A 57,671-nucleotide genomic window follows, 5' to 3' on the forward strand; every position below is an offset into this window, starting at 1 on the left:
GGCATCGGCTCCTCCTGCCCATGCCAATGTGTTCACCATGTCTCCGAACGCTGTTCACCTTGTACCCGGTCCATACAAACAAGTGCGGGGCGACGAAGAAGAGAACGAAGCGCCATAAGTCAGCGTCTATGAGCCTGCGCTGGCAAGACGGAGTTGGGGTTTGCCCCTGCCTCCTACATCTCGATCAGCGCCACCCCTTCGGCGGGAACATCGAGCATCAGCTTGCACGCTTGATCGAGCCGCATCGTCTTCGGCGGGGCGATGTCGGCGCGGCGGCGCAGTTCGCCGATCTGTTCGGGCTTCGGATATTGCGGCGATCCCATCGCGCGCCAGGCCGGCATCGGCGAGCCGCGCTCCCAGTCGACGAAGCTCACCCGCACCGGCTGGCCGGGCTTGGCACCCACGAATTCGACATCGAGCCGCTTCGGCGCGCCGCTGACCTCGCGCACGCGCGCCTGGCCGGGGATGCCGCCGGGCTGCTTGACGTCGGCGAGGTTCCAGACGAGCGCGGCGACCGATTTGTCCGCGCGGCGCGAAGCGAGTGCCGGCCCTTCGGCCTCGAGCCGGGTGGTGCCGAGCGCGTGGAGCAGCTTGTAGGTGTTGAAGGCGGGCTTGGCGATGTTCTGGACCATCGCGCCGAACCCCATATCGCCTTCCTTGAGCACCGCATCGGCGACACCCAGTTCCTCATAGGTCGAACTCAAGGTCCAGTGCGACATCGCATGCGCGTGCGGCAGGCAGCCCTTGAGGATATGCGCGATCATCGCCGGGCTGTCGCACGACCATTCGCTCATCCACAGCGGCTTGCCCCTGAACGGGGTCGCATCGATCCGCGCCCGCGCGCGCTTGACCGCCTCGGGAATGACGTCGGCCTGGGCGAAGCGCTCGGGGCCGCCGAACAGCCGCCCCTGATTGTCGCCGGCATAGACATGGGTCGACACGAAATCGACCGGGGCGTTGTTCTGCGCGCAATAGCTCAGGAATTCGGGCAGCCAGGCGGTCGACGAGGTCGCCGGGCCGCCGACCAGGAGCCCCCGGTCGACCTCCTTGAGCGCCACCGCGGTCGCCTTGTAGAAATCGAAATATTGCTGCTGGTTGCCCGACCAGAAGGCGGCGAGGTTGGGCTCGTTCCAGACTTCGAGCGGCCATTGCCGGACGGTGGCCAGACCGTAGCGATCGATCAGATGCGACGCGAACGCCTTGATGAAACCGGCCCAGGCCTCGTTGCTGGTCGGCGGGCTGACATTGCCGGCGTAGAAGCCGAACGTCCGGTCGCCCGAGGCGAGCCTTTTGGGCATGAAGCCCAGTTCGACGAACGGGCTGACGCCATGTTCGATCAGCCCGTCATAGACCGCGTCGATATTCTGGAAATTGGGTGGCTGGTCGCCGCGCGACAGGATCGACGGCGCATTGATCCCGAGTTCGTCGTTGAAGATGCCGTGGAAACGCACCCGCTTGAGCCCCGCCTCCTTGTGCCAGCGGTCGAGATCGCGGCGCCAGCTCTCGCGCATCGTGATCGCTGCGCGGTCCGATCCGGCGCATTCGGCCCAGATATGCGCCAGCGGCCCGGTGACGGCGCGCGTGTCGATCTTCACCGCGACGGTCTCGGTCGCCGCCAGCGCGGGCCAGGCCACGGCGGTGGCCGCGAGCGCACCGGCCTGAAGGCCGGTCTGAAGGAAGGTGCGGCGGTCGAGGGTCATTCGGCTCTCCCCGATCTTCGCGCAGCCCTTATATGCTGCGCCCGATCGAATCTATCTTACCAATTTCTGCCATCCTGCCATATCAGTCGCGGCTCGACAGCGTTCTGGCGATATGGCATTCGCCAATCATTCACAATATGAATTATGTCTCCGGCGATATCGATCGGAGACAGTCGGGGAGGAGCATCGATGGCCAGAACAGGATCGGCGATCATATGGGCGGCCTGCATCGGCGTGCTGACAACCGCCCCGCTTGCCCTGCAGGCGCAGACGCCGTCGCGTTACCAGGCCGAGATCGCCGCGCCCGCCGAACCCGATGCGATCCCGCTGCTCGCCCGTCCGATCATAGGCGAAGCCGAGCAATGGAGCAGCCGCGGTCCCGAGGACCGCGCGGTGCGCAATGTCGTCAACCCGACGCTGACCCCGGTCCTGCCCGATCCCGCCAAGGCGACCGGGGTCGCGGTGATCGTGGCGCCCGGCGGCGCCTTCCGGTCGCTCGCGATCGACAGCGAAGGCTATGTCGTCGCGCACTGGCTCGCCGATCATGGCATCGCCGCCTTCGTCCTCAAATATCGGCTGGTGCCGACCCCGCGCGACCAGAAGGGCTATCAGGCGGCGATGGCGGCTTTCATGACGCCGATCGCCAGGCCGGGCCCGTTCACGACCCCGCTCGATACCCCGCCCGAGGCGCTGGCCGACGCCCAGGCGGCGGTGCGGCTGGTCCGGCAGCGCGCGGCCGAATGGCAGATCGATCCGCAGCGGGTCGGTTTCGTCGGCTTTTCGGCCGGGGCGATGACCACGCTCGCGGTCGGGCTCGCCGACGACAAGGCGGCGCGCCCCGACTTCATCGCACCGATCTATCCGCCGATGTCGGCACGCACCGTTCCCGCCGACTCGCCACCGATGTTCGTCGCGATCGCGCTCGACGATCCGCTGTTCGCCAAGACCCGGCCGATCGGCCTGATCGACGCCTGGCGCGACGCCAGGATCCCGGTCGAAGCGCATCTCTACGAACGGGGCGGCCATGGCTTCGGCATGGCGCATCGATCGCAGGCATCGGCGCTATGGATCGACCAATTCTACGCCTGGATGAAGGACCGCCGGCTGATCCGGCCGTGAGTCACATGGCCGCCTGCACGATATCGCATTGAGGATCCGCTGATGATTTCGACCCGTTCGCGCCGGACCGGCAGCGCTCTCGTCAAGGCCCTGTTGGCGACCGCATTGTCGATGCCGCTCGCGGCCGGTGCCGCAGTCCCTCTCCCCGCCTCTGCTCCGACGGATCCGCTCGCCGCACAGTTCCGCGACCCGCCCAACAGCGCCCGCCCCCGGGTGTGGTGGCACTGGATGAACGGCAACATCAGCAAGGACGGGATCGACAAGGATCTCGCCTGGATGAAGCGGGTCGGGATCGGCGGGGCGCAGACCTTCGACGCCAGCCTGATGACGCCGCAGATCGTCGACAAGCGACTGGTCTACATGACCCCCGAGTGGAAGGACGCCTTCCGCCACGCCGCCGCGCGCGCCGACGCGCTCGGCCTCGAACTGGCGATCGCCTCGTCGCCGGGCTGGAGCGAGACCGGCGGGCCATGGGTCCCGCCACAGGACGGCCTGAAGAAACTGGTGTGGAGCGAGACCGACATTGCCGGCGGGCGGCCGTTCGCGGGCAGGCTCGCCCCGCCGCCTTCGGTTACCGGCCCCTTTCAGGCGGTGGCGGGCACCCCCGACATCGCCGACGCGCTCGGCAGCGACAAGACCCCGCCCACATATTATGCCGACGTCGCGGTGCTGGCCTATCCGGTCTCCGCACCCAAGCCGATCGCGCTGCCGCGCGTGCTGTCCGCCGATGGCGAGGCGATCGACGGCGCGGCGATGTTCGACGCCGACCCCGCCACCTTCCTGACCGCGCGCGGCGAGATCCGGCTCGTCTATGACGCGCCGCGGACGATCGCCTCGGCGACGCTCTATCTGCCGGGCGGCAAGCCGCCGATCGGCGATGTCAGCATCGATCCCCGGCTCGAGGCGAGCGACGACGGCACCGAGTGGCGCCCGGTCGCGGGCTTCGAGGTGACCGCGGTGCCGACCACGGTCGGCTTCGCGCCGGTGACCGCGCGGATGTTCCGGTTGCGGATCGCCGGCGTCGGCGCCGCGGCGGCACGCGGTGGCACACGTTCCGCGCGGATCGGCACGCTGGCGCTGTCCGCCACCCCGCTTGTCGACCGGTTCGAGGCCAAGGCCGGCTTTGCGATCGCGCGCGACTATGATGCGCTGACGGGTTCGGCCGACGCCCGCGAGGCCGGCATCGCCCCCGACAGGGTGATCGATCTCACCGCGCGGCTGCGCCCCGACGGGACGCTCGACTGGACGCCGCCCAAGGGACATTGGCGGGTGGTGCGGCTGGGCTATTCGCTGGTCGGCACCCGCAATCATCCCGCGACCGCCGAGGCGACCGGGCTCGAGGTCGACAAGTTCGATGGCGCCGCGGTGCGCCGCTATCTCGACACCTATCTGGGGATGTACCGCGACACCACCGGTCCCGATCTGATCGGCCGACATGGCGTGCGCGCGCTGCTGACCGACAGCATCGAGGTCGGCGCGTCGAACTGGACCCCGCACATGATCGAGCAGTTCCGGCGGCTGCGCGGCTATGATCCGACCCGCTGGCTGCCGGCGCTGACCGGCACGATCATCGGCTCGCGCGCCGAGAGCGACGCCTTCCTGCGCGACTATCGCCTCACCCTCGCCGATCTGATGGCCAGCGAACATTATGGGACGATCGCCAAGGTCGCGCACGAGCATGGGCTGATCGTCTATGGCGAGGCGCTCGAGGATCGCCGTCCGTCGCTCGGCGACGACATGGCGATGCGCAGCCATGCCGACGTGCCGATGGCGGCGATGTGGACCTATGACCGCAAGGTCGGGCCGCGCCCGACCTATATCGCCGACATCAAGGGGGCGGCGTCGGTCGCCCATATCTACGGCCAGAATATCGTCGCCGCGGAGTCGCTGACCGCGTCGCAGAAGCCCTGGGCGTTCGCGCCCGCCGACCTGCGGCCGGTGATCGACCTCGAATTCGCGACCGGGGTCAACCGGCCGGTGATCCACACCTCGGTCCACCAGCCGGTCGACGACAAGCTGCCGGGCCTGTCGCTTTACCATTTCGGCCAATATTTCAATCGCAACGAGAGCTGGGCCGAGATGGCGCGGCCATGGGTCGACTATATGGCGCGCAGCAGCCTGTTGCTCCAGCAGGGCCGCAATGTCGCCGACGTCGCCTATTTCTATGGCGAGGAAGGGCCGCTCACCGGGCTGTACGGCGATGCGGCGATCGCCAATGCCCCGACCCGTCACGGCTATGACTTCGTCAATGCCGAGATCCTGGCCGACCGGCTGACGGTCGAGAATGCCATGCTCATCGCCAAAGGCGGGGCGCGCTACCGCCTGCTCTATCTGGGCGGGGCGAGCCGGCGCATGACCCTGCCGACGCTGCGCCGACTGGCGACGCTGGTCGCCGCCGGCGCGGTGGTGCTGGGCGATCCGCCCGCCGGATCGCCGGCCCTCGGCGAAGACGGGCCTGCATATCATGCGCTGGTGAAAAAGCTGTGGAGCGGCGGAACCGTCGGTCTGGGCCAAGTGATCGCGGGCCATGATGTCGAGGGCGCGCTGAAGGCGATCGGGGTCGCGCCCGATTTCGATTATGCCGGGCCGCAACCCGACAGCGAGCTGCTGTTCGCGCATCGCGCGCTCGACGATGGCGATCTCTATTTCGTCGACAATCGCCGCGACCGTGCCGAGGCGATCGAGGCACGCTTTCGGGTGACCGGCAAGGCCCCCGAGATCTGGCATGCCGACAGCGGCCTGATCGAGCCCGCCTCGTACCGGATCGAGGGCGACGAAACGGTGGTGCCGCTCCGGTTCGAGGCCGACCAGTCCTATTTCGTCGTCTTCCGTAAATCCGCGACGGCCCCGGCCGCGACGATCGTCCGCCCGGCCTTCGCGCCCGCGCTGACGCTCGACGGTCCCTGGGATGTCGCCTTCCAGCCCGAACGCGGCGCGCCGGCAACCGCGAAACTGGCGACGCTCGGTTCGCTCAGCGAGCAGGCGGAGCCGGGAATCCGATATTTTTCGGGGATCGCGACCTACACGAAGAGCTTCGGCCTGCCGCGCGGGGCGCGGCCGGGCGCGCCGCTGATGCTCGATCTGGGCAAGGTCGGCGATGTCGCCGAGGTGGTAGTCAACGGCCGCATGGTCGGCACCGCCTGGCACGCGCCCTATCGGATCGACATCGGCGGAGCGGTCAGGCGCGGGACCAACCGGATCGAGGTGCGGGTCGCCGACCTGTGGGTCAACCGGCTGATCGGCGACGCCCAGCCGGGGGCCGCCAAGATCACCTACACCAGCCTGCCGACCTACCGCGCGAACGCGCCGCTCAGGCCCTCGGGGCTGATCGGGCCGGTGACGCTGTCGACGGCCGTGAAATGACGGAAATCCGCCGACGCCCGACCGGGGCGTCGGCGGCGAAACCCATGATCAGGACGGAACGCGGCCGCCGTTGACGCCGATCGTCTGGCCGGTGACATAGCCGGTGTCTTCCGAGCACAGCCAGGCGCAGGCATTGGCGATGTCGTCGGGCACGCCGGTGCGGCGGACCGGCAGCATCTTGGCGAGATGCTCGACCGGGAACTGGAAGCGGTCCTTGTTCGCCTCCGACATGATCGTCTGCATCACCGATCCCGGCGGGATGTTGTTGACGGTGACGCCCATCGGCCCGAGCGCCTGCGCGAGCGAACGGGTCATCGAGATGACCGCGCCCTTCGACGCCGAATAATGGACCTGGTCGACGCTGCCGCTCTGCGCGCTCGACGAGGAGATGTTGACGACCCGGCCCCAGCCGGCGGCCTTCATGTCGGGCAGGACGACCTGGGTGCAGATGAAGGTGCCGACGACGTTGATGTCCATCATCTTGTGCCAGTCGGCCTCGGTCAGCTCCTCGAACGAGATGAAGTTCGAGATGCCGGCGTTGTTGACGAGGATCGTCACCGGGCCGAAGGCGCCGCGCAGCTTTTCGACCGCGGCGGTGACCTGGGCGCGATCGGCGATGCTCGCCTGCAGCGCGATCGCCTTGCCGCCCGCCGCCTCGATCTCGGCGACGACCGCTTCGCAACCCTCGAGATTGAGGTCGAGCACGCCGATGGCGTTGCCTTCGCGTGCCAGCCGCAGGCTGATCGCGCGTCCGATACCGGCCGCGGCGCCAGTCACCAATGCAGTCTTCGCCATCGTCATTCCTTTCGCATCTTCCCGACAGCGCCGCTTTGCCCGGCGCTTGTGCTGACCACCGCGTTAGCGTCGCCCCTTATAGCGGTCAACCGAGCGCCGCGCCGCGATGAAACACCGCGTCGGCGATGCCCGCGCCGCCTCGCTCAGGCGATGGCGGGGGGCTCGTCGAAGCGCCGCATGATATCCTCCATCAGCGCGAGCGCCTCGGCATGGCAGGCCGACAGGCCGAGCGCCTCCTCCGAGACGATCTGCCGCGAAAAGCTCATCATCAACATGACGATCGCGCCGGCCGAATAGGGTTCGTCGGGGATGCCGCGCTCGGCCATGAGCCGGGTGATCGCCGCGACCTGCAACGCGCGAAACTCCTCGGCCATGCGGACGATCTCGGCGCGGATCGCGTCGCGGTGCCCGGCCATCGACAGCAATTCGGCGGCGATCGCCGCATTGGCCGGCGAACGGTTGAGCGCCCACAGAGCCCGCAGCGGCTGCGGCGATTCGAGCACCGCGGCGAAGCGGTCGATCCGGCTTTCGGCGGCCTTGCGGATCACCGCGAGCACGAGATCGTCCATCGTCCGGAAATAATAATAGACGAGCTGGTGCTTGAGCCCGGCGCGGTTGGCGACCTGGCGCGCGGTCACCGACGCATAGCCTTCGTCGCGCAGGATCGCCTCGGTCGCCTCGACCAGCAATGCCCGGTTTTCCGCGCCCTCGACCCCCATTCGCCGGACCGTCGTCATCTCGTCTCCCTGTCGATCGCGCACCGAGGATTAGCCGATCCCATCCCGAAGTCATGGGAGAAAGCCGCTTTCGCCGCGGGCAGCACTGCCAGCCTTGTTCAAATCGTGAATTGTCGACTAGTTCAAGACCTGTCCATTTGCCGCGGGCACCTCCGCTTTGGAAAGAGCGGGATAATCCGCCATCGAGGTTGATATGATCGATCGCCGTCCGCCGATATCGAAAGCGCCTTCGCTCGCCGCCGCCGAGACCGCCCGGTGACCGAGAGCAGGACGCCCCGGCGGCGGCTCGGCTCGCTGACGATCGACGATGTCGCGCGGCACGCCGGGGTGTCGGCGATGACGGTCTCGCGGGTGCTCAACTATAAGGGCAATGTCGGCGATGCGACCCGCGAGAAGGTCGAGCGGTCGATCGCCGCGCTCAATTTCGCGCCGAGCGCGATCGCGCGCAGTCTGGCGGGCAATGAGGAATTGCGGATCGCGCTGCTCTACGCCTTCCCGCCCTCCTCCTATCTGTCGGAATTCCTGATCGGCAGCCTGTTCCAGGCCAGTCGCAGCCATGTCCATCTCGCGGTCGAGGTCGTCCAGCCCGATACTTCGATCGACGATCTGATCCGCAACCTGCTGCAGAGCCGGATCCGCGGGGTCATCCTGTTCCCGCCCTTGTGCGATTCGGCGGCGACGGTCGCCGCGCTGACCGCGGCGGGGCTCCACATCGTCGCGGTCGCGACCGGCCGCACCCCGCGTGCCTTCTCCTCGGTCAGCGTCGACGACCATCGCGCCGCGCATGACATGACCCGCCACCTGATCGCCCAGGGTCATCGCCGGATCGGGTTCATCGCCGGCAATCCCAGCCATGGCGCGACCCATCGGCGGCTCGACGGCTACAGGCTGGCGCTGACCGAGGCCGGGATCGGTGACGATGCGACGATCGTCGCACAGGGGCTTTTCACCTATCGCTCGGGGCTCGACGCCGCCGCGCAGATCCTCGACCGGCCGGACCGCCCGTCGGCGATCTTCGCGAGCAATGACGACATGGCGGCGGCGACGGTCGCGGTCGCCCATCAGCGCGGGCTCGATGTCCCGCGCGACCTGTCGGTGTGCGGTTTCGACGACGCGCCGCTGGCGACGACGATCTGGCCCGAACTGACGACGATCCGTCAGCCGATCGACGAGATGTCGCGCTCGACGGTCGAACTGCTGTCGCGCGAGATCAAGGGCAGCCGCAAAGGCCCGCCGGTCCAGCTGATTCTCGATCATGCGCTGGTGCGCCGCCAGTCGGACGCGCCGCTGGTCTAATCGACGCTCGGCGCGACCTCGTCATCGCCGATCAGCGCCAGCACGTCGCCGATCAGCCGCCGCATCGCGATCCGGGCGGTGTCGGCATCGCGCGACGCGATCGCATCGGCGACGGCGGTGTGATCGGGGATGCTCGCGGTCCGCCCCTTGAGCCTGTTGGTGAAGCGGATCGAGGTGCTGAGCGCGGTCGCGACCAGCGTTTCGAACTGCGCGTAGAAAGGGTTTTGCGACGCGTGCAATATCGCGACATGGAAGGCGATGTCGGCGTCGAGCGCGTCCTCGCGGCCGACCTCGGCGGCGGCCATCCGCGCCAGCCCGCGGCGGATCCGCACCATGTCGACCGGGCCATGATATTGGGCGGCGAGCGCCGCCGCCTCGGGCTCGATCGCGATGCGCAGCTGGTTGAACTGGCGCAGCAGGTCAACCGAGAATTGCCGTTCGAGCATCCAGCGCAGCACGTCGGGATCGAACAGGTTCCACAAGCCGGCAGGCTGGACGACGGTGCCGTGGCGCGGCCGCGCGCTGACCAGCCCTTTGGCGGTGAGCATCTTGACCGCCTCGCGGGTGACCGATCGGCTGACGCCGTGGACCCGGGCCAGGTCGGCCTCGGTCGGAAAAGGCCGCGCCTCATAATCGCCGGTGACGATCGCGCGGCCGAGCGCATCGAGCATCGCCTGGGTGAGGTTGCGGCCCCCTTCTCCCTTGGCCTCTCCCTTGGCTTCCGCCTTCGCTTCCCCGGGCGCATCCAAAAGGGGTTCTCGCTCGTTATCGGCTGGTTCGCGGCGCATCGCTGCGTTCTGGCGCACCCGTCCGGCGCTGTCACCCCTTGTCGCGGGATGGACATTTCCCATTTATCATATAAATGATGCCGCCCACTGTCTGGATAGTCCCGTGACCCATATCGACCGCTTCGACGCCGCCTTCGCCCGCTGTCCGCTGATCGCCATCCTGCGCGGGGTCCACCCCGACGAGGTCGAAGCGATCGGCGAGACCCTGGTCGCCGCCGGCTTCGCCATCATCGAAGTCCCGCTCAATTCGCCCGAGCCGTTCGAGAGCATCGCCCGGCTCGCGCGCCGGCTCGAAGGCCGCGCGGTGATCGGCGCGGGCACGGTGCTGCATGCCGAGGAGGTCGCGGCGGTCGCCGCCGCCGGCGGCACACTGATCATCGCCCCCAATGCCGATGTGCGGGTGATCGGGGCCGCGGTCGAACAGGATCTGGTCGCGCTGCCCGGCGTCGCCACCCCGACCGAGGCGCTCGCCGCGCTCGAAGCCGGCGCCGCCGCGCTCAAGCTGTTCCCGGCCGAGGCGATCGGCCCCGCCGGGCTCAACGCGATGCGGGCGATCCTGCCGGCGTCGGCGCGGCTGCTGCCGGTCGGCGGCGTCACCCCCGAGAGCCTGGCGGACTGGCGCGCCGCCGGGGCGGCCGGATTCGGTCTCGGTTCGGCGCTCTACAAGCCGGGCATGAGCGCCGCCGATGTCGGCCGGCGCGCGGCGGCGTTCATCGCGGCGCTGGGCGGCGGCACGGCCCCCGGCGCGCTGCGGCGCGTCTCCTGATCGTCGGGCCGGAGGAGTATCGCATGAACTGGCATGTGCTGGGCGACTGGGGCACGAGCAATTTGCGGCTGTTCCGTATCGAGGACGGACAGGTGGTCGACCGCGCCGACGGGCCGGGCATCGGCACGCTGACCGACAGCCCGGCGGCGGCATTGCGCGCGGCGCTCACGCGCTGGTCCGACGGACCGCCCGCCTTCATCCATCTGTGCGGAATGGCCGGGGCGAAGACCGGGCTGCGCGAGGCGCCCTATGTCGATTGCCCGACCGGGGTCGACGATTGGGCGCGGGCCGCGACCTGCTTCGATTTCGACGGGATCCCGGTCAAGATCGCCCCCGGGGTAGCGCGGATCGACATCGAGGGACGCCCCGACGTGATGCGGGGCGAGGAAACCCAGATCTTCGGCGCGCTCGCGCTCGAACCCGAACTGGCGACACGCAGCACGCTGTTCCTGCTGCCCGGCACCCACAGCAAATGGTCGCGGGTCGAGGACGAGACGATCGACGGTTTCCGCACCTTCGTTTCGGGCGAGCTGTTCGCGATGCTGATGAAGCATTCGACGCTGGTCCAGGCCGGGGCCGGCCGCGGTCCGGCGGAAGAAGAGGATGAAGGCTTCGCCGCCGGGCTGGTGCGGATGGAGCGGCGCGCCAATCTGGCAAGCGCCTTGTTCGAGGCGCGCGCCGCGCAGCTGCGCGTGGGCCGCTCGGCGACCTGGGCGACCGGCTTCCTCTCGGGGCTGCTGATCGGCGCCGAGATCGTCGACATGCAGTCGGTGCGCGACATCCCCGACGAGGTGGTGATCATCGGCGCGCCCGCGCTGGCGGCGCGTTATGAGGAGGCGCTGATCCATTTCGGCGCGCGCGGCCGGCGGGTCGACGGCGATGCCTGCGTGCTGAAGGGGCTGGGGCTGCTCGACCGGCACGGCTGATCGCGCTCAACGATCAGGCGGCGGCCGAGAGGCTGCCCTGAAGCATTTTCAAGTCAGGTGGAGTCACCTGACGGCTCGGAAAATGCGAAAAACAAAGACGATTTAGAGCATGTCCTGATCAATTTGATCAGGACATGCTCTAAATCGCGTTGCGCCGCGCGATGGCGCCCATCACCGCCGCGCTGGGTTTGGGCGTCCGTTTGAAGGTCTCGCGATCGACTGCGACCAGGCCATATTTCGGCGCATATCCCCGGTTCCACTCATAATTGTCGAGCAGCGACCAGTGGTAATAGCCGAGCACCGGAATGCCTTTGGCCATCGCGGCATGCAGGCTTTTCACCGCCTCGCCAATGAACCAGACGCGATATTCGTCATTCTCGGTCTCGAGGCCGTTCTCGCTCATGATCACCGGCTTGCCGGTGGCCTGGTGGATATATTCGAGCGTGTTGGCGACCGCCTCGGGCCGCGCGAGATTGCCCTGCATGTCGCCCGGCTTGACGAACGGGATCGGCGGCAGCGGCGGCAGCGGCTTGCCCTTGCCGGGCAGGCGCACCTGCCGATAGCTCTGGACGCCGGTGAAGTCGCCCGCACGCCGGATCGCCTCGATCCATTCGCCATAAGCGCGCTGGCGGACGTCGAGATAGGGGCTGTCCTCGTTGCCGGGCTGGAAATCGGTGACCGACAGCGTCACCCCGACCTGCAGGTCACCGCGCGCCGCCTTGATCGCCGCGACGCCCTGTTCGTGCGCCGCGATCATGTTCGGCCGCGCGCGCGCGAAATCGGGATGGCCGCTGGTCTGGAAATCGGGCGCGTTGAGTTCCTTCGCCGCCGCGGCGATCATCGCCAGCGAGGCCGCATCCTGTTTGGTGAAATAGGCCGACGCGCCGGGAATCGCCCGAAAGACCTCGTTGACCTGGGGCTCGTTGATCGTGAAGGCGACGTCGATCTCCGCCCCCAGCGCGCGGGTCGCCCTGTCGCAGAACCGCGCGAACAGCGCCGGCGAATCCGGGCTGAACCAGCCCCCCGCCTCGGCGAACCACAGCGGCGCCGATCCGTGGAAATAGGTGACCGCCGGCGCCACGCCATGCTTCCGGCAGGTTGCGATCACCCGCTTGTAATAGTCGAGCATCGCGTTGGAGAAATGGCCGCGCGACGGTTCGATCCGCGCCCATTCGATCGAGAAGCGATAGGCGTTGAGGCCGATCTTCGCGAGCAGGGCGATGTCCTCCTCATAGCGATGATAGCTGTCGCACGCGTCCCCCGACCGGTCGGTGAAGGTGGTCGGCTTGATATTCTCCAAGAACCACAGGTCGGAATTGACGTTGTTGCCCTCGATCTGGTGCGCGGCGGTCGACGCCCCCCAGCGAAAGCCCTTGGGAAAGCGCCTTGTGGCGGGGGCCGCCGCGGGCGCGCCTTCCGTCGCCAGCGCCAGCGAGGCGGCAGCCGCGCCCATGATCAGGGTCCGACGATTGACTATGGGGTTCTGGCTCACTGCATCCTCCCCACGATATAATTCAATTAATGAATCATATCGTGCGGAGGATTATGGGGCAACAGGATTTTGACGATTGGTCAGGCCACTATGCAGATAATCGCCACGCAGGCCTTCATCCGAAATCAGCGTGCGCCGAACGCGTAACGGATGTTGAGGCCGAACTCGCGCGGCTGGGTGTAGCTGATCAGCCGATAGCTGCTGGCGCCGGTCTGGCCACCGAGCAGCGAGGCATAGCTTGCGGTCAGCGGGGTCGACGAGCGCGAGAGCGCCCGCTTGGTGTCGAGCAGGTTCTTCGCATAGACCGATACTTCCCAGGCGCTCTTCACGTCGCGAAGGCCGAGATAGACGTTGAGCAGCGTATAGGCCTTGGTGTCGTCGACCGCGTTCGAGGGATCGACCTGCGACTTGCCATAATAGGACAGCAGCCCGCGGACATAGCCGTCGAAGGTCGAGGCCAGCGGGACCAGATATTCGGACTGGACCACCGCACTGAACTTCGGCGCCAGCGACGCGCTGTAGTTCACCCGGCAGGCCGACAGATTGTCGCCGCCGGTGGCGCCGCGAATGCCGGCGACGGTCGGCACGCTGCTGGTCGCGTCGGGGACGCCGTCGCGCGGCGCATAGTCGTTGCACGGCACCAGCCCGTTCTTGACCTTGCTGCGCGCATAGCTGGCGGTGAGGCCCATGCTCCACTGGCGCGACGCCTGGAAATTGGCCTCGAGCTCAGCGCCGTCGACCTTCACCGGCACCGCGCCGACGAAGTTGAACAGCTTGACCGTTTCGATGTTGCTGTTGGTGCGGGCGTTGAAGTCGGTGCTGACATAATAGAGCCCCGCCCCGCTCGGCCGCAGCGGATAGTTGGTGAAATCCTGGTGGAAGGCCGAGACGTTGAAGCGCAGCCGCTTGTCGAACCAGCTCGACTTGAGCCCGAGTTCGTAGGAGGTCGACTTTTCGGGCGGCAGGTTGATGAAGCTGTTTTCGAGCGCCGAGATGTTGAGGCTGAAATCGCCGACCGCGCTGATCCCTGGCCGCCACGAGCTGCCGACGCTGGCATAGGCCATCAGGTCGTCGGTGAAGCGGTGGCTGATCACCCCCGAATAGATGAACGTCGTGTAGTGATCGTCCTGGTTGGCGCGCGGATTGATCACGCCGTTGGTCGCCAGGCTGCCGGTCTGCTTATAGTCGATATAGCGCAGGCCGCCCGAAATCTCGGTTGCGTCGCCGAGATGCCAGGTGAGGTTGCCGAACAGGGATTTCTCGGTGGTCTCGCCGCGCCGCGCGACCGGGGTGCTGAGCACCGACGACGGGGTGGTCGGGGTCACCACCGTGCCCGAGAAGAAGGGCGTCTGCTGGACCAGGTCGGTCGGATTCTTGTTCTTGTTGTAGAAACCGCCGAGGATGTAATCGAACGCGCCGAGCACCCGTTCCTGCGACGACAGCCGCAGTTCGTGCGATTGCTGCTTGGTGACCGTGTTGAGGCTGTTGCCTGCGGTCTGGATCGCGATCGGATAAGCGGCGCCGAAGAAATTGCCCGGATCGACCGGCGTGAAGGCGCGGATATCCTGCTTGGTGAAGGACCCGACATAGTTGAGCTGCTGGCCCGCGACCTTCCATGAGGCCTGGAGATTATACGCGTCATAGGCCTGGCGGAACTCGCGCCCCTTGTCCTCGACCGCCAGCCGGTCGCTGCCGACGATCGGCACCGGGCTCGCCGCCGCGCCGGGCGAGAAGAGGCTGAGCGATTCGACCTGGTCGAACGAATGCTGGTTGCGCACCAGCCGCTGATAGGTGCCGACCAGCGTCAGCGTATCGGTCGGATCGAACCGCACCGTGCCGCGCCCGCCGCGCGTGCGCGACGACGAGTCCGAGCGGTTGTTGATGCTGGTGACGCGCGCGCCTTCATTCTCGTCGATCACGCCGGCGATCCGCACCGCGAGCACGCCGGCGACGATCGGCACGCCGATCGCGCCATTGGCGTTGATCCCGCCGATCGAGGTGCCGGTCATGTTCACATAGCCGCCGACCCGGTCGAGATCGGGGCGCTTCGAGGTCACCGTCACCGAACCCGACGGCGAGGCGCGGCCGCGCAGAGTGCCCTGCGGCCCGCGCAACACCTCGACCTGGCCGAGATCGAACATCGCCTGGAACAGCAGCCCCGAGGTGACCGGCGCATCGTTGAGGTAGAATTCGACCGAGGGATTGTTGCCGCTGGCATTGGCATCGAAGGCGATGCCGCGCACCGAGGCGACGCCACCGGTGCCGTTGGCGCTGGTCGACAGGCTGAGGCCCGGCACCACCGTCGAAATATCCTCGAACCCACGGATGTTGAGCTTGCCGAGTTCTTCCGAGGTCACCGCGTTGATCGTCAGCGGCGCGTCCTGCAGCGATTCATCCTTGCGGCGGGCGGTGACGATGATCTCCTCGGGTTCGTCCGCGCCGTCGGTCTGGGCGACCGGCATCGGCTGGGCCTGTGCGGCGCAACAGGACGCAAGGAGGCTGGCCCCGGCGAGGGCGCGAACCAATACGGTGGATGTCATTTACTTCCCCTGTTTGCTTATATCGATCGCGGACAGGATCGCTGGCCCGCCGCGTGGTATGAAATCGAGCTTGAGATGTCCTCCGACCGTTTTGGCCGTGAAGGATTTGGCGACCGCCACCAGCGCCCCGCCGCCGGCCTTCGCCGGGCTGAACGCAGGCAGCACGGTCTTGCCGTTGGCGACGACGTCGAAGCTGCGCGTCGCCGCGAGCGCCGGATCGGGTTCGAGCGTATGGATCGTCACCGTCCAGCTGCCGTCGGGCAGCGGCAGGTCATAGCTGAACGCACCGGCGCGGAAGGCCTTGTGCAGGTCGAGATCGCCTTCGCCGGTGACCTTCTTGACCGGCGCGCTGGCGCCCGGACGCAGCATCAGCGCATTGAGCTGGGTCGGGGTGCCGCCGGTGAAGAAGGCATCCGATCCATAAAGAAGCTCGCCGCTCTTGCGGCCGTTGAGTTCGCCGGCCTTGATGTGCAGGCCCTGTGCCGCGTCGGGCGCGGTCCAGCTCAGCCGGTCGACCACCTCCTTGCCGCCGATCGTCGCCCGCGCCTCGACGCTGTTCGCGCCGGGCTTCAGCCGCACATCCTTCCAGACGCAGATACGGTCGGGACAGGCGACAGTGCCGATGGCCGCACCATTGACCGTCAGCGACACCTTGTCGGCGTTCGAATAAGCGCGGACATCGGTCGCGGGATAGGCACGGTCGACATAGCGGCGGCCGTTGAGATGGAGCACCGGATCGGGCGACCATTGGGCGGCGTAGAAATAGAAGGCGTCCTTTTTCACCTTTCGATCGAAGGTGACGAGGCCCTTGTCGTTCATGTCGACCGAATCGCCCTCGCCACGCATCTCCGAAGCGAAGTCGAACAGCGACCAGACCCAGCTCGCGAAGATATATTTGCGCGAGGCGAGCTGCTGCCAGTTCGCCTCATGATACCAGCTCTGATATTCCTCGGGATGCGGCCGGCCGATGATCGCGACCGCGCCGCCGAGCGGATCGTCGCTGTGCTGCGAGATGCCGCCGCCCGCGCCATATTCGCTGACCGAGATCGGCAGTTTCGGATGCTTGGCATGGAGCGCGTCGAGCGCGGTGCCCATGTCCTGCGGGGCACCATAATACCAGCCATAATAGCGGTTATAGCCGATCAGGTCGGTGGTGCCGGCGAGTTCGGGACCATGGACCTCGAACGCCGCGGCATCCTCGCAGCAATCGGCGAAGGTCGTCGGCCGGCTCGGATCCTCGCGCCTGGCGAGCGCGGCGAGATCCTTGAGCAGCCCCGCCGACTGCTGGGGCAGCTTGCCGGGCAGGAACAGTTCGCCGGCATTGACCTCGTTGCCCACCGACCACATCGCGACCGACGGATGGTTGTAGTTCTGGCGGATCAGCTCGACCAACTGCTGTTCGGCATTGGCGACCAGCGCCGCGGTCGGCGCCTTGCCCTCGAGGTTCGACGCGGTGACGAACGGCACCTCGGCCCAGGTCACCATGCCGGCCTTGTCGGCCTCGCTCACCCAGGACTGGTCGTGCTGATAATGGGCAAGACGGATCGTGTTGGCGCCGATCTCCTTGACGATCGCCATGTCGGCGGCCTGGTCGGCGGGGGTCATCGCCCAGCCCTTGCCCATCAGATCCTGATGGCGCGACACGCCGTGGAGCGCGAGATGCTTGCCGTTGAGGAAGAAGCCCTCGTTCGGATCGATCCGGAAGGTGCGGATGCCGAGCGGCTGCTCGACCCGGTCGATGGTGCGGGTACCGTCGCGCAGTTCGGCGACGACCCGATATTGATAGGGATCGGCGGTGCCGTTCCAGAGATGCGGGTTGGCGACGCTGAGCGCCTGCTCGACCTCGCCCGTCCCTTGCGCGGCGAGGACCGCGGGGGCGGTCGCGGTGGCGACGCTGTTGCCCGCGGCATCGACGATCGTGGTGACGAGGCTGAGCTTGCGCGGCTTTGCGCCGACGTTGCGCAGGCGGCTGCGGACCGCGATCTCGGCGCCGGCATCGGTCGCGCCGACGGTGCGCGCATAGACGCCCGGCCCGCCATGATCGAGCAGATCGATCTGCGCGGCGTCGGCCTCGACCAGGCTCACCCCGCGATAGATGCCGCCATAGATGAAGAAGTCGCCCGACAACGGCAGCACCGCCTCGGTCGGACTGCCCGGCTTCGGCTTGGAATTGTCGGCGCTGACGACGATCAGATTGGCGGTGCCTGGCTTGACCTTGTCGGTGATGTCGAAGCGGAAGCGCGAGAAGGCGCCGGCATGGCCGCCGATCTCGACCCCGTTGATCCAGACCTTGGCGACCGCGCCGACCCCGTCGAACTGGAGGTAGAGCCGGCGGCCGGCGGCCAGCCGCGGCGCCTGAAAGCTCGACCGGTACCAGCCGGTGCCCATGTCGGCGTTGCGGCCGACGCTGCCCTGCCGGGTCAGCCGATAGTCGCCGAGCCGGTTCCAGCTGTGCGGGAGCGCCACCTGCTGCCAGCCGCTGTCGTCATAACCGGCGGCGGTGACGCCGGCGGCGTCGCCACCGAAGCGGAAGCGCCAGCCCGCCGACAGATCGGTGACCGTGCGCGGATCGGACGCCACGGCCGGGGCCGCCGCAAGAGAAGGCGGCACGGCCATAGCCGAAACGGCGATCAGCGACAGCGCCGCAGTGCTGCGCCACAAAGCGGGAAGAATATCGCGCATCACCAGCTCCACATTGTGCCGTCTTCGAGACGGGCTACCGGCAGATAGGCCGGTGAATAGGGATATTTGGCGGCTTCGGCCTCGTCGATGTCGACGCCATGGCCGGGGGTATCGCCGACATGGAGGAGCCCGTCGGCGAAATGATAGTCATGCGGGAAGACCGCATCGGTCTCGGGCGTGTGCCGCATATATTCCTGGATACCGAAATTGGGCACCCAGGTGTCGAAATGCAGCGCCGCGCCCATCGTCACCGGCGACAGGTCGGTCGCGCCATGGCAGCCGGTGCGGATCTGGTAGAGCGAGGCGAAGTCGGCGATGCGGCGCAGGTGGGTGATACCGCCGGCATGGACCACGGTCGCGCGGATATAGTCGATCAGCTGGTTCTGGATCAGCTCCTTGGCGTCCCAGATCGAACTGAATATCTCGCCGACCGCCAGCGGGGTGGTGGTGTGCTGGCGGATCAGCCGGAACGCCTCCTGATTCTCGGCCGGGGTCGCATCCTCGAGCCAGAACAGCTTGCATGGCTCGAGCGCCTTGCCGAGCTGCGCCGCCTCGATCGGGGTCAGCCGGTGGTGCGCGTCGTGGAGCAGGTGATGGTCGAAGCCATAGGTCTCGCGGACCTTCTCGAACAGCGACGGCACATAGTTGAGATATTTGCGGGTGTCCCAGACGGTCTCGCTGGGGAGCGCGGCGTCGGCGGGCTCATAATACATCTTGCCGCGACCGACGCCGTAAGCGTCGCGCAGCCCGGGCACCCCCGACTGGCAGCGGATCGCCTTGTAGCCGAGATCGATATAGCGACCGACCTCCTCGACCGTTTCTGACAGATCGCCGCCATTGGCATGACCATAGACGAGCACGCCGTCGCGGCTGCGACCGCCGAGCAGATCGTAGAGCGGCATGCCGGCCATCTTGGCCTTGATGTCCCACAAGGCGGTGTCGACCGCGGCGACCGCCGACATCGTCACCGGGCCGCGGCGCCAATAGGCGCCCTTGTAGAGATATTGCCAGATGTCCTCGATCTGCCGCGGATCGCGCCCGATCAGGCAGGGGATGACATGGTCCTCGAGATAGGAAACGACCGCGAGTTCGCGGCCGTTGAGGGTCGCATCGCCGATGCCGTAGACGCCCTGGTCGGTCTCGATCTTGAGGGTCACGAAATTGCGCCCCGGGCAGGTGACGATGACCTTGGCCGATCTGATGCTGATGCCCGACATGTTTTCTTCCTCTCCCCGTCTCGGCAAACCGCGGGCCAGCTTGCGCGGACTCACGTCCGCCGCTAGCGCTTGTCTTGAGGCGTGGTTTGGCTGGCGAATATTGGTCTGTCAAGTTTTGAACAAATTGGCCATACCAATATCGCCGAGGGGATGGATCAGATGGTGAAGAAGGCCAAGCCGGGAGAACCGGTGCCGGGCGAGCAGCAGGATCGGCTCTATCGCCAGCTCGCGCGCAAATTGTTCGAAGAGCTGGCGAGCGGCCAATATGCGGTCGGCGACCGGCTGCCGGCCGAACGCGATCTGGCGATCGAGCATGCGGTCAGCCGCCCGACGGTGCGCGAGGCGATCATCGCGCTCGAGGTCCAGGGGCTGATCGAGGTGCGGGTCGGCGCCGGCGCCTATGTCCGCCAGATCCCCGGCCAGAGCGACGCCCCCGGCTTCAACGTCACCGCGTTCGAGCTGACCGAGGCGCGGCTGGTGATCGAGGGCGAAGCCGCCGCGCTCGCCGCCGCGCATATCAGCGATGCCGAACTCGACGATCTCGACGCGCTGGTCGAGGAGATCGCCAGCGACAACCGGCGCGGCAAGGGCGCCGACGATGCCGATCGCGAATTCCACCGGCTGATCGCGCGCGCGACCCGCAATGCGGCGATGGTCGACACGATCGAACAATTGTGGCGGCTGCGCGCTTCGTCGCCCGACATCGCGCTGCTGCTCGCCAAGGCCCGCACCGCCAAGGTCGAACCGGTGGTCGAGGAGCATCGCGCGGTCGCCCGCGCGCTGCGCCAGCGCGATCCGGCGCAGGCGCGCATCGCGATGCGCGCGCATCTCGCCGCGGTGCTCGACCATCTGCTGTTCGCGACCGAGGAGGCCGCGGTCGAGGAAGCCCGCAACGCCGCCGAGACCAAGCGGCGGCGGTTCGCAACGGTGCGCGAGGGATAGCGCCTCCGGTCTGAAGACGCCCCTCCCCCGGACCGATGTCAGCCCAGGCTCGCCGCCTGCCGCACGGCGTCGGCAAATTCCCTGGGCGCCTCCTGCGGCAGATTATGGCCGACGCCGCCGGTGACGAGGCGATGCGCATAGCGACCGGTGAACTTCGCGGCATAGGCGGCCGGATCGGGATGCGGCGCGCCATTGGCATCGCCTTCCATCGTCACCGTCGGCACCGCGATCGCCGGCATCGCCGCGAGCCTCTGCTCATAGCCGTCATAGCGCGGCTCGCCCTGCGCCAGCCCCAGCCGCCAGCGATAATTGTGGATGGTGATCGCGACATGATCGACATTGTCGAACGACGGTGCCGACCGTGCGAAGGTCGCATCGTCGAACGCCCATCGCGGCGATGCGGTTCGCCAGATCAGCTTCGCGAAGGCTGCGCGGTTGCGCTCATAGCCAAGGCGGCCGCGCTCGGTCGCGAAGTAGAATTGGTACCACCAGGATAGCTCGGCCTCGGGCGGCAGCGGTGCTTCGTTCGCCTTCGGGCTGCCGATCAGATAGCCGCTGACCGACACCATCGCCCGGACGCGCTCAGGCCACAGCGCGGCGACGATGTTCGCGGTGCGCGCACCCCAGTCGAAGCCGGCGACGACCGCGCTGGGTATCGCCAGCGCATCCATCAGCGCGATGACGTCGACCGCCAGCGCGGCCTGCTGGCCGTTGCGCATCACGTCGGCCGACCGGAACAGGGTGGTGCCATAGCCGCGCAGATGGGGAATGATCACCCGGTAGCCAGCGGCGGCCAGATAGGGCGCGACCTCGGCGAAGCTGTGGATGTCGTAAGGCCAGCCGTGGAGCAAGATCACCGGCGGACCCTTGGCCGGCCCGATATCGGCATAAGCGATGCTGAGATCGCCGGCGTCGATCCGGCGAAGCGATCCCCACGGCGCCTGCGGCGTGCCTGCTGAGGGCGCCGCCCGGGCGACGCCGCTACCGAGACCCGCCGCCCCGGCAAGCGTGGCCATGCCGAGGAAGGAACGGCGACTATGGTCGGGCGTCATGGCGAAGGGCATATCGGTCATTATCGGTCTCCCGCGCCGCTCGTAGCGGCGCCATGCTGATGAGGTTGCGCGGCGGAGGGGACGACGAAGGCCACGACCGCGCGATCGAGTGACTGGTGATTGGCGTTGGCGAGGGTCAGTTCGACCTCGTGGCGGCCGGGTTCGAGCCCGACGAGGATGATCGGCTCGCCGCTGGCATCGGCCCAGTGCCATCGCGCATGATCGACGGTGACATGGACATGGCCGATGCGCGGGGTGACCGCGAGCGCCGCGGGGCCGAACACCGGTTCGATCCGCAGATTCTCGACGCGATACTGGATGAAGACCTTGCCGTCGGCGAGCGGGCCCGCCAGCGGCGGATCGGCGATGATCCGCGCGGGCGGCTGCGGTGTGGCCAGCGGCACCACCCCCGCCGGGCCGAGCACGTCGCGTGCCGATTGCGCCGAAACCGGTGTCGCGCCGAGCGCGGCTGCCGCGACGAGCAGCGGAAGAATCAGGGGCGAGGACATCTTGTTTCTCCTGTCGGGTGATGGGTCAGGCCAGGACGGCCGGCTGAGCCTTTGCCGACCGATCGAGCCAGCCCTCGACCTGCCCCGCGACCGCCGCCGCGGTCGCCCCGATCGTGCCGGCGGCGGCAAGCATCGCGAAGCCCGCCTCGCTCGGCGCCAGTCCGGAATAGAAGAAGCTGGTCAGCCCGAGGAAATAAGCGGGCGGGCTGTCGAATGGCGCGAACCGGCGCAGGCTGAGCACCAGGATCACCACCCCGGCGACGGCGGCCGGCGTCGCCAGCGTTCCGAGCGACGGGGTCAGGAACCCGATCGCGGTCGCGGTGCCCATGCCGAAGCCGAGCCCGAGCACGAACGATCCGAGATTGGCGAAGCCGGCGCGCACCGAACCACCCAGGCCATAGGCGATCCAGCCGAGGAACATGGCAGGCGGTAGCAGCATCGCGCTCGCCGTGCCGAAGGTCGCGAGCGCCGCGACAGCGGCAACGCCGAGCGAGATCGCGTGGAAGGCAAGGCCAGGTGCGATCGGGATCGTGAAACGGGGCATCGACTGATTCATGGCAATTCTCCTGGGGGGCTGGGCGGCGAGGCATCCTCTCGCCGCCCGCCAGTTCGATGTCAGACGAGTTCGATCACGACATCGATGTTGCCGCGGGTCGCCTTCGAATAGGGGCACGTCTGGTGCGCGGCATCGACGATCGACCGCGCGGTGCCGGCATCGATCCCCGGCAGGCTGACGTTCAGGCGCGCCGCCAGCAGATAGGCTGCGCCGTTGAGGCCGAGATCGACCTCGGCGTCGACCGCGACGTCGGCCGGCAGCGCCACCCCGAGCCCGCGCGCGGCAATGCCCATCGCCCCGATGAAGCAGGCCGACCAGCCGGCGGCGAACAATTGCTCGGGATTGGTCCCTGCCCCGGCGGTCCCCGGTGGCGACAGGCTGATGTCGAGGCGGCCGTCGTCGCTGCGCGCGGCGCCGTCGCGGCCACCCGTCGTGTGGGTCCGGCCGGTGTAGAGGGTCTTTTCGATCTGGGTCATGGTCGTTTCCTTGATTTAACTCGGTACCGATTAGATCGGATACGAGTTAATAAGCGCGCCCATGACATACTGTCAACCCTTCCGATTTAATCGGTTCCGATATATATCGACGATATCGTTCGACCGTTGCAGAGAGAAGCCGCCATGACCGACCCCGCCGCCCCGCCGAAAATGCCGAAACTGGGCGATTTCATGTGCTTCGCGATCTATTCGGCGAACCTGGCCTATGGCCGTGCCTATAAGCCGATCCTCGACGAACTGGGGGTCAGCTACACCCAATGGATCATCATCGTCGCGCTGTGGGAGGAGGATCACCAGACGGTCGGCAGCCTCGGCGACAAGCTGTTCCTCGAATCGAACACGCTGACACCGATCCTCAAGAAGCTCGAGTCGCTGGGCTTCCTGACCCGGCGACGCGATCCGTCCGACGAGCGCCAGGTCATCATCAGCCTGACCGAGGCGGGCCGCGCGCTCCGCGAAAAGGGCGCGCAACGCACGCTGGTCAAGGCCGCCGGGCTAGAGCCTGACGAGTTCGCCCGGACGCAACGCACGGTGGCCAAGCTGCGCGACAATCTGATCGATCACGCCAAATCGGCATAGTCCCACCGTCGCCCTGTTCGGCCTTGTCCTTGCGGCCGTCGGGCACCGGTTGCGCGACGTCGATCAGCGCTTCGTATCGGGCCTCGACCATGGCTTCAGCCGCACGGTCGCGACCAATACCGGATCGGTGGCGGAGCGGCTGACCTCGACCCGATAGTCGCCCGCCGGAATCCGCCAGCTGCGACTCTTTACATCATAATCGGCGAGCAGGCGGGGGTCGGCGGTGACGCTCACCGTCTGCGACGCCCCGGGGGCAAGGGTCGGGCGCCCCCAGCCGACGAGGCGGCGAGACTTGCCCGGCGGCGTGACATAGAGTTGGGCGACGTCGGTGCCGGCGATGCCGCCGCTGTTGGTGACGGCGAAGCGCGCGGTGATCGTCCTGCCGCCGTTCGCCTTCAGTCCGGCATAGGAGAAGCGCGTGTAGCTCAACCCATGACCGAACGGGTAGAGCGGCACCGCCCTGGTCCGCTCGAACCAGCGATAGCCGGCATCGGCGCCTTCGGGAAAAGCATAGTCGAAGGGAATCCGGTCGGCCATCATCCCGAAATTATGCGGCTTGCCCTTGGGCGGCGCCGGCACGTCGGCGCCCGGCAGTTTGGCGTGCGGCAACTGATCGACCGAGGCCGGGAAGGTCACCGGCAGCCGGCCCGATGGATTGACCTCCCCCGCCAATATCCGTGCGATCGCGTCGCCGCCCTTCTGCCCCGGAAACCAGGCCTCGAGGATCGCGCCGACCCGGTCGCGCCACGGCATCAGCACCGGATTGCCGGTTTCGAGGACGACGACCGTCTTCGGATTGGCGGCGGCGACCGTCGCGATCAACTCGTCCTGACCGTCCCCGAGCGCGAGATCGGCGACGTCGCGCCCTTCCATCGACCATTTCTCGGCAAAGACGATGACGATGTCGGCCTGGCGCGCCAACACCGCCGCCGCGGCCGGATCGCTGCCGTCGGCAAAATCGACCTGGGCTTGGGGGAATTGTCGCCGGATGGCGGCAAGCGGCGCGGTACCGCCATAGATGCGTTTGGTGAAGGCGGCGATTCCGTCGCCCTTCTGCTGGATCGCCAGAGTGACGCCGCCGACCGGGGCGACCTGGCTCGATCCGCCGCCATGGGGCACGCCGATATCGGCATGGCCGCCGATCACCGCGATCCGGCGCGCAGCGGCGCCGAGCGGCAGCAGCCCGCCTTCGTTGCGCAACAGGACGATCCCGGCTTCGGCCTGCGCCTGCGCCACCGCGGCGTCGGCATCATAGTCGATGGCGCCGCCCATATGCGGAGGGGCATCATAGACGCCATGCGCGAACAAGGGGGTCAGGATACGCACCGCGGCCCGGTCGACCGCCGTCTTCGAAACCGATCCGTCGGCGAGCGCCGCGACCAGTTCCTTGCCGAAATAATGCTTGGTATCGAGGATATAGCCCGATTGCTGGTCGAGCCCGGCGGCAAGCGACCCCACCGAATGGACCGCCCCCCAGTCGGACATGACGAAACCGGTGAAGCCCCAGTCGCGGCGCAGCACATCGTTGAGCAGAAAGCCGTTCTCGCAGGCATAGACGCCGTTGACGCGGTTATAGGCGCACATCACCGATCCGGGCCGGCCGACCTCATGCGCGATCTGGAAGGCGAGCAGATCGCTCTCGCGCATCGCCGGCTCGTCGATCCGGACGTCGTAAACATTGCGGCCGGTTTCGAGATCGTTGATCGCGAAATGCTTCATCGTCGAGACGATATGGTTCGACTGGATGCCGGCGATCGCATGGCCGGCGAGCAGCCCGGTCAGCCAGGGATCCTCGCTGATATATTCGAAATTGCGGCCGCCACGCGCATCGCGGATCAGGTTGGCGCCACCCGCGAGCATGATCCCGAACCCTTTGGCGCGGGCCTCGGCACCGATCATCCGCCCGCCGGCGCGCGCCAGTTCGGGATCGAACGAGGCGCCGAGCGCGAGCGAGGACGGCAGCGCGGTCGCAACGTCGCCCTTGCGCATATCGGCGAGATTGGCGACGCCGAGGCTGGCGTCGGTCTCCGGGATCGCCGCCAGCCCGAGCCGCGGGATCGCACGGATATAGCCGCCCGAGGCGGGAATATCCTTGATCGAGGCGCTGAGCCGCATCGCGAACGGAGTCGAGAGCAGCGAGAGCTTCTCCTCGTCGGTCATCGCCGCGACCGCGGCCCGCGCGCGCTTGTCGGCGGCGAGGCGGGGATTGCTCCACGCGCCGCTTGTCGCGGGCGCCGGATCGGCGGCCGGCGCCGAGCTCGCGAACAATGCGATCGCGACGCCGGTGGCACCGCGCAGTTTCGACGAAAATCCCATGGCATCCTCACCTTGTTGTCTAAATCGGCCCGCCGTTGATCAGCGCAGCAATTTCTCCACCGCCCGGTCCCATTCCGCGACCAGGTCGAACCCGCGATCCTCGCGCAGCCATTCCTGTTCGAGCCCCTTCATCAACGCGAGCATCTGCCGTGCGACCGCGCGCGGATCGGCGACATGCGGCGCGACCATCTCGGCGAACAGCGCGAGCGCGCCGGCTTCGCGCGCATCGAAATAATCATGCGCGGGATGCTGCGGATTGAGCGCCTCGGCGCTCATCACCGCATAGAGCCGCACCAGTTCGGGCTGGGTGACATTATGCGCGACGATCGCATGCAACGTCCGCAACAGTTCGGGCACCGACAACGCCCTGCCCGTCGCCGCCCGGTCGGCCAGTTCGGTCGCGGCGACGACCGCGATCTCGTCGCGACGGTCGCGCTCGCGCAGCAAGGCGATCAGCAACTGGTCCTTCGACGGGAAATGGTGCAGCAGGCCGGCCTTGGTCAGGCCGCAGCGCTGCGCCAGTTCCTGGATGCCGAAGCCATGATAGCCGCACTCGCCGACGATCCGGGCGGCCTCGCCCAGGATACGCTCGCGCCGATCGAGCCGCCCTTGCTCGCGAATTCCCCCCATCACCATCTCCCTGTCGATACGATATTCATAGACCGACCGGTCGGAAGGTCAATTGACTATCGACAAGGCGTTCGCCTCTTGTGCGAGCCGATATTCGCCGGTCGGTGACCCATCGAACCGCTTGCCGCGGTCACGCCGTCAGGCCGAGGCCCCACCATGCGCGACCCGTTCGTCGTCGATCGGGTCGTCGTCGCCCGGCGCGCGCGGGGTGATGAAGCGGGCGAAACGCGGGCGCAGGCGCCATTCGAAGCGCTCGACCAGTTCATAGACCACCGGCACCAGCAACAGCGCGAGCACGGTCGAGCTCACCAACCCGCCGATCACCGCGACCGCCATCGGCTGGCGGAAGCTCGATCCTTCGCCCAGCCCGATCGCGGTCGGCAGCATGCCCGCCGCCATCGCGATCGAGGTCATCACGATCGGCCGCGCGCGCACCCGGCAGGCGTTGAGGATCGCCTCGCGTTGCGACTGGCCCGCCTCCTCGTCCTCGATCGCGAATTCGACGAGCAGGATCGAGTTCTTGGCGGCCAGCCCAAGCAGCATCAGCATGCCGATCAGCACCGGCAGGGTGATCGCGAGCCCGGCGAATTTGAGCGCGACGAAGGCGCCGATCAGGGTCAGCGGCAGCGCTGAGATGATCGTGATCGGCTTGAAGAAGCTGTGGAACAGCAGCACCAGCACGCCATAGATCAGCCCGATGCCGGCGAGCATGGTGATGATGATGCTGCCGAACAGATCGGCCATCGCCTCGGTATCGCCGGTCGTCGCGAGGTGCACGCCCGGCGGCAGATGACGCATGATCGGCAGCTTGTTGATCTCCTTGAGCGCCTGCCCCAGCGTCACGTCGTTGAGGTCGGCCTTGACCGAGACACGGCGGGCGCGATCGTAGCGGATGATCTGGCCCGGCCCCTCGCCCAGCGACAGATCGGCGACGCTGCCCAGCGTCGTGGTCTTGCCGTCGAGGGTCGGCAGCCGCAGGCTCGACAACGTGCCGATATCCTGGCGATCGGCCTGCGACAGCCGCACCCGGATCGGGATGCGGCGCTCGCTCGTCGAATATTTGGCGACATTGGCGTCGATGTCGCCGATCGTCGCGACCCGCACCGCCTGCGAGATCGTCCGCGCCGACACCTGCAGCCGCGCCGCCTGGTCGGGGCGCGGGCGGATCACCAGCTCGGGGGCGGCGGGCGGCGGCGCCGGCCGCGGTTCGAGGATCTGCGGCAACCGGCGCATCTGCCGCAGCAGTTCGAGCTGGGCGCGTTCGAGCACCGCGCTGTCGTCGCCGGTCAGCACCACCTCGACCCCGGCCTGGCCGAAGCCGGCGCCTTCGGTGGCGATGCGGACGTCGGGCACCGCGCGCAGCAATCCGGTGAGCGAGCGCTGGAATTCGTCGGTGGTCATCGAGCGCTTACGCTTGAGGATCACCGTCATATGGCCCGAGGAGAGCGTCCCCTCGGCACCGACCTGCGCGAACACCCGCTCGACGTCGGGCCGGGCCTGGATCGATCTGGTGACCTGATCGACCGCGCGCTCCATCTGGGCGATGGTCGCCCCCTGCGGGCCCTCGATCGACAGATAGGCGATGCCGGTGTTGCCGACCGGATTGAAGCCGGTCGGCAGGGTCGCAGCCAGCACCAGCGAGCCGATCAGCAGCACCGTCCCGAAGGCGAGCGCCGACCAGGGATGGGCCAGATTCCAGTCGAGCGCCTTCTCGTAGATACGCGGGACCGGCTTATGCTCTTCGAGCGGCTTGGATTTGAGGAAATAAGCGGCGAGCACTGGGGTGAGCAACCGCGCGATCACCAGCGAGAACAGCACCGCGACCGAGACGGTGAGCCCGAATTCGCGGAAGAACTGGCCGATCTGTCCGCCCATGAACGACACCGGCGCGAACACCGCGACGATCGTCGCGGTGGTCGCGATCACCGCCAGGCCGATCGCATCGGCGCCGACCAGAGCGGCGCGATAAGGGGTCGCGCCCGCCTCGATCCGTTTCTCGATATTCTCGATCTCGACGATCGCGTCGTCGACGAGGATGCCGATGACGAGGGTGAGGCCGAGCAGCGAGATATTGTTGAGGCTGAAGCCCAGCATCAGCATCACCGCGAAGGTCGGGATCAGCGACAGCGGCATCGCCAGCGCGGCGATGATGGTGGCGCGCCAGCTGCGCAGGAACAGGAAGACGACGAGCGCGGCGAGCACCATGCCTTCGATCAGCACATGCATCGTCGCGGTGAAGCTGCGCCGCGTGTTGTCGACGGTCGAGACGATCTCGGTGAAGGTCACCCCGGGGTGGGCCTTTTCGAGCGCGGCGATCGCGACCTTGACCTTGTCCTCGGTGCTGACGTCGCTCGCGGCCTTGGTCTTGCTGACCTGGAAGGACACCACCGGGCGGCCGTCGAGCCGTGCGAACGAGCGTGGCTCGCTGGCGCCGTCGTCGATGGTGGCGATGTCGCTCAGCCGGATATAGCTGCCATTGGCGATCGGGATCGTCGTCCGGGCGATCGCCGCGACGTCGCGCGCCTCGCCGAGCACGCGCACGGTCTGCTCGGAACCGCCGAGGGTGGCGCGGCCGCCGGTGTCGTTGAGGTTGGTCGCGAACAGCGCGCTGTTGACCTGGGCGGCGGTCACCCCGAAGGCGGCGAGCCGTTCGGGATCGAGGGTGACGTTGATCTCTCGGGTTAGGCCACCGACCCGCGCGACCTGCGATACCCCCGACTGCGCCTGAAGCGCGCGGGCGACGGTGTTGTCGACGAACCAGGCGAGTTCGGTCGGGGTCATCGCCGGCGCGGACACCGCATAGGTGATGATCGGCAGACCGGCGATGTCGACGCGGCGGGTCGACGGCGGATCGATGCCGCCGGGCAGCAACACCCGCGCCTGTTCGACCGCGGTGCGGACGTCGTCGGTCGCCTTCTGCATGTCGCTGCCGAGTTCGAATTCGGCGGTGGTGGTCGAGGCACCGAGCGACACCGTCGACGAGACATGGCGCAGCCCCGATATGCCGGCGAGCGCATCCTCGATCGGCCGGGTGATCTGGGTCTCGACCTCGGACGGCGCGGCCCCGCTCTGGGTCACCGAGACGACGACGATCGGAAATTCGACATTGGGCAACTGCTTGATCGGCAGTTTCCAATAGGCGACCATGCCCGCCAAGGTCAGCGCGATGATCATCAGCACGACCGGGGTCGGCGTGCGGATCGCCCAGGCGGAAACGCGCATCGTCATTTGGCGGCCCCGATCATTTCGCTGTCCGCACCGCTGGGAATTGCGGCTTCACGATATCGCCGTCGAGGATGAAGCCCTGGCCGCCGGTCAGGATCTTCGTGCCCGCCGGCGGGCCCTGCTCGAGCGCGATCCAGCCGCCCGCGCGGACCCCGGTCTTGATCGGGGTGACGTGGACGCGATTGTCGCGGTCGAGCGCCATCACGCTCGCCCCCGAGGCATCGTAGCGCACCGCCGATTCGGGGACCGCCGCGGCGTCGTGGAGCGCAACCGTCAGCCGGACATCGGCGAAGCCGCCGGGGCGGAGCGCGCGGTTGGGCGCCATCAGCACGCGGGTACGGCCGAGCTTGGTCTGGGCATCGATCTCGGCGCTGACCAGTCGGACCCGGCCGGGCAGCTTCGCCCCCGACGGCAGGATCACGGTCGCGCGCTGACCGGTGCGGATCAGGCCGATCGACTGTTCGGGCACCTCGGCATCGGCCTCGACCAGATCGTCGCGCTCGATGCGGAACAGGATCGTCGCCGGCGCGGCGATGTCGCCCGGGCGGACCGCGCGCGACAATACCCGTCCGCCGACCGGCGCACGGATCGTCATCAGCCCCTGCTTGACCAGCAGCGACTGGAGCGCGGCCTGCGCCTGCGCGACGGTGGCGTCGGCGGTGCGCGCGGCGAGCTTGCGCTCGGCGATCGCCTCGGCCGAGAGCACCCCCGCATTGGCGAGACCGGAGACCCGGTTGGCCTCGGCCGTGGCCTTTTCGGCGGCGATCCGCTGCTGCGCGAGCACCGCGCGCTGTTGGGCGATGTCGGCGCGCAGCAGCGTGTCGTCGAGCTGGGCGAGCGCCTGACCGGCGCGAACCTGATCGTCCTGGTCGACGAACACTTTGGCGACCGGATAGCCCGAAAGCTGGCTCGAGACAGCAGCCTCCTCGCGCGAGACCAGCACGCCCGACAGCGACAATTCGTCGGTCATCGGCCGGCGTACGACGGTCGCGGCGCTGACCGCACGCGGCGCCGAGGCGGCGCGCGCGGTCTCGGCATCCTCGGATTTCTTGCTCGAACAGCTGGCCACCGTGGCGAGCAGGGCGATGGCGATCAGGCGGTAGCGGCGCACGTGGTTCAGCCTCCGGTCTTCATATCGGGGGTCCAGCCGCCGCCCAGGGCCTTGAAGCTGGTCACCGCATCGGTCAGCGTCGATGTCCTGAGCACGACCAGGGCGACCCGCGAACTGCGCCAAGTCTGTTCGGTCTGGAGCAGCGTGTCGAGCGCGACGATGCCGGCCTTGTAGCCCTGTTGCTGGGCGTTGAAGGCATAGGCCGCACGCTGTTCGGCGTAGACGAGATGGTCGAGCCGCGCGAGGTCCGCGCTCAAGGTCGTCAGGCTGTTCTCGGCATCGCCATAGGCCGACTGCACCGCATTTTCATAGGCGACCACCGCCTGCTCGCCGCGCGCGGTCGAGGCGCCGATCTGCGACAGCAGCCGCGCGCGGTCGAGGATCGGCACGAACAGCCCGGCGGCGAGCGACCAGGCGCTTTCGGTGTAGCTGGTCGGGCTCAGCAATTTGGTGACGGTGGCGCCAGGCTGGAGGGTCAGCCGCGGAAACAGCGCGAGCTGGTCGAGCCGCAGCGACCCCGCGGCCGAGCGCAGCCGCTGTTCGGCCTCGCGGACATCGGGCCGCCGCTCCATCACCGCCGCCGGGGTCAGCACGGGCGGGCGCGGCGGCGCCGGCAGGCTGGCGTCGATCGGCAGCGTATCGATCATGCTGGTGCCGCGGCCGAGCAGCACCAGCAGCGTGCGGCGCGCGGTCGTCAGCTGCGCCTCGAGCCGGGCGAGATCGGAGCGGGCGGTGGCATATTGGGTGTCGAGCCGGGCGGCGTCGGATTCGGAACCGATGCCGCTGGTGACGCGCAACTGGCCGATCCGCGCCAGTTCCTGGGCGATCCGCAACGTCTCGCGCGCTTCGACGACCTGCGCCGCCAGTCCGCGCGCCGCGAACAGCTGCGAGGCGACATTGGCGGCGAGGCTGAGCCGGGTCGCCTCATAGTCGAAGCGGACCGCGGCGAGATCGGCGTCGGCGGCGGTCCGCGCCGCCGCGCGGCGGCCGAACAGATCGGCCTCCCAGCTGACATTGAAACCGGCATTGACGACGCTGGTGTTGCCCGCGCCGAGCGATTGAGCCCCGGCCGCAGGAATGCCGCTGACATCGGTATGACTGCGGCTGATCGACGCGGTCGGGTTACCCTGGGGATTATAGCTGGTGAGCGCGCCGCGGCGGACCGCCTCGGCCTCGCGCAGCCGCGCGAAGGCTGTGCGCGCATCGGGAGCCGAAGCGAGCGCCTGGTCGATCAGCGCGGTGAGCTGGTCGTCGCCGAACAACAGCCACCAGCGATCGATCACCTGGGCCGAAGCCGCGGTGCCCGCGGCCTGCGGCCCTTCGAACCCCCCGGGGACCGCCACCTGGGGGGTCGGCAGGCGGTTCGAGACGCATCCCGGCAGCGCGAGCATCGCGGCCAGCGACAGGAACGGCAGGGAAAGGCGGGGTCGCATCATCATCCTACAGCATAGGCCGCGAGGAACATCCGCACAGCGGAATCGGCGGAGGCGTCCTTTTCGGCGTCGGTGAAGACGTCGTTCTCGCCGAACAACAGACGCAGCGGCAGGTCGCCATGGAGCAGGTTGCACAAATGGCGCGCCATCTCGGTGGTGTCGCCGTCGATCAGCATCCCGCCCTTCTGCTCCTCGCGGAACAGCAGCGCGAGATGCGGCCAGGCATGGAGATCGGGGCGCTCGTAGAGCGGACGGGAGATCGCGCGCGACTTGCCGCTCTCGGCGATCAGCAGGCGCTGCAGCGCGATCGGGGTCTCGCCGGTCAGCATCGCCACATAGCCGCGGGCGAAGCGGGTCAGCTTCTCCGGAAACGGCAAGGCCGCTTCGAAATTGGCGCGCAGCGCCGCGGTCAGCGGGATCGCGGCGGCCGCCAGCGTCGCCCCGAGCAGCGCGCCCTTGGACGGGAAATAATTGTAGATCGTCGCTTTCGAACTGCCCATGCGCTGGGCGACATCGGCAAGCCGGGTCTCATGAAAACCACGCGCGCTGAATTCGGCGCGTGCTGCCGCCAGGATTTCGAGTCGCTTCGCGTCGGTCCGGGTGCGCATCGCCGGCCTTTATCCGAACCCATGGGTTCAGTTCAAGATACGAACCGTCATCCGATCGACGACCGGACCGCGGCCATCCGCCAGGCGCAACCAGATCGCTGGCGCGATGACCGGCGGGACAGGCCCGCCGACGCCGGCGGTTCAGGCCTGCTTGTGCTCGGCGGACACCCGCGAGCCCCACAGCGCATAGAACAGGACATAGAGTTCGCAGGCGGCGGTCAGGAAGAAGGACGCCTGCAGGCCGTAGCGGTCGGCGAGCCAGCCCTGGACGATCACCAGCGCGCCACCGGCGATCGCCATGATCAGCAGCCCCGATCCTTCCTCGGTCAGCGGACCGAGGCCGCGAATGCCGAGGGTGAAGATCGTCGGGAACATGATCGAATGGAACAGCCCGACCGAAATCAACGCCCACATCGCCGCCGGACCATGGGCGGTGGCGGCGACCAGCATCACCGCACAGGCCCCGGCGGCTGCGACCGCGAGCACCTTTTCGGCCGAGACCCGGCGCATCACGAAGCTGCCGAGGAAACGGCCGACCATCATCCCGCCCCACAGCAGGAACAGATAATGCGAGGCCTGTTCGTGGGTCAGATTGCCGATCGCGGGGGCCGACACGAAGTTGATGAACAGGTTGCTGACCCCGATCTCGGCGATCAGGTAGATGAAGATCGCCGGGATGCCGAACACCAGGTTGCGGTGCCGCCACAGCGACATGCCGCGCCGTTCCTCGGCGGCCGCGCGCCGGTTCGACGCGCCGAAGCTCGGCAGCGGGAAACGGGCGATCACGACCGCGAGCACCAGCAGCACCAGCGCCACCAGGATATAAGGCAGTTGCACCGACTGCGCGTCGGCGACCCGTTGCGCCATCGTCAGCGTCGCGCCGTCATGGCTGGTGCCCGACACGCTGCGGCCGAGGATCAGATACCCCCCGAACAGCGGCGCGAGGGTCGTGCCCATCGAGTTGAACGCCTGGACCAGGTTGAGCCGCGCCGACGCGGTCTCGGGGGGGCCGATCACCGCGACATAGGGATTGGCGGCGACCTGGAGTATGGTGATGCCGCTGGCGATCACGAACAGCGCGGTCAGCACCACCCCATAAGACGGGATGCGCGCGGCGGGCACCATCAGCAGCGCCCCTGCCGCCATGATCCCGAGCCCGGCGACCATCGCCTTCTTGTAGCCGATCCGCTCGATCAGCCGCGCGGCCGGGATCGACGCGAAGAAATAGGCGATGAACCAGGTCGATTCGATCAGGGTCGTCTGGGTGTAGCTGAGATCGAACACCGCGCGCAGATGCGGCAGCAAGGTGTTGTTGATGACGGTGATGAAGCCCCACATGAAGAAGAGGCTGGAGAGCAAGGCGAGCGCCGGGCCGTAGGCCGCACCACCACCCGATGCGGAGGCGGTGCTGCCCCCCGCGCTTTGTCCGATCGGTCCTGCCACACAGCCTCTCTTGCTATCGTCTTTGCGCGGTGTTGTAGGAGTATATCGACAGCCGTCAATCGTGCGACGGTCTCGGCCTTGGCACGCTCGCAACACGAATTGACGGGACGTCGGATGCAACGCTCCTGGCTGGCCATTCGGCGCCCGGTTATCGCGGTGCGGTCTCGGCAATGCGCGGGTTCATTTGTCGGCGTTTTCCAGGTGCCCGAGCCGACTGCAGCTCAACCGCTGCTGGACTGATCAGCGCTGGAAGATCTTGCCCGGATTGAACAGGTCGGCGGGATCGATCGCGCGCTTGATCATCCGCATCAGATCGACCGCGTCGCCGAGTTCGTCGACCAGCGCCGCCTGCTTGCCGATGCCGATGCCATGTTCGCCGGTGCAGGTGCCGTCCATTGCCAGCGCACGGGCGACCAGCCGCGCGTTGATCGCCTCGACCGCGTGCATCTCGTCGGGCGCGTTCGGATCGATCGCGAAGATCACATGGAAATTGCCGTCGCCGACATGGCCGACGATCGTCGCGGGGATCGGCGAGGCGAGCAGATCCTGCTTGGTCTCGATAATGCACTGCGCCAGCCGGCCGATCGGCACGCAGACATCGGTCACCCAGCCGATCGCGCCGGCGCGCATATTGACCGCCGCATAATAGGCCTCGTGCCGCGCCTTCCACAGCTTCGAACGTTCCTCGGGACGGTTGGACCAACGGAATTCGCTGCCGCCATTGGCCCGCGCGAGTTCGTGGATCGTCTCGATCTGTTCGGCGACATAGCGTTCGGAACCGTGGAATTCGAAGAACAGGGTGGTCAGTTCGGGATAATCGAGCTTCGACCATCGGTTGACCGCCCGCATCTGGACATCGTCGAGGATCTCGACCCGGGCGAGCGGAATACCGAGCTGGATCGACTGGACGACGGTATCGACCGCACCGGCGAGCGTGGCGAAGCTGCACACCGCCGACGAGATCGCCTCGGGGATCGCGTGGAGCCGCAACGTCACCTCGGTGATGATGCCGAGCGTGCCTTCGGCGCCGATCATCAGCCGGGTAAGGTCGTAGCCCGCCGCAGACTTGCGCGCACGCCGCGCGGTCCGGATCTCGCGGCCGTCGGGGGTGACCACCCGCAGCGACAGCACCGCCTCGCGCATCGTGCCGTAGCGCACCGCATTGGTGCCCGAGGCGCGGGTCGAGGCCATGCCGCCGATCGTGGCGTTGGCGCCGGGATCGATCGGGAAGAACAGCCCCTGGTCGCGCAGATATTCGTTGAGCTGTTCGCGGCGGACCCCGGCCTGGACGGTGCAGTCGAAATCCTCGGCATTGACCGCCAGGATCGCGTTCATTTCGCTCATGTCGACGCTGATCCCACCGCGCACCGGGGTGACATTGCCCTCGAGCGAGGTGCCCGCGCCGAACGGCACGATCGGCACCCCGGCGGCGGCGCACAACCTGACCAGATCGACCACCTCCTCGGTCGAATGGACGAACAGCACCGCATCGGGCAGCATTGCCGCGAAATGGGTCTCGCTCGACCCGTGCTGCAGGCGGACGGCCTCGCCGGTCTGCAGCCGCCCGCCGAACCGGACGGCGAGCTGGTCCAGAAACCCCTCGGGCACCGGCGTGCGGATATGGTCGACGGGAACCCCCATGGCCTTAGAACCTCACCGTGCCGCGCACACCATAGCGGCGGCGATCACCCTGCAGCGCGAGATTGCGCGCGATCGCCGCCAAGCCTGCACGGGTCAGCGCCGACTTGTCGATATAGCTCTCGATATATTTCTCGTTGAAGATGTTGGTGCCGAAGGCGGCGATCGAGAAACTCCGACCGAGGTCGAAGGTCACCGAGGCGTTGACGAGATGATAGGAGGCGAGCTTCGGCGCGACCATGGGATCGAGCGACGATCCGTAGCGGCTGCCCTTGGCGACGATCCCGGCATCGAACAGCAGCGCATCGTCGCCCAGCGGCACCTTGTAGCTGGTGCTCAGGTTGAAGTTCCAGTCGGGGGTGAAGATGATGTGGTCGGTCGACACATGGGTCTTCGTCGTCGCGAAATAGGGATCGTCGTTGGTGATCCGCGCGTGGAGCAGGGTCAGGCCGCCATCGATCCGCCAGTTGCTGGTCGGGCGAATATGCGCCTCGGCCTCGAAGCCATAGCTGGTGACATGGCCGGTGTTGAGGTTGATCGCGACGAAGCCGGCGCCGGTGGTGCTCGGCGCGAGCGAATTCTGGCCGATGAAATCGTCATAGTCGTTGTAGAACAAGGCGGTATCGAGCGAGAAGACATGGTCGGCGCCGGCGAACTTGGCGCCCAGCTCATAAGTCCACACGCTGTCGCCCTTGTAGATCAGGTTGGGCGCGCCCGGACCATTCTGGCCGCCGCCGCGCACGCCGCGCGCGACCGAGGCATAGGTCATGACGCCGGGGGTCCATGTCTTCGACAAGGTGACGCGCGGCTGGAATTCGTCCTTTCGATAGGCACCGGCAGTGGCGGCGTTGCTGGCGTCGACCTTTTGATGGTCGAAACGGCCGCCGACCGCGAGGTCGAGAGTCGGGGCGAGCTGGATGAAGACGGTGCCGAACAGCGCCTGCCCCTCGTTGAGCGCGTGAATCGACACCGGGGTGGCGATGCCGCGCGGCACGATCCGGGTGAGCATGTTCGAATCGGTGATCGACCTGTTGGCGAAGACCCCGATCAGGGTCGAGATGCTGTCGCTCCACCGGGTGTCGAAGCGCAGTTCGACGGTTTTCGTGGTCAGCTTCGAGTGAACCGATGAGCGGATGAAATCGACCGGACCATAATCACCGTCATTCGACGCGTCCGAGGTGCGGTGGTTATAGGCGAGCACCGCGGTGATCTTCGTGCCGATCCCCGCGGCGTCGAATTCGCCCTTCGCGCTGGCGCCCCGATATTCGATCGTCGCCAGGCTGCGCTGGTTGGTGCCGTTGTCGAGCCTATGGTCGGTCGGGCCGGTGACGCCGAGATAGCCGCTATTGCCGCCATGGACCCGGTCGTAATTGCCGTTGATCGTGAAGGTCGCCCATTCGGCGGGCAGCAGGCGGACGGTGCCGTTGACGCTCTTCTGGGTCAGCGGATTCTGGTCGCCCCCGGCGAGGCTGTTGGTCTGGAAACCGTCCTGGTGATGATAGGCGGCGCCGACCCGGACCTGCACCTTGTCGGGGACGATCGCGCCGCTGATCGTGCCCGACAGCGACTTGAAATCGTCGGGGCCGGCGAAAGCGCCGTCGATCCGCCCCTCGAGGTCGTTGCCCGGCTGGCGGGTGATCACGTTGATCGCGCCGCCCAGCGTATTGTTGCCGAACAAGGTGCCCTGGGGCCCCCGCAGCACCTCGACCCGGGCGACATCGACCAGCGGGCTGTTCAGATAGGAGGTGCTGGGCTGGTAGATGCCGTCGATGAAGATGCCGACCCCGGGCTGGACCGTGTCGATCAGGGTGGTGCCGATGCCACGGATCGAAACGAAGGCGCGGCCGACCGAGTCCGAGGTTATGTTGAGGCCAGGAACATAGGCGGCGATGTCCTTGACCGCATAGATTTGCCGCTGCCTGAGCGCCTCGCCGCTCAGCGCGCTGACCGCGATCGGCACATTCTCGCGCAATTCCTCGCGGCGACGGGCGGTGACGATCAGTTCGCCCCCGACGCCGGGGACCGCTGCGGTCTCCGCGACCGGCGCGGCGGTCCGGGCGAATACAGCCGCACCGCTCGGGGTCATCGACGCGCAGCCGGCGGCGAGCAGGATGGCGAAGCGCATGTGATCCTCCCCCTCCGGCGCCTTCGGTCGATCCGGATTTGATCAGGCGGACCGGATGTCCGAAAGGCGGGGAATCCCCTGAGCCTTGCCGACCGCCGCATGCCCTCGACCAGTCGGGGCCCGGATCGTCGTCGGCCAGCCGCGTCAGCCGCCCAGCACCGCCCGCAGCCGCGGCGCGGCAAAATCGAGGAAGCTGCGCATCTTGATCGGCAGCATACCCTGGCCGGCATGGACCAGGCTGACCGGAATCGGCGCGGGTTCATGGTCGGCGAGGATGATTCGCAGGTCGCCGCGCGCGACCGCCGGCGCCACCTGGTAGGACAGCAGCCTGACGAAACCTGTGCCGGCGATCGCGGCGTCGACCGCCGCCTGCGCGGTGCTGACCGACAGCCGCACCGCGACCGGCACCATCTGGTCGGCCTTGGCGCCGGCGCGGCGGAACGGCCATGACGTCGCCGCCACCGTCCGGTCGAGCGAGACGCAGGCACGCCCGGCCAGATCGGCGGGGCTGGCCGGCTCGCCCTGCTCGGCAAGCAGCGTGGGGCTGGCGCAGATCACATAGCGCAGCGATCCGACCCAGGTCGCGGTCAGGCTGCTGTCGGGCAGCGCGCCGATCCGGACCGCCATGTCGACATGCTCGTCGACGAGATGGGCGATACCGTCCGAAAGCGTCAGCCGCACGTTGATCTCGGGATAGAGCGCGAGGAAATCGGTGACGATCGGCAGCACATGCCATTGACCGAACAGGATCGGCGCGGTGAGGACGAGGTCGCCCCTGGGGGCGCTATATTCGCCGGCGGCGGCCTTTTCGGCCTCGGTCGTCTGGTCGAGGATGCGCCGCGCCGCGGCCACATAAGCGGCACCGGCATCGGTCAGTGCCAGGCGGCGGGTCGAGCGGATCAGCAGCCGCGCGCCGAGATGCGCCTCGAGGTCCGAAATCTTCCGGCTGACCGTCGGCAGCGGCATGTTGCGCCGGCGCCCCGCCGCCGACAGGCTGCCGCCGTCGACCGCATCGACGAGCAGCGCCATCGCCTCGAACCTGTCCATCTCATTATTCCAATATATGGTAGGATGACTTACAAAAATAGTCGATTATGCAGTTAACTTCAAAGGTTCATATCCAATCCATCGCAGATGGTGGAGGACGATATGCGCTACGGTTTTCTCGACATCGCCAGCACGCCCAGCGTCAAGGCGGCCCAGGCCGCAATGGGCAGTGCCGACATGTGGCGCGACATCAAGACCGACCGCAGCTTCGATCGCTTCACCCCGGCCGAGGCCGCCTTCATCGCCGCGCGCGACAGCTTCTATATCGCGACGGTGTCGGAAACCGGCTGGCCCTATGTCCAGCATCGCGGCGGGCCGAAGGGGTTTTTGCGGGTGATCGACGACCGCACCCTCGCCTTCGCCGACTATCGCGGCAACCGCCAATATATCAGCGTCGGCAACATCGCCGACGACGATCGCGCCGCGTTGATCCTGATGGACTATCCCAACCGCCGCCGGATGAAGATCTATGCGCATGTCGAGCTGCGAGAGCTCGCCGACGATCCCGCGCTCGCCGCAGCGGTTGCCGATCCGGCCTATCGCGCCAAGCCCGAGCGGGCGATGCTGCTCCATCTCGACGCGTTCGACTGGAACTGCCCACAGCATATCACCCCGCGCTTCACCGAGGCCGAGATCGCCGAAGCGGTGGCGCCGCTCCGCGACCGGCTGGCGCAGGCCGAGGCGGACAACGAAGCCTTGCGCGACGAACTCGCCGATTTGAAAGCAAGGGTCGGGGTGCAGGAGAAGGCGGGGCGTGCGATCCAGGATCGACCATAGCGGGCTGGCCATCGGCGGCCCGCTGCGCGAGAAAGGACGGGCCATGACCTACAGCTACACATTGATCGACTCGCCGGTCGGCGAACTCAAGCTCGTCGCGAGCGACAAGGGCCTCGCGGCGATCCTGTGGGAGAATGACGATCCCGACCGGGTGCGGCTCGGCGCGCTGGTCGAGGATACGGCGCATCCGGTGCTGGCCGAGACCACACGGCAGCTCACCGCCTATTTCGCCGGCGATCTCGAGCGGTTCGACGTCCCGCTCGATTTCAACGGCACCGATTTCCAGAAGAGCGTGTGGGCGGCGCTGCTGACGATCCCGTTCGGCGAGACCCGCAGCTATGGCGAGATCGCCCGCCAGATTGGCCGGCCGAGCGCGTCGCGCGCGGTCGGCGCCGCCAATGGCCGCAACCCGATCTCGATCATCGCGCCGTGTCACCGGGTGATCGGATCGAGCGGTGCGCTGACCGGCTTTGCCGGGGGCCTCGCCGCCAAGGAGCGGCTGCTGGGACTGGAGCGGCGCGGCACACTGCTGTGAAGCTGCGGTGCGCAAGGCTTGGCAAGGTGCCTGCGGCCAAGGCATAGCCTCGGCATGACCGAGCCCCATAGCAACATCGCCGGCTTTCCCGAGCGGCCGACCTTCGTCACCCATCTCGAATGTTCGCTGACCGGCGAACGCTACGAGGCCGACCGGCTCCACGGCCTGTCGGCGGCGGGACGGCCGCTGCTGGTGCGTTACGATCTCGACGCCGCCAGGGCAGCCTTCACCAAGGCGGCGCTGCACGAGCGCCCCCGCGACCTGTGGCGCTACCGCGAGATATTGCCGGTCCGCCACGCCGCGAACATCGTCAGCCTCGGCGAACAGGAAACCCCGATCATCCCGCTGCCAGCGACCGGCAAGCGGATCGGTTTCACCGATCTGCTGGTCAAGGACGAGGGCCGGCTGCCAACCGGATCGTTCAAGGCGCGCGGGCTGGTGATGGCGATCGCGATGGCGAAGGAACTGGGCGTCACCACGATCGCGATGCCGACCAACGGCAATGCCGGCGCGGCGGCGGCGGCCTATGCCAGCCGGGCCGGGATCGAGGCGGTGATCTTCTGTCCCGACGACACCCCCGAGATCAACGTCCGCGAGATCGCCGCACAAGGCGCGCGGGTCTATCGGGTCAACGGGCTGATCGACCAGTGCGGCGCGCTGGTCGGCGAAGGCGCCAAGACCAATGGCTGGTTCGACCTGTCGACGCTGAAGGAGCCCTATCGGATCGAAGGCAAGAAGACGATGGGACTCGAACTCGCCGAGCAGTTCGGCTGGGACGTGCCCGACGCGATCTTCTACCCGACCGGCGGCGGCACCGGGCTGATCGGCATGTGGAAGGCATTCGACGAGCTCGAGGCGCTCGGCTTCATCGGGTCGAAGCGTCCCAAGATGTTCGCGGTCCAGGCCGAGGGCTGCGCCCCGATCGTCAAAGCGTATGACGAAGGCCAGCGCCATGCCGAGCGCTGGGAGGGCGCCCACACGATCGCGATGGGAATCCGCGTGCCCAAGGCGGTCGGCGACTTCCTGATCCTCGACGCGGTGCGCGAAAGCGGCGGGCGAGCGCTTGCGGTGTCCGATGCGGCGATCGCCGAGGCGGTCGTGCGGGTCGGCCGCGAAGACGGGCTGCTGCTCTGCCCCGAAGGCGGCGCGACGCTGGCGGCCGCCGAACTGGCGCTCAAGGCCGGCTATGTCGCCGCCGACGACAAGGTGCTGCTGTTCAACTGCGCGGCCGGCCTCAAATATCCGCTCGAGGATCTTTCGGGGACGATCGACCTCAACGGGCCGATCGACTTCGCAAAGCTCTGAACGCCGCCCTCTCCCGCGTCGCGGGAGAGGGCTTGCCGTCAATCCATCGCCACCGGGCCCGCGGCCGGCGCCGGACGGCGGGTGAGCCAGACGGTGCCGACCAGCCCGACCATCAGCCAGCCGCAGACCCAGAAGATGTCGGTCGTCGCCAACAGATAGGCCTGGTTGACCATCTGGCGGGTGATCACCGCGGCGCCCTGGACCGCGGTCGCGCCGAGATGGCCGAATCCTGCCAGCGCCTGGTCATAGCCGGGCGCGAAGGCGGTGAAGCTTTCCGACAACCGGCTCTGGTGGAGCGTCTCGCGCCGGTCCCAGGCGGTGGTGACGATCGACGCCGCAAAGCTGCCCGCGGTGATGCGCACGAAATTGGTGATGCCGGTCGCCGAAGGCAGTTTCTCGGGCGGGACGCCGTCGAGCGAGATCGTCACCAGCGACAGGAAGAAGGTGCTCATCGCCGCGCCCTGGACGAACAGCGGCAACGCCAGGCTCCAGAAGCTCGCATAGGTCGTATAGCCCGAGCGCATGAAATAGGACGCGCCGAAGGCGGCGAAGGCGAAGGTCGCGAGCCAGCGCGCATCGATCTTGCCGCTGGCGCGCGCGACGAACGGGGTCAGCAGCACCGCGACCGCACCGCTGGGGGCGGCGACCAGCCCCGCCCAGGTTGCGGTATAGCCGAGCTGGGTCTGCAGCCACAGCGGCTGGAGCAGCGACGAGCCGAAGAACACCGCATAGCCGAGGCACAGCGCGACCGTGCCGAACAGGAAGTTGCGATGTTTGAACAGGCTCAGGTCGATCGCGGGATGATCGTCGGTCAGTTCCCAGATCAGCCAGACGACGAAGCCGACGATGGCGACGAGGGTGCAGACCACGATCGTCGGCGAGTTGAACCAGTCGTCATTCTTGCCGAGGTCGAGCATGATCTGGAGCGCGCCGACCCACACCACCAGCAGCGACAGCCCGATCGTATCGATCGGCAGTTTGCGGGTCGGCGTCTCGCGCGACTTGAGCGAGCGCCACGAGATCAGCCCGGCGAACAGCCCCACCGGGAGGTTGATCAGGAAGATCCAGCTCCAATGGTAATTGTCGGAGATATAGCCGCCGAGCACCGGCCCCATGATCGGCGCGACCAATGTCGTCATCGACCAGATGCCGAGCGCGGTCGCGCGCTTGTGCGGCGGGAAGATCGCGATCAGCAGCGCCTGGCTGCCCGGGATCATCGGCCCCGACACCGCGCCCTGCAGGATGCGGAAGATGATCAGCGACGACAGGTTCCAGGCGATCCCGCACAGCAGCGATGCGACCGTGAACAGCATCACCGACACGCAGAAGGTCCGCACCACCCCGAACCGGCCCATCAGCCAGCCGGTCAGTGGCACCGCCACCCCGTTCGCGACCGCGAACGAGGTAATGATCCAGGTACCGCTGTCGGTGCTGACGCCGAGATTGCCGGCGATCGTCGGCAGCGAGACATTGGCGATGGTGCCGTCGAGCACCTGCATGAAGGTGCCGAGCGCCAGCGCGAAGGCGGTCAGCGCAAGCGCGCCGCCGCGCAGTGGCGCCATGCCACCTTGTCCTGTCTTGCCGGCGGCGCCGGCAGGGGCACCCATCTTAGCGGCCCCGGCCCATATTGGCGGCGATGATCCGGCGAATGTCCTGGTCGACCGCCGGGCTCAGCGCCTCGCTGGTCTTGCTCTGGAAATTCTTCTGCGCCTCGCGCGCCAGCAGCGGTCCCGAATGGTCGCGGACGTCGACCTCGACATCGACCGACATGCCGATCCGCAACGGGTGCGCCTCGAGTTCGCGCGAATCGAGCGCGATCCGCACCGGCAGCCGCTGGACGATCTTGATCCAGTTGCCGCTGGCGTTCTGCGGCGGCAGCAGCGCGAAGGCGTTGCCGGTACCGGCGCCCAGACCGATCACCCGGCCATGATAGTCGGCATCGCCGCCATAGACGTCGGCCTCGATCTTCACCGGCTGGCCGATGCGGATGTTGCGCAACTGGGTCTCGCGGAAATTGGCGTCGATCCACACCGCCTTGAGCGGCACCACCGCCATCAGCGGGGTCCCCGGCGCGACCTGCTGGCCGAGCTGAACGGTGCGCTGGGCGATCACCCCGTCGACCGGCGCGGTCAGGTGCATATGGCCGCGCGCGATCGCGGCGTTGCGGTAACGCGCGATCGCCGCGAGCACCGCCGGATTATTCTCGACGGTGACCCCGGCGACGCTGGTGCGGGCCTGCGCCAGCCGGCTCTGCGCGAGATCGAGCGTCGCCTTGGCGGTGGTCACCGCATCGGCCGAATGCGCGACCTCTTCGCCCGACACCGCACCGTCAGCGGCGGCGCCGCGGCGGCGGCTGAGGTCGTTGCGCGCCTTCGACAGCGCCGCCTGCGCCTGGACGACCTCGGCCTGCGCCTCGTCGACCCCCGACACGTCCGACCGGACCGACCGGACCGCCCGCGCGAGATCGGCCTCGGCCGAGGCGAGATTGACGTCGGCGGTCGCCGGATCGAGATCGATCAGCGGCTGGCCGGCGCGCACGCCTTCGGTGTTGTCGGCATGGATCGCCAGGATCGTGCCGGGCTCGCGCGAGGTGATCGCGACGACGTCGCCCGCGACATAGGCGTCGTCGGTCGACTCGCTGTTGCCGGCCACCAGCAGCGCATAGAGGCCATAACCGATCAACCCGATCAGCACGACCGCACCGACGATCAGCAGCAGCCGCCTGCGGGTCGCCTTTTTCGGCGTGGCGGGCTCGGCAGCGGGCGACGGCGGCGAGCCACGGTCGTCGGATATGCTGTCGTCGGCCTCGGGACGGGAAGCGCTGTTGTCGGTCATGGTCGTGCCTCGGGATTGGCCGGCTTGGCGGCCAGGGAGATGGTCTGGGGATCGAAGTCGCCGCCGATCGCGACGAGCAGCTGGACGCGGCGGATCGCGCCCGACGCGGCGATGTTGACGGCATCCTGCTGGGCGACGAGCAGGCGGGTCCCCGAATCGAGGATGTCGAGCTGCGAGCCGAGCCCGTTTTCGATGCGGGTGCGGTCGAGCCGGACGACGTCGCGCAACCCGCTGACGACCTTCGTCTGCTGGACGGCGTCGTCGGCATTGGCGCGCACCTGCGAGATCGCGTCGCTGGTCTCGCGCACCGCGCGCAGCACCGCATCGTCATAGCCGGCGATCGCGACATCGACCTGCGCGGTCGCGCCCTTGTAGTTCGCCTTGAGCTTGCCGCCTTCGAAGATCGGCAAATGGACCGACGGGCCGGCGCCATAGGTCAGCGCGCCGCCGGTGAACAGATTGCCGAGGCCGATCGCCTGGACGCCGAACGAGCCGAGCAGGTCGATGTTCGGATAGAAGGCCTTGCCCGCGACCTCGCGGCCCGCGCTCGCGGAGGCGATCCGCGCCTGGCCCGCGAGCAGGTCGGGCCGGCGTCCGAGCAGGTCGGCGGGCAGCGTCGCCGGCAGCGGCAGCGCCCGGTCGAACGCCAGGCTGGTGTGGGCGACCGTCGGATAATAATCGGCGCCGCGGCCGGCGAGCGCGGCCAGCGCGTGAACGCGGGTCTCGCGATCGGCGTCGGCGCGAACCTTGGCCTGCTCGGCCTGGGCGAGCAGGGTTTCGGCGGCGCGGATATCGAACTGGCTGGCGAGCTGGTTGCGGACCCGCGACTGGACGAGGCGCAGCGACGAGCGGCGCGAGGCGACATAGTCGCCGGCGATCGCCGACAATTGCTCGGCACGCGCGAGCTCGACATAGGTCTGGGCGACCGCGCCGGTCAGCGCCAGCCGCGCCGCCGCCGCGTCGAGCGCCGCGGCGTCGACATTGGCGCGCGCCTGATCGACCATTGCCGCCTGCCGGCCGAACAGGTCGAGCGACCAGCTCAGATTGGCGGCGGCACTGCCGACCCAGCGGGTCGAGCCGCCATAAGGCGGCGGGATGATATATTTCTCGCTGAGCCGGGTGCGCTGCTCCTCGGCGCTGCCGGCCACCTGCGGGAGGAGGTCGGCGCGTTCGGCGCCTAGCTGCGCCTCGGCGACGCGGATCCGCGCCAGTGCCGAGGCGAGGCTCGGATTGGCGGCAAGGGTGTCGGCCATGATCCGGTCGAGCTGCGGATCGCCAAAGGCGCTCCACCAGCTGGTCGCGACGGGCAAGGCCGCTCCGTCGGGCAGGCCGACCGCCCTGGCGTCGAGCCGGCCGAGCTGGGGCCGGACGTCGGGCGGGGTGCAGCCCGCGAGCAGGAGCGCCGCGAAGCTTGCGGCGAGGATCGGAGAACGGGTCATCATGCCTCTCTGGCGGCCTTGTCGCGCGCCTCGAGCGTGGCGAGCAGCCGGGTCAGCAACCCGATCAGCATCGTCGCCTCGTCATGGGTGAAATCGGACAGGACATCGTTCCACAGCCCGATCATCCGCGGGGTGAGCTCGGCGAGCTTGCCCTCGCCCTCGGGGGTGATGCCCAGATTGATGACCCGGCGGTCCTGCCGGCTGCGCACCCGCTCGACGAGGCCGCGCTGCTCGAGCTGGTCGACCAGCCGGGTGGTGGCGCCGCTGTCATGGTCGAGACAGCGCGACAGGCCGGCGCTGTTCTCGGCCAGTTCGTGGCGTACGAGGTTGAGCGCGATCCACTGCGGCAGGCTGAGCTCGCCATCGGCGAAGGCTTTCTCCGCCAGCCCGACGCCGAGCTTCTGCACGCGCTTGATCAGGAAGGCGATCGAGGTCTGCGGCTCGAAATTCTCGGTAGTGTAGAAATCGCGACTCATTGCATGCCTCAGCAGTCACTGCCTGGGCAGCGATATAGGCGCACGTCACACGGAGTCAATGACGCTGACAAGGATGTCAGTCCGGATAAAATCTCGATAGCGGCGTCAAATTCTGGCGGTGTTTATCGCGCCCACGACTTCGCGCGCCCTCTCCTAAACGGAAGCTGAGCCATCAGGGCAGATATTCCATGACCTTGCCGGCGAGACCGATCGGATCGAATGGCTTGGTGATCACCCCGGCCGCCCCCTGCTCGACGAGCGCGGCGACGTCCTGGGGGCGGGCCTGGGCGGTCATGAAGACCAGCGGGATGTGCGCGGTGGCGAAGTTGGCACGCAGGCGAGCGAGCGCGCCCGGGCCGTCGAGGCCCGGCATCATCACGTCGATCAGCACCAGATCGAACCGGTCGGGGTCGGCGGTCAGGATCGCCACCGCTTCCTCGCCCGATCCCGCCGACTCCACGGCGAGCGCCGGATTCATCTTGAGCGACATCTCGGCGATCAGCCGGATGTCGGGTTCGTCGTCCACACATAAGATCGTGTAGCGCCCGCTCATACCGTCATATCCTCCTGGTGATGAGCCCGGTCGAGGGTGCGGGTCACCGTTTCGACCAGGCGGGGAAGCGCGTTGCGCGATTTGACCAGCACCGCGTCGGCGAGTTGCTGGACTTCATGTTCGATGGTCTGCGCCGAATAGACGATCACCGGGACGTCGCGGGCGATGCCCCGCCGCAGCTCGGCGAGCAGCTCGGCGCCATGGCCGTCGGACAGGCCCAGATCGAGGACGATCGCATCGGGCCGCGCGCCGGCCAGAAACTCGCGCGCGGCGGCAAGGCTGCGCACGCCGACCACCCGCCCGCGCGCACCGAGCGCGGTCGCGAACAGTTCGAGCGTGTCGGCATCGTCGTCGACATGGAGGATGACCGAACGAACCCGCTGCGCCCGGCGCATCGCCTGCTCGATCACCTCGATCAGGCGGTGCGGCTCGAACGGCTTGCGGACCCAGGCCGCCACCTCCATGCGGTGAACGTCGTCGACCGGCTGGGCAGCACCCGAGACGATGATCACCGGCAGATCCCGGAGCCCGTTCGAGGCACGGATCGCGCGCAGCACATCGGCGCCATCGGCATCGTCGAGGGTCAGATCGAGCAGCACCGCGCCATAGCGCCCGGTCCGGACCGCCGGAATCGCCGCCCGCGCGCTGGCGACGATGTCGGCTTCATAGCCATGCGCGGTGAGCACCGACCGGATCGTCGCGCCGACATCGGCATCATCCTCGCACACCAGCAGCCGGCGCGGCAGATCGGGGTCGATATCGCCGCCCTCGAGCCATTCGGGGATCGCGAAAGCGAAGCGGCTCCCCTGCCCCGCGGCATTTTCGAACCAGATATCGCCACCATGGCTGCGCACGATCTCACGCGAGATGGCGAGGCCGAGGCCGCTGCCGGTGACGATCTTGTCCTCGGGCCGGTCGCCCTGGGTGAAGCGCCCGAAAATCCGCTTGCCGAACTCCTCGCTGATCCCCGGTCCCTGGTCGACCACCTCGAGGACATGATTGGCGTTCGAAGGGTGGACGCGCAGCGTCACGGTCGATCCGGCAGGCGAATATTGGATCGCATTGGACAGAAGATTGCTGGTCACCTGCACGAGCCGGTCGATATCGGCGCAGACCGGCGCAGGCAGTTCGCCAGCATCATATTCGATGGTGATCGACTTGCGGTCGGCGAGCCCCTGCATCGCCTGGCGCGCGCGGCGCGCGGCCTCGCGCAGGTCGACCAGCGCGAAGCCGAACGCCATGCGGCCGGTCCGCAGCTGATCCATGTCGAGAATGTCGTTGATCAGCCGGATCAGCCGCTGGCAATTATTCTCGGCGATGTCGGCCAGGCGCTGCGCCTGTTCGGGCAAGGCGCCCGCCGCGCCGCTGCGCAGCAGCCCGAGCGACCCCATCACCGAGGTCAGCGGGGTTCGAAGCTCATGGCTGACGGTGGCGATGAAATCGTCCTTGAGCCGCTCGATCTCCTTGCGATCGGTGATATCGCGCATCGAGGCGACGATATGGACCCCGTCGGGCAAGGGCATTGCGCCCAGCACCATGTCGACATGGATCGGGCTGCCCTCGCGGGTGCGCCCGGCGACGTCGATCAGCGACGGGCGATCGAGGCGGCCGTCACGCAGCCCCAGCCGGTCGAGAAAAGCGCCTTCGCCCGGGGCGATGTCGACCAGCGTGGAAATGTCGCGGCGCAACAGCTCGGACGCGGCATAGCCGAACATGCGTTCGGCGGCGGGATTGATCGTCTCGATGCTGCCGCTGGGGTTGATCAGGACGATGCCGTCGATCGCATAGTCGAAGATCGCGCGCTGGCGCGCCGAGGCGGCATCGCGGCCAAGGCTCTGGCGGCAGGCGTCGCGCCGGCCCAGGCCGATCACCACGCCGAGGGCGATGCTGAACAGCCCGGCAAGACCGATCACCGCCCAGATCATCCGCCAGGTCTGGCGGGTGCGGGCATCGTCGTCGCGCATCTTGGCTTCGAGCAGGTCGCTTTCGGCGTCGATCATCCGCGTGACCGCGGCGCGGATCTGGTCCATCAGCCTCTTACCGTCGCCCTGTTTGAGCCTACCGAACGCGGCATCGGTCCCGGCCCGGTCGCGCAGATCGAGCGTCAGCTGCATCTCGGCGAACTTGGCGCCGACCAGCCGTTCGAGCAGATCGAGATCCTCGCGCCGGTCACGGCCGTCGAAGCCGCGCTCGACCCGCGCGAGCTGCGGCGTGAGATGCGCCTGGGCGCGGCGATAGGGTTCGAGAAAGCTGCGGTCGCCACTGATCAGATAGCCGCGCTGGCCGGTCTCGGCATCCTGCATCAGCGAGAAGAGGCGTTCGATTTCGCGGCGCAGCTCATAGGACTGGCGGACATCGATCCGGCTCTGTCCGGCCCGATCATATTCGCCGCCAAGCCACAGCGCGATCGCGATCAGGATCAGCGGGGCGAGCGCGCTGTAAACCGCGATCTGCCGCCAGCTCGGCCGGATCCGTGTCGCACGGGTCCGGCCCGACCGATCTGGCGCGCCGGGCGAAATCATGCGGGCTCGCCGCCGATGTCGATCAGCGGGCGGATCGCCAGGATCGCCTGGGTGCGATTGGAAACCCCCAGCTTGCGGAAGATCGCCGAGAGATGCGCCTTGATCGTCGCCTCGGTGACGCCGAGATCGCCGGCGATCCGCTTGTTGAGATCGCCCTTGACCAGCGCGAACAGCACCCGGCGCTGGGCCGCCGACAGATCGTCGATCCGGTTGCGGATCGAGCTGATGTCGTCGACCGACGCATCGCTCGGCGGAAAGATCGTGCCGCCGGCGAGCAAGGTCCCGATCGCGGTCGCGGTCTCGTCGAGCGGGCGCCGTTTCGACAGATAGCCTGCGGCGCCGAGCGCGCGGGCGGCGGCGATGACCCGCGGGCTGTCCTCGGCCGAGATGATCGCGATCGGCACCCGTCCGAGCAGATGCTGGAGGCGGAAGAAGCCGCTGAAGCCATCGGCGTCGGGCAGGCGATAATCGAGCAGCAACAGGACATAGTCACGGTGAAGATTGACCAGCCGTTCGGCCGCCGCGACGCTCTCGGCGGCGTCGACCCCATAGCCCGGATGCCGCGCGCGGATCGCGAGCTGCAACCCTTCATGGATCAGCGGATGGTCGTCCGCGATGAGAATTCGCCCCCTTGCCATAAGCGCATCCTGGTGTTTGAGTGCTTCCGGGAACGATGAGCCGATAAATAGAACGCAGCGCTGAACGCGGTATTTCTGCGGAAATCGGCGAGTTCTTCCTGCGGAAAGTCATGAGGAGGGGGTCTTGGCATTCGGCCCATCGAGCGGGAACTACGATATTCTCCTAGTCGATGATCAGCCCATCTATCATGATGTGGTGCGCGCGATCCTGGAATCGCGCGGTTTTGCGGCGCTTTCGGCGATGAGCGGCGAAGCCGCGATCGAGGCTGCCGAGGGCGGCGAATTCGCGCTGATCCTGATGGACGTCGACCTTCCGGGGCTCGACGGCTATGCGACCGCGGCGCGGATCCGCAGGATCGGGGAATGGGCGGCGATATGCCCGATCATCGCCTTCACCACCGGATCGCGCGAACGCGGGCCCGCCGACAAGGTGACCGACGACCATCTCGCCAAACCGTTCACCGCGACCGAACTGCTGCGGATGATCGACAAATGGATGGGCGCGATCGGCGGTACCGCCGAGCATGATCCGACCGCCAGGCTGGCGACGCTGCTCGGCCCCGAAGCGACCGCCGATCTGGTCGATCGTTTCCATGTCCAGCTCGAAACCGCCTCGCTGTCGGCGGCGCGCGGTGACGAGGATGTCGGCCGGGTCGCGCATCGCATCGGCGGGCTGGCGGGGACGCTCGGCTATGCCGCGCTCAGCGCCGCATGGCTGGCGGTCGAACATGGCGCAGCCGGCGCGATCGACCTCGCGCAGCGGCTGTCGGGCGAGGCGCTGACCCGGCATGAAGCGCACCGCGCCCGTGCGAAAGCATCGCCGTCCGCCGACGGCTGACCCCGGTCAGGCGGCAAGCTGGGTCCGGGTGATCGAGCTGATACTGGCGATATGCTTGCCTGCTTCGTCGACGATCGCGACCCCGGCGCGCGCCTCCTCGACCCCGCCGGCGAGCTGGCGACGGACGATATTTTCGAGCACGGCATGGGCATGGCCGATCGCCAGCGCGAGATCGGGAAGTTCGATGCCGACCGGATCGGGGTGCATGCCCTCGTCCGAGACATGGAAGAAATAGCGGCCGCCACGACCCGAATAGCGCGCCGCCGCGCCATAGCGCGCGGCATGGTCGACCGGATTCAGGCGCGCCCGGTGGCGCGCGACATCCTTGATCAGCTTGATCAGGTCCTGCGCATCGCGCACCGCATGCGCCTTGTCGAAGCAGGCCGAAGCGCCGCGCCCGAGCGCCTTGGCGCGCATGTCCGACCCCTCGACGGTCTGGCCCGAAAGCATCACCACCGGAATGCCGCGGCGGACGAGCGTGTCGAGATAGTCGAGCCCGTTCGTGCCGGGCATCTCGATGTCGAGGGTGACGACATCGACCTGGTTCGTCGCCAGCATCCGTGCGGCATCTGCGGTCGATCCGACCGCGCCGACGATGTTGATGCCTTGGGCCTTCTGCAACAGATCGGTCATCATCGCCCGGATCACCAGCGAGTCGTCGATAATCAGCAGGTTAACCAATGCACTCATCGAGGGCCCCGAGTCGCGGTATCGAAAATCGATCCGATTGGGTGTTCCTAGGCTGACGCGGTTGAAAGCGGCGCTAATGGCGACGCCGCAAAACCACCCGAACCATTAGACTTTGGGCTAGGATATGGATCCTGCACACCGGCCCGACGATCGACCGGCATGGCCGTGGCGAAATCGCCCGCCCGTCCCCGCTGAGCGAAAAATCTGCGCCGAACCGCCACGCAACCCTATGCCCGTCACGGCGTTATGGTGACGCGTGCAAGCGCGGTTGGGGGCTTCGGCCGGTTAGACATCATGGAAACAGAGTGGCCGAATTCGATAAAGTCGATCTGACGAACTGCGATCGCGAACCCATCCACCTGCTCGGGGCGATCCAGCTCCCGGGCTTCCTCATCGCGGTCAGCACCGACTGGATCATCGCCCGGGTGTCGAAGAACATCCGCGATCTGCTCGGCTTCGATCCCGACGACCTGATCGGCTGTCCGCTCGCGGACTATGTACCGGCCACCCTGCTCCACGAATTGCGCAACAAGATCTCCTATCTGTCGGCCCCCGACATGGTCGAGCGGCTGTTCGGCTGCCAGATCGGCACCTCGGGCCAGCCCTATGACATCGCGATCCATTTCTCCGCCGGACAGATCGTCGTCGAAGCCGAGCCGGGCAACCCGCCGAGTGGCGATGCGACCAACGCCGTCCGGGCGATGATGTCGCGGCTCGACCGCACCCCGGACCTCAACGGCTTCTTCCGCGAAGGCGCCCGCCAGGTCCGCGCGCTGCTCGGTTACGACCGGGTGATGGTCTATAAATTCGCGGCCGGCGGATCGGGCGAGGTCGTCGCCGAAGCGTGCAAGGGCGGGATCGGCAGCTTCCTCGGCCTCCATTATCCCGCCAGCGACATCCCCCGCCAGGCGCGCGCGCTCTACAAGCGCAACCTCGTCCGGGTGATCCGCAACGTCGAGTCCGAACCGGTCGCGATCGTGCCGGCGGTCGACGCCGCCGGCCAGCGGCTCGACCTGTCACTGTCGATCCTGCGGTCGGTGTCGCCGATCCACATCGAATATCTCAAGAATATGGGCGTCGCGGCCTCGCTGTCGATCTCGATCGTCGTCGACGACGAGCTGTGGGGCCTGTTCTCCTGCCACCATTATGCGCCGCGATCGCCGACCTTCGAGCGCCGGTCGCTGTGCGAGCTGTTCGCCGAGATGTTCGCGATGCGGCTCGAATCGCGCGAGCGGCGGCAGATCGTCGAATATGAGCGGCGCGCCCGCGACATTTCCGATCAGTTGCTCGGGGCGGTCGCCTCCGACGAGACCCTGCTCAACGATCCCGACTGGCTCGGCGACATCCTGACCAGTGCGATCCCCGCCAACGGGGTCGGGGTGTGGATCAACGGCAACTATGCCTTTTCGGGCATCACCCCGCCGACCGAGGATTTCCGCCGCATCGTCCGCGCGCTCAACGGGCTCGCGGCCGGGCGCGTCTACACCACCGACCATATCGGCGGACTGATCGAGGATGCCGGGAGGTTCGCCGACCGCGCCGCCGGGCTGCTGGCGATCCCGATCTCGCGGTCGCCACGCGACTATGTCATCCTGTTCCGGACCGAGCTCAAGCAATCGGTGCGCTGGGCGGGCGACCCACACAAGCCGATCGAATATGGCCCGAACGGCCCGCGCCTCACCCCGCGCGAGAGCTTCGCCGAATGGCAGGAAACGGTCGAGGGCCATGCCGAGCCGTTCACCGTCTCCGAACTCAGGGTCGCCGAGACGCTGCGCGCCACCCTGATCGAGGTCGTGCTGCGGCTCGCCGACGAGGCTGCGGCCGAGCGGCGCCAGTCGACCGCGCGGCAGGAGATGCTGATCGCCGAGCTCAACCACCGCGTCCGCAACATCCTCGGCGTCATCCGTGGCCTCATCCGCCAGTCGCAGCCCGACAGCCCCGAGGTGAAGGAATTCGTGCGACTGGTCGACGGGCGCATCCACGCGCTGGCGCGCGCCCACAATCAGATCACCGACGATCATTGGGGTCCCGCACCGCTCAACGCGCTGATCGACGCCGAGGCGGCGGCGTTCGCCGCCGACCGGCAAAGCGCGATCATCGCCAGCGGCAGCCCGGTCCTGCTCAACCCGCAGGCCTATTCGACGATGGCGCTGGTCATCCACGAGCTGGTGACCAACTCGACCAAATATGGCAGCCTCTCGGGCGACGGCGTAGTCCATATCGACTGGTCGCGCGACGCCGCCGGCGACCTGGTCTTCGGCTGGAAGGAAAGCGGCGGCCCGCCGGTGTCGCCGCCCAAACGCAAGGGGTTCGGGACGACGATCGTCAACCGCTCGGTGCCCTATGATCTCGGCGGCAAGGCTAGCATCGACTATCCGGTCGAGGGGGTGCGCGCCATATTCTGTATCCCGGCACGCCACGTCTCCGAACCAAAATCCTTCGGCGGCACGGCGATCCGCCTCCCCCGCCCAAACGTATCGAGTCAGCAGACGATCGATCCGTCGGTGTTCGGCCGCAAGGCGGTGCTGCTGGTCGAGGACAGCCTGATCATCGCGCTCGACGCCGAGGATATATTGAGCCGGTTCGGCGCGGCCGTGTCCACCGCGTCGACACCGGATGCGGCGCACGACATCCTCGACCAGGAGCGGGTCGACTTCGCGATCCTCGACATCAATCTCGGCGACCAGACCAGCTTCGGCGTCGCCGACCGGCTGACTGAACTCGGCATCCCCTTCTTCTTCGCGTCGGGCTACGGCGAGCAGGCCAACCTGCCGATGGAGCATCGCAGCGCGACGGTGGTGCAGAAGCCTTACACCACCCACAATATCGCCAAGGCCATCGACGACCTGTTCGGCTAGCTTGGCTTCGCCCACCAAGCGCGGCGGACGCCCGAACCATCCTAGAGTGCGTCCTGATTAGATTGATCAGGACACAGTCTAGATTGTCTTTGTTTTCCGTATTTTCCGAGCCGTCAGGTGATTCCACCTGACTTGAAAATACTCTATCGCTTGGGATTGAGTACCGACCAGCCGGTCGCGACTGACAGCCGCTCGAGCGCAAGGCTGCCGATCAGCGAATTGCCGCGCTCGTTGAGACCCGGCGACCAGACCGCGATCGAGGCGATCCCGGGAACGATGGTGAGGATGCCGCCGCCGACGCCGGATTTGCCAGGCATGCCGACGCGGAAGGCGAATTCGCCCGATCCGTCATAATGGCCGCACAGCATCATCAGCGCGTTGATCCGGCGCGCGCGCAGCGGCGAGATCACGCTGTGGCCGGTGGCGGGATGATGGCCCTCGAACATCAGGTAGCGGCCGGCGAGCGCGAGCTGGCGGCAGTTCATGCTGAGCGCGCACTGATGGAAATAGACGCTCAGCACATCCTCGACCTTATGTTCGAGATTGCCGAAGGCCCGCATATAATTGGCGAGTGCGGTGTTGCGGAAGCCGGTGTCGGCCTCGCCCTGGGCGACGTCGTTGTCGATCACCACCTCGGCATCATAGTCGCTGGCGAGATGGCGCATGAAGCGCAATATCTCGCCGATCGCGTCGGCGGGCTTGTAGCCGGCGAGGATGACGTCACTGACCACGATCGCCCCGGCGTTGATGAACGGGTTGCGCGGAATGCCCTGTTCGGATTCGAGCTGGACGATCGAGTTGAACGCGCTGCCCGACGGCTCGCGGCCGACCCGCCGCCACAGCGCGTCGCCGACCTTGCCGAGCGCGAGGGTGAGCGCGAACACTTTCGAGATCGACTGGATCGAAAAGGGCATGTCGGCGTCGCCCGCCGAATGGACGCTGCCCTTGGCGGTGACGATCGAGATGCCGAAATGCTTCGGATCGATGCAGGCAAGTCCGGGGATATAGTCGGCGACCTTGCCGCGGTCGGGCTGCTGGCGCATTTCGTCGGCGATCCTGCGGACGATCGCATCAAGATCCAGATCCATCGGCATCCCCCTCTTCCCCTCCTCGCCCCTTCCGCGGGCTCTACCGCGCGATCAGATCGACGAACCGCCGTGCCGCGGTCGACATCCGTTCACGATGGATCAGCCACAGGCTGCTCACCGCCTCGGGATCGTCGAGCTGGCGGAACACTATGTTTTCCGGGTGCAGCACCGCAAGCGATCGCGTGAGGATCGTGACCCCCATCCCCGCGGCGACCAGGCCGAGCAGGGTCGACAGGCCGAGCGCCTCCTGCACCGCGCGCGGTGCGAATCCCGCGCGGGCACAGAGCCGTTCGAGATGGTCGTTGAAACCCGCGCCGAATTCGGACTGGTAGAGCACCCAGGCCTCGTCGCGCAGATCGGCGATCGACGGCGCGCGCGCCTGGTGCGCCAGCGGATGGTCGCTGCGCATCGCCAGCAGCAGCGGCTCCTTCATGATCATCGTCGCGACCAGATTCGACGCCAGCGGCGCCAGGTCGAAGCCGCGGATGAAGCCGATGTCCATGCGTTCGGTGCCGAGCTTGTCGAGCTGTTCGCCGCGCGACATTTCGGCGAGGATCAGCCGGATCGACGGGAAATCGTCGCGAAATGCCGACAGCGCCTGCGCGAACACCGCGGTGAACGGCACCGACGGCGAAAAGCCGATCGACAGCTCGCCCAGCTCGCCGCGCTGCGCCCGGCGCGCGACATCGACGGCGTGCGCCGCCTGGTCGAGGGTGAGCCGCGCTTCGGCGAGGAAGAGCTGTCCGACTTCGGTCAGCATGACGCGGCGGCTGGTCCGCTCGAACAAGGCTACCCCGAGTTCATCCTCGAGCGCGCGGATCTGCTGGCTGAGCGGCGGCTGCGACATGCCCAGCCGCTCGGCGGCACGGCCGAAATGCAGTTCGTCGGCGACCGCCGCGAAATAGCGAAGATGGCGCAATTCCATTGATCTAGTCGTATAACATATCGATCAAGGTGCAATCCATATTAGACGCCACCGACTCTGTGGTGCACTGCGGAAATATCTGGACGGCCCGTGCCTCGGGCCCGACAAAGCTTTATGGCCTCGCCGGAGCTGCCCCTTGCCGTTTGAAGAGTCCCGCCGATGATCGGCATCGTCAAGACCGCCCTCGAGCGACCGCTGACCTTCATCGTGATGGCGGTGCTGATCCTGATCGGCGGCACGCTTGCCGCGCTGCGGACACCGGTCGACATTTTCCCGGAGATCCGGGTGCCGGTGATCGCGGTCGCCTGGAACTATGCCGGCCTGCCGCCCGAGGAGATGTCGGGCCGCATCATCACCCCCTATGAGCGGGTGCTGACGACGACGGTCAACGATATCGAGCATATCGAAAGCCAGTCGCTGTCGGGCATCGGCATCGTGAAGATCTATTTCCAGCCGGGCGCCGACATCCGCGTCGCCACCGCGCAGGTCACCTCGATCTCGCAGACCGTGCTACGCCAGCTGCCGCCGGGCGCGACCCCACCGCTGATCCTCAACTATTCGGCGTCGACGGTGCCGATCATCCAGCTCGCGCTGTCGGGCACCGGGCTCGACGAGCAGAAATTGTTCGACCTTGCCCAGAACCAGATCCGCACCCAGCTGGTGACGGTGCCCGGTGCCGCGGTGCCCTTCCCGTCGGGCGGCAAGCAGCGGCAGATCCAGGTCGACATCGATCCGCAGGCGCTGCAGTCGAACGGGCTTTCGGCGCAGGATGTCGGCAACGCGATCGCGTCGCAGAACCAGATCAATCCCGCCGGCTTCGTCAAGATCGGCCCGTTCCAGTACAGCGTGAAGCTGAACAACGCGCCGTCGTCGGTCGACCAGCTCAACGCGCTGCCGGTCAAGGTCGTGGGCGGCGCGACAATCTATATGCGCGACGTCGCCCATGTCCGCGACGGCAGCGGTCCTCAGCCCAATGTCGTCCATGTCGATGGGCGCCGATCGGTGCTGATGACGGTGCTCAAGAACGGCGCGACCTCGACGCTGGCGATCGTCCAGGGGG

General features: G+C 67.5%; 45 protein-coding genes (1 of these 45 running past the window's edge). 13 read left to right on the forward strand and 32 right to left on the reverse strand.

Annotation, left to right across the window (positions count from 1 at the left end; genetic code table 11):
- Window positions 1-173 precede the first annotated feature (173 nt).
- Window positions 174-1,700 (reverse strand): GH39 family glycosyl hydrolase, encoded by a 1,527-nt coding sequence (locus tag AC1RM6_RS27085; RefSeq protein ID WP_493107150.1) that lies wholly within the window; start codon window positions 1,698-1,700, stop codon window positions 174-176.
- Between the two features lie 189 nt (window positions 1,701-1,889).
- Here AC1RM6_RS27085 and AC1RM6_RS27090 point away from each other — a divergent pair, with 189 nt between their 5' ends.
- Complete coding sequence (locus tag AC1RM6_RS27090) at window positions 1,890-2,819, forward strand: alpha/beta hydrolase (RefSeq protein WP_493107152.1); 930 nt, start codon at window positions 1,890-1,892, stop codon at window positions 2,817-2,819.
- Window positions 2,820-2,861: 42 nt separating this feature from the next.
- Window positions 2,862-6,182 carry a glycosyl hydrolase gene (locus AC1RM6_RS27095; protein ID WP_493107154.1) on the forward strand — a complete coding sequence of 1,107 codons (3,321 nt, stop codon included), beginning with the start codon at window positions 2,862-2,864 and terminating at the stop codon, window positions 6,180-6,182.
- A gap of 48 nt (window positions 6,183-6,230) precedes the next feature.
- Here the strand turns inward: AC1RM6_RS27095 and AC1RM6_RS27100 are convergent, their stop codons facing one another.
- Window positions 6,231-6,977: an SDR family NAD(P)-dependent oxidoreductase gene (locus tag AC1RM6_RS27100; RefSeq protein WP_493107156.1), complete on the reverse strand. Its 747-nt coding sequence runs from the start codon at window positions 6,975-6,977 to the stop codon at window positions 6,231-6,233.
- Between the two features lie 143 nt (window positions 6,978-7,120).
- On the reverse strand, window positions 7,121-7,714 hold the full coding sequence (locus AC1RM6_RS27105; protein WP_493107158.1) for a TetR/AcrR family transcriptional regulator: 594 nt from the start codon (window positions 7,712-7,714) through the stop codon (window positions 7,121-7,123).
- Window positions 7,715-7,969: 255 nt separating this feature from the next.
- Here AC1RM6_RS27105 and AC1RM6_RS27110 point away from each other — a divergent pair, with 255 nt between their 5' ends.
- Window positions 7,970-9,010: a LacI family DNA-binding transcriptional regulator gene (locus AC1RM6_RS27110; RefSeq protein ID WP_493107160.1), complete on the forward strand. Its 1,041-nt coding sequence runs from the start codon at window positions 7,970-7,972 to the stop codon at window positions 9,008-9,010.
- On the opposite strand, the gene AC1RM6_RS27115 is transcribed toward AC1RM6_RS27110, so the two are convergent.
- Window positions 9,007-9,681, reverse strand: coding sequence for a FadR/GntR family transcriptional regulator (locus AC1RM6_RS27115; protein ID WP_493107318.1), 675 nt, complete (start codon window positions 9,679-9,681; stop codon window positions 9,007-9,009). The genes AC1RM6_RS27110 and AC1RM6_RS27115 overlap by 4 nt on opposite strands.
- A 220-nt stretch (window positions 9,682-9,901) precedes the next feature.
- Between AC1RM6_RS27115 and AC1RM6_RS27120 the strand changes: the two genes are divergently transcribed.
- Window positions 9,902-10,564 (forward strand): 2-dehydro-3-deoxy-6-phosphogalactonate aldolase, encoded by a 663-nt coding sequence (locus AC1RM6_RS27120; RefSeq protein WP_493107162.1) that lies wholly within the window; start codon window positions 9,902-9,904, stop codon window positions 10,562-10,564.
- Between the two features lie 23 nt (window positions 10,565-10,587).
- Window positions 10,588-11,490 (forward strand): 2-dehydro-3-deoxygalactonokinase, encoded by a 903-nt coding sequence (locus AC1RM6_RS27125; RefSeq protein WP_493107164.1) that lies wholly within the window; start codon window positions 10,588-10,590, stop codon window positions 11,488-11,490.
- A 139-nt stretch (window positions 11,491-11,629) separates the two neighbouring features.
- Here AC1RM6_RS27125 and AC1RM6_RS27130 read toward each other — a convergent pair whose 3' ends face one another.
- The 4 genes from AC1RM6_RS27130 to manD all read right to left on the reverse strand — a co-directional run bounded on the left by AC1RM6_RS27130 (window position 11,630) and on the right by manD (window position 19,421).
- On the reverse strand, window positions 11,630-12,943 hold the full coding sequence (locus AC1RM6_RS27130; protein ID WP_493107166.1) for a glycoside hydrolase family 1 protein: 1,314 nt from the start codon (window positions 12,941-12,943) through the stop codon (window positions 11,630-11,632).
- A gap of 164 nt (window positions 12,944-13,107) precedes the next feature.
- A complete protein-coding gene (locus tag AC1RM6_RS27135; protein ID WP_493107168.1) occupies window positions 13,108-15,522 on the reverse strand; it encodes a TonB-dependent receptor in 2,415 nt (804 codons plus the stop codon).
- Complete coding sequence (locus AC1RM6_RS27140) at window positions 15,523-18,204, reverse strand: glycoside hydrolase family 2 TIM barrel-domain containing protein (RefSeq protein ID WP_493107170.1); 2,682 nt, start codon at window positions 18,202-18,204, stop codon at window positions 15,523-15,525.
- A complete protein-coding gene (gene manD, locus AC1RM6_RS27145) occupies window positions 18,204-19,421 on the reverse strand; it encodes a D-mannonate dehydratase ManD (protein ID WP_493107172.1) in 1,218 nt (405 codons plus the stop codon). Before manD ends, AC1RM6_RS27140 begins: the two co-directional genes overlap by 1 nt.
- A 159-nt stretch (window positions 19,422-19,580) precedes the next feature.
- On the opposite strand from manD, the gene AC1RM6_RS27150 reads away from it, so the two are divergent.
- Entirely contained in the window at window positions 19,581-20,363 is a 783-nt protein-coding gene (locus AC1RM6_RS27150) for a FadR/GntR family transcriptional regulator (RefSeq protein ID WP_493107174.1), read from the forward strand.
- Between the two features lie 38 nt (window positions 20,364-20,401).
- Here the strand turns inward: AC1RM6_RS27150 and AC1RM6_RS27155 are convergent, their stop codons facing one another.
- The 4 genes from AC1RM6_RS27155 to AC1RM6_RS27170 are packed head-to-tail and all read right to left on the reverse strand — an operon-like array spanning window position 20,402 to window position 22,956.
- The gene (locus tag AC1RM6_RS27155) at window positions 20,402-21,436 is read right to left on the reverse strand and encodes an alpha/beta fold hydrolase (protein WP_493107175.1); all 1,035 of its coding nucleotides are present in this window, start codon (window positions 21,434-21,436) and stop codon (window positions 20,402-20,404) included.
- On the reverse strand, window positions 21,436-21,924 hold the full coding sequence (locus AC1RM6_RS27160) for a DUF6130 family protein (RefSeq protein ID WP_493107177.1): 489 nt from the start codon (window positions 21,922-21,924) through the stop codon (window positions 21,436-21,438). The genes AC1RM6_RS27155 and AC1RM6_RS27160 overlap by 1 nt, the downstream gene beginning before the upstream one ends.
- A 25-nt stretch (window positions 21,925-21,949) precedes the next feature.
- Window positions 21,950-22,480, reverse strand: coding sequence for a DUF1097 domain-containing protein (locus AC1RM6_RS27165; RefSeq protein ID WP_493107179.1), 531 nt, complete (start codon window positions 22,478-22,480; stop codon window positions 21,950-21,952).
- 59 nt (window positions 22,481-22,539) lie between these two features.
- Window positions 22,540-22,956, reverse strand: coding sequence for an organic hydroperoxide resistance protein (locus tag AC1RM6_RS27170; RefSeq protein ID WP_493107181.1), 417 nt, complete (start codon window positions 22,954-22,956; stop codon window positions 22,540-22,542).
- 144 nt (window positions 22,957-23,100) lie between these two features.
- Here AC1RM6_RS27170 and AC1RM6_RS27175 point away from each other — a divergent pair, with 144 nt between their 5' ends.
- On the forward strand, window positions 23,101-23,556 hold the full coding sequence (locus tag AC1RM6_RS27175) for a MarR family winged helix-turn-helix transcriptional regulator (RefSeq protein WP_493107183.1): 456 nt from the start codon (window positions 23,101-23,103) through the stop codon (window positions 23,554-23,556).
- A gap of 63 nt (window positions 23,557-23,619) precedes the next feature.
- Here AC1RM6_RS27175 and AC1RM6_RS27180 read toward each other — a convergent pair whose 3' ends face one another.
- The 10 genes from AC1RM6_RS27180 to AC1RM6_RS27225 form a co-directional block, all read right to left on the reverse strand.
- Window positions 23,620-25,872, reverse strand: coding sequence for a glycoside hydrolase family 3 C-terminal domain-containing protein (locus AC1RM6_RS27180; protein WP_493107184.1), 2,253 nt, complete (start codon window positions 25,870-25,872; stop codon window positions 23,620-23,622).
- A 39-nt stretch (window positions 25,873-25,911) separates the two neighbouring features.
- A complete protein-coding gene (locus AC1RM6_RS27185; protein ID WP_493107185.1) occupies window positions 25,912-26,502 on the reverse strand; it encodes a TetR/AcrR family transcriptional regulator in 591 nt (196 codons plus the stop codon).
- A 138-nt stretch (window positions 26,503-26,640) separates the two neighbouring features.
- On the reverse strand, window positions 26,641-29,730 hold the full coding sequence (locus AC1RM6_RS27190) for an efflux RND transporter permease subunit (RefSeq protein WP_493107187.1): 3,090 nt from the start codon (window positions 29,728-29,730) through the stop codon (window positions 26,641-26,643).
- Between the two features lie 13 nt (window positions 29,731-29,743).
- The gene (locus tag AC1RM6_RS27195; protein WP_493107189.1) at window positions 29,744-30,838 is read right to left on the reverse strand and encodes an efflux RND transporter periplasmic adaptor subunit; all 1,095 of its coding nucleotides are present in this window, start codon (window positions 30,836-30,838) and stop codon (window positions 29,744-29,746) included.
- 5 nt (window positions 30,839-30,843) lie between these two features.
- Window positions 30,844-32,274, reverse strand: coding sequence for an efflux transporter outer membrane subunit (locus AC1RM6_RS27200; protein WP_493107191.1), 1,431 nt, complete (start codon window positions 32,272-32,274; stop codon window positions 30,844-30,846).
- On the reverse strand, window positions 32,274-32,879 hold the full coding sequence (locus tag AC1RM6_RS27205; protein ID WP_493107193.1) for a TetR/AcrR family transcriptional regulator: 606 nt from the start codon (window positions 32,877-32,879) through the stop codon (window positions 32,274-32,276). The genes AC1RM6_RS27200 and AC1RM6_RS27205 overlap by 1 nt, the downstream gene beginning before the upstream one ends.
- A 141-nt stretch (window positions 32,880-33,020) precedes the next feature.
- Window positions 33,021-34,322 carry a sugar MFS transporter gene (locus AC1RM6_RS27210; RefSeq protein WP_493107195.1) on the reverse strand — a complete coding sequence of 434 codons (1,302 nt, stop codon included), beginning with the start codon at window positions 34,320-34,322 and terminating at the stop codon, window positions 33,021-33,023.
- Between the two features lie 240 nt (window positions 34,323-34,562).
- Window positions 34,563-35,963, reverse strand: a complete 1,401-nt coding sequence (locus AC1RM6_RS27215; protein WP_493107196.1) for an FAD-binding oxidoreductase — start codon at window positions 35,961-35,963, stop codon at window positions 34,563-34,565.
- Between the two features lie 4 nt (window positions 35,964-35,967).
- Complete coding sequence (locus tag AC1RM6_RS27220) at window positions 35,968-38,085, reverse strand: TonB-dependent receptor (RefSeq protein WP_493107197.1); 2,118 nt, start codon at window positions 38,083-38,085, stop codon at window positions 35,968-35,970.
- Window positions 38,086-38,229: 144 nt separating this feature from the next.
- Window positions 38,230-39,132: a LysR family transcriptional regulator gene (locus tag AC1RM6_RS27225; RefSeq protein WP_493107199.1), complete on the reverse strand. Its 903-nt coding sequence runs from the start codon at window positions 39,130-39,132 to the stop codon at window positions 38,230-38,232.
- Between the two features lie 102 nt (window positions 39,133-39,234).
- On the opposite strand from AC1RM6_RS27225, the gene AC1RM6_RS27230 reads away from it, so the two are divergent.
- Genes AC1RM6_RS27230 through AC1RM6_RS27240 form a run of 3 tightly spaced genes read left to right on the forward strand, consistent with a single transcriptional unit; the run spans window position 39,235 to window position 41,749 of the window.
- The gene (locus tag AC1RM6_RS27230) at window positions 39,235-39,909 is read left to right on the forward strand and encodes a pyridoxamine 5'-phosphate oxidase family protein (RefSeq protein WP_493107201.1); all 675 of its coding nucleotides are present in this window, start codon (window positions 39,235-39,237) and stop codon (window positions 39,907-39,909) included.
- Between the two features lie 43 nt (window positions 39,910-39,952).
- Window positions 39,953-40,444: a methylated-DNA--[protein]-cysteine S-methyltransferase gene (locus tag AC1RM6_RS27235; protein WP_493107320.1), complete on the forward strand. Its 492-nt coding sequence runs from the start codon at window positions 39,953-39,955 to the stop codon at window positions 40,442-40,444.
- Window positions 40,445-40,498: 54 nt separating this feature from the next.
- Window positions 40,499-41,749 (forward strand): threonine synthase, encoded by a 1,251-nt coding sequence (locus AC1RM6_RS27240; protein ID WP_493107203.1) that lies wholly within the window; start codon window positions 40,499-40,501, stop codon window positions 41,747-41,749.
- Window positions 41,750-41,787: 38 nt separating this feature from the next.
- Here AC1RM6_RS27240 and AC1RM6_RS27245 read toward each other — a convergent pair whose 3' ends face one another.
- From AC1RM6_RS27245 to AC1RM6_RS27275, 7 genes are all read right to left on the reverse strand, one after another.
- A complete protein-coding gene (locus AC1RM6_RS27245; RefSeq protein ID WP_493107205.1) occupies window positions 41,788-43,356 on the reverse strand; it encodes a DHA2 family efflux MFS transporter permease subunit in 1,569 nt (522 codons plus the stop codon).
- 1 nt (window position 43,357) lies between these two features.
- Window positions 43,358-44,584 (reverse strand): HlyD family secretion protein, encoded by a 1,227-nt coding sequence (locus AC1RM6_RS27250; protein ID WP_493107207.1) that lies wholly within the window; start codon window positions 44,582-44,584, stop codon window positions 43,358-43,360.
- Window positions 44,581-46,023, reverse strand: a complete 1,443-nt coding sequence (locus tag AC1RM6_RS27255) for an efflux transporter outer membrane subunit (protein ID WP_493107209.1) — start codon at window positions 46,021-46,023, stop codon at window positions 44,581-44,583. Before AC1RM6_RS27255 ends, AC1RM6_RS27250 begins: the two co-directional genes overlap by 4 nt.
- Window positions 46,023-46,499, reverse strand: a complete 477-nt coding sequence (locus AC1RM6_RS27260; RefSeq protein ID WP_493107211.1) for a MarR family winged helix-turn-helix transcriptional regulator — start codon at window positions 46,497-46,499, stop codon at window positions 46,023-46,025. Before AC1RM6_RS27260 ends, AC1RM6_RS27255 begins: the two co-directional genes overlap by 1 nt.
- Window positions 46,500-46,671: 172 nt before the next feature.
- A complete protein-coding gene (locus tag AC1RM6_RS27265; protein ID WP_493107212.1) occupies window positions 46,672-47,025 on the reverse strand; it encodes a response regulator in 354 nt (117 codons plus the stop codon).
- A 23-nt stretch (window positions 47,026-47,048) separates the two neighbouring features.
- Entirely contained in the window at window positions 47,049-49,574 is a 2,526-nt protein-coding gene (locus AC1RM6_RS27270) for a CHASE3 domain-containing protein (RefSeq protein WP_493107214.1), read from the reverse strand.
- Window positions 49,571-50,212, reverse strand: coding sequence for a response regulator transcription factor (locus AC1RM6_RS27275; protein ID WP_493107216.1), 642 nt, complete (start codon window positions 50,210-50,212; stop codon window positions 49,571-49,573). The genes AC1RM6_RS27270 and AC1RM6_RS27275 overlap by 4 nt, the downstream gene beginning before the upstream one ends.
- A gap of 124 nt (window positions 50,213-50,336) precedes the next feature.
- On the opposite strand from AC1RM6_RS27275, the gene AC1RM6_RS27280 reads away from it, so the two are divergent.
- Window positions 50,337-51,050 (forward strand): response regulator, encoded by a 714-nt coding sequence (locus AC1RM6_RS27280; protein ID WP_493107217.1) that lies wholly within the window; start codon window positions 50,337-50,339, stop codon window positions 51,048-51,050.
- A gap of 6 nt (window positions 51,051-51,056) precedes the next feature.
- On the opposite strand, the gene AC1RM6_RS27285 is transcribed toward AC1RM6_RS27280, so the two are convergent.
- Window positions 51,057-51,740, reverse strand: a complete 684-nt coding sequence (locus AC1RM6_RS27285; protein WP_493107219.1) for a response regulator — start codon at window positions 51,738-51,740, stop codon at window positions 51,057-51,059.
- 305 nt (window positions 51,741-52,045) lie between these two features.
- Between AC1RM6_RS27285 and AC1RM6_RS27290 the strand changes: the two genes are divergently transcribed.
- Entirely contained in the window at window positions 52,046-54,598 is a 2,553-nt protein-coding gene (locus tag AC1RM6_RS27290; protein WP_493107220.1) for an HWE histidine kinase domain-containing protein, read from the forward strand.
- A 143-nt stretch (window positions 54,599-54,741) separates the two neighbouring features.
- On the opposite strand, the gene AC1RM6_RS27295 is transcribed toward AC1RM6_RS27290, so the two are convergent.
- Together AC1RM6_RS27295 and AC1RM6_RS27300 are read right to left on the reverse strand one after the other, a co-directional pair.
- Entirely contained in the window at window positions 54,742-55,686 is a 945-nt protein-coding gene (locus AC1RM6_RS27295; protein ID WP_493107222.1) for a glutaminase, read from the reverse strand.
- 40 nt (window positions 55,687-55,726) lie between these two features.
- Window positions 55,727-56,611, reverse strand: a complete 885-nt coding sequence (locus tag AC1RM6_RS27300; protein ID WP_493107224.1) for a LysR substrate-binding domain-containing protein — start codon at window positions 56,609-56,611, stop codon at window positions 55,727-55,729.
- A gap of 159 nt (window positions 56,612-56,770) precedes the next feature.
- Here AC1RM6_RS27300 and AC1RM6_RS27305 point away from each other — a divergent pair, with 159 nt between their 5' ends.
- Window positions 56,771-57,671, forward strand: partial view of an efflux RND transporter permease subunit gene (locus AC1RM6_RS27305; protein WP_493107226.1) — the start only. It continues 2,291 nt past the right edge of the window; only the first 901 of its 3,192 coding nucleotides appear in the window; the start codon lies at window positions 56,771-56,773; the stop codon falls past the right edge of the window.

Source organism: Rhizorhabdus sp. GW822-FHT03C02, assembly GCF_058801765.1.

Excerpts from the sequence above, each read along its gene's own strand:
- AC1RM6_RS27230 (WP_493107201.1), top strand. The coding sequence starts at position 39,235 with ATGCGCTACGGTTTTCTCGACATCGCCAGCACGCCCAGCGTCAAGGCG.
- AC1RM6_RS27190 (WP_493107187.1), bottom strand. The coding sequence starts at position 29,730 with ATGACGATGCGCGTTTCCGCCTGGGCGATCCGCACGCCGACCCCGGTC.
- AC1RM6_RS27160 (WP_493107177.1), bottom strand. The coding sequence starts at position 21,924 with ATGTCCTCGCCCCTGATTCTTCCGCTGCTCGTCGCGGCAGCCGCGCTC.
- AC1RM6_RS27295 (WP_493107222.1), bottom strand. The coding sequence starts at position 55,686 with ATGGATCTGGATCTTGATGCGATCGTCCGCAGGATCGCCGACGAAATG.
- AC1RM6_RS27185 (WP_493107185.1), bottom strand. The coding sequence starts at position 26,502 with ATGGGGGGAATTCGCGAGCAAGGGCGGCTCGATCGGCGCGAGCGTATC.
- AC1RM6_RS27115 (WP_493107318.1), bottom strand. The coding sequence starts at position 9,681 with ATGCTCGATGCGCTCGGCCGCGCGATCGTCACCGGCGATTATGAGGCG.
- AC1RM6_RS27165 (WP_493107179.1), bottom strand. The coding sequence starts at position 22,480 with ATGAATCAGTCGATGCCCCGTTTCACGATCCCGATCGCACCTGGCCTT.
- AC1RM6_RS27235 (WP_493107320.1), top strand. The coding sequence starts at position 39,953 with ATGACCTACAGCTACACATTGATCGACTCGCCGGTCGGCGAACTCAAG.
- AC1RM6_RS27260 (WP_493107211.1), bottom strand. The coding sequence starts at position 46,499 with ATGAGTCGCGATTTCTACACTACCGAGAATTTCGAGCCGCAGACCTCG.
- AC1RM6_RS27170 (WP_493107181.1), bottom strand. The coding sequence starts at position 22,956 with ATGACCCAGATCGAAAAGACCCTCTACACCGGCCGGACCCACACGACG.
- AC1RM6_RS27220 (WP_493107197.1), bottom strand. The coding sequence starts at position 38,085 with ATGCGCTTCGCCATCCTGCTCGCCGCCGGCTGCGCGTCGATGACCCCG.
- AC1RM6_RS27180 (WP_493107184.1), bottom strand. The coding sequence starts at position 25,872 with ATGGGATTTTCGTCGAAACTGCGCGGTGCCACCGGCGTCGCGATCGCA.
- AC1RM6_RS27240 (WP_493107203.1), top strand. The coding sequence starts at position 40,499 with ATGACCGAGCCCCATAGCAACATCGCCGGCTTTCCCGAGCGGCCGACC.
- AC1RM6_RS27095 (WP_493107154.1), top strand. The coding sequence starts at position 2,862 with ATGATTTCGACCCGTTCGCGCCGGACCGGCAGCGCTCTCGTCAAGGCC.
- AC1RM6_RS27275 (WP_493107216.1), bottom strand. The coding sequence starts at position 50,212 with ATGGCAAGGGGGCGAATTCTCATCGCGGACGACCATCCGCTGATCCAT.
- AC1RM6_RS27285 (WP_493107219.1), bottom strand. The coding sequence starts at position 51,740 with ATGAGTGCATTGGTTAACCTGCTGATTATCGACGACTCGCTGGTGATC.
- AC1RM6_RS27175 (WP_493107183.1), top strand. The coding sequence starts at position 23,101 with ATGACCGACCCCGCCGCCCCGCCGAAAATGCCGAAACTGGGCGATTTC.
- AC1RM6_RS27105 (WP_493107158.1), bottom strand. The coding sequence starts at position 7,714 with ATGACGACGGTCCGGCGAATGGGGGTCGAGGGCGCGGAAAACCGGGCA.
- AC1RM6_RS27150 (WP_493107174.1), top strand. The coding sequence starts at position 19,581 with ATGGTGAAGAAGGCCAAGCCGGGAGAACCGGTGCCGGGCGAGCAGCAG.
- AC1RM6_RS27125 (WP_493107164.1), top strand. The coding sequence starts at position 10,588 with ATGAACTGGCATGTGCTGGGCGACTGGGGCACGAGCAATTTGCGGCTG.
- AC1RM6_RS27205 (WP_493107193.1), bottom strand. The coding sequence starts at position 32,879 with ATGCGCACCCGGACCGACGCGAAGCGACTCGAAATCCTGGCGGCAGCA.
- manD (WP_493107172.1), bottom strand. The coding sequence starts at position 19,421 with ATGTCGGGCATCAGCATCAGATCGGCCAAGGTCATCGTCACCTGCCCG.
- AC1RM6_RS27245 (WP_493107205.1), bottom strand. The coding sequence starts at position 43,356 with ATGGGTGCCCCTGCCGGCGCCGCCGGCAAGACAGGACAAGGTGGCATG.
- AC1RM6_RS27250 (WP_493107207.1), bottom strand. The coding sequence starts at position 44,584 with ATGACCGACAACAGCGCTTCCCGTCCCGAGGCCGACGACAGCATATCC.
- AC1RM6_RS27225 (WP_493107199.1), bottom strand. The coding sequence starts at position 39,132 with ATGGACAGGTTCGAGGCGATGGCGCTGCTCGTCGATGCGGTCGACGGC.
- AC1RM6_RS27255 (WP_493107209.1), bottom strand. The coding sequence starts at position 46,023 with ATGACCCGTTCTCCGATCCTCGCCGCAAGCTTCGCGGCGCTCCTGCTC.
- AC1RM6_RS27090 (WP_493107152.1), top strand. The coding sequence starts at position 1,890 with ATGGCCAGAACAGGATCGGCGATCATATGGGCGGCCTGCATCGGCGTG.
- AC1RM6_RS27085 (WP_493107150.1), bottom strand. The coding sequence starts at position 1,700 with ATGACCCTCGACCGCCGCACCTTCCTTCAGACCGGCCTTCAGGCCGGT.
- AC1RM6_RS27300 (WP_493107224.1), bottom strand. The coding sequence starts at position 56,611 with ATGGAATTGCGCCATCTTCGCTATTTCGCGGCGGTCGCCGACGAACTG.
- AC1RM6_RS27135 (WP_493107168.1), bottom strand. The coding sequence starts at position 15,522 with ATGACATCCACCGTATTGGTTCGCGCCCTCGCCGGGGCCAGCCTCCTT.
- AC1RM6_RS27130 (WP_493107166.1), bottom strand. The coding sequence starts at position 12,943 with ATGGGCGCGGCTGCCGCCTCGCTGGCGCTGGCGACGGAAGGCGCGCCC.
- AC1RM6_RS27100 (WP_493107156.1), bottom strand. The coding sequence starts at position 6,977 with ATGGCGAAGACTGCATTGGTGACTGGCGCCGCGGCCGGTATCGGACGC.
- AC1RM6_RS27215 (WP_493107196.1), bottom strand. The coding sequence starts at position 35,963 with ATGGGGGTTCCCGTCGACCATATCCGCACGCCGGTGCCCGAGGGGTTT.
- AC1RM6_RS27200 (WP_493107191.1), bottom strand. The coding sequence starts at position 32,274 with ATGATGCGACCCCGCCTTTCCCTGCCGTTCCTGTCGCTGGCCGCGATG.
- AC1RM6_RS27155 (WP_493107175.1), bottom strand. The coding sequence starts at position 21,436 with ATGACCGATATGCCCTTCGCCATGACGCCCGACCATAGTCGCCGTTCC.
- AC1RM6_RS27270 (WP_493107214.1), bottom strand. The coding sequence starts at position 49,574 with ATGATTTCGCCCGGCGCGCCAGATCGGTCGGGCCGGACCCGTGCGACA.
- AC1RM6_RS27140 (WP_493107170.1), bottom strand. The coding sequence starts at position 18,204 with ATGCGCGATATTCTTCCCGCTTTGTGGCGCAGCACTGCGGCGCTGTCG.